The organism is Amycolatopsis sp. NPDC057786, assembly GCF_042797905.1.
In the GTDB taxonomy this organism is placed as follows: domain Bacteria; phylum Actinomycetota; class Actinomycetes; order Mycobacteriales; family Pseudonocardiaceae; genus Amycolatopsis.
On record NZ_JBHVKW010000038.1, the window covers coordinates 1 to 56379 of the forward strand.

Below are 56379 nucleotides of genomic sequence, written 5' to 3' on the forward strand. Positions count from 1 at the left end.
TCGCAACGTTGAAGGTTGCGAAAGTGGCTTTCGCAACCTCGGCTGCGGTCGGGTCCGGCACCGCCCTGGCGACCATGCCGCGAAAGCCACTTTCGAGACGTCTGATGTCCCGAAAGTGGCTTTCGCGGCACCGCCTCCAGAACCCACAGAGGTCTCGAAGCCAGCCTCAGGCCTCGAGGAGGTCCCGCAGCGCTTCGGTGAACTGGGCGGGATTCCGCTGTGGAGCCAGATGCGCGCCCGGCACCTCCGTGAACGGCAACCCCAGTTCGAGCGCGAGGATCTTCGCGGGCTGGTAGTGGTAGTGCCCCCGGCTGCCGACACCGGCGACGGGGACGATCTCGGTCCGGCTCCGCCGCAGTGCCCGCAGATCGGGGAGGTAGTCGAGGATCTCGGCCAGCTCGCGGCCGAACAGCCGTTTCCAGTCCTCTTCGTTCGGCAGGCGGATCGCGCGCAGCTCGGGCAGCGCGGCGCCGGCGATACCGTCGGTGAACCGTTTGAACGCCCCCATCAGGTCACCCGCCTGCGCGAGCCGGACCTGGGCGTTGGCCTCGTCGAGCCAGCCGAGCGCGTCGGGCAGGAGCTGGATGGCCGGCGGTTCGTGCGCGACCAGCACCGTCGCCGCGTCCGGGTACCGGGTGACGAGGTCGAGACCGATCATGGCGCCCGCGCTGGTGCCGAACACGCTCGCGGGGGCGCCCCCGACGTGCTGGAGCACCGCGTAGGCGTCGTCGGCCTGCTTCGGCACGCTCACCGGGCCGGTGCTCGTGTCCGTGCTGCGGAAGTGACCGCGCCGGTCGTAGGTGACGACGGTGTAGTCGTCCGCGAGCAGCTTCGTCATCGCCCGGAAGGTGTCCGCCGAGCCCAGCCCGCCCGCGATCAGGAGCAGAAGCGGCCCTTCGCCGGTGCTGCGGACGTACAGCTCACCGTCCTCGACCGGACAACGACTCTCCGAGATCATGGCCGAAGTCAAACACAGCGTGCCCGGCCCCTCACTCCGAGCCCAGCCGCCGCAGGATGCCGGTGGCGTCGGCGACGATCGTCTCGATCAGGTCGCCGACGGCGGGCAGGTCGTCGAGGAGGCCGACGACCTGCCCGGATGCCAGCACCCCGGCGGTCCGATCGCCCTCGACGAGCCCGGCGCGCAACAGCATCGGCGTGTTGGCGGCCATCAGGACCTGCGACCAGGTCCGGTCGCCGCCGCGTTTCATCCGCAGCCCCTCGGTGGTCAGCGAGCGCCACGACAGCCCGGTCAGCTTCCGGAACTTCGAGGCGTTGCGGGCGGCCCTGGCGAGCCCGCGCACCGGCCCGGCGGACTCGAGCGCGTCGACCAGTTCCGTCCGGAGTACGCGATGCGGCATACCGTCCACCTTCCGGGTGACGACGGTGCCGTTGAGGTCACGGGCGAGGTACGCCTGCTTGATCTCGTCCGGGACGGTGCTTTCCTTCGTCAGGAGGAACCGGGTGCCCATGGCGACCCCGGCCGCCCCGTAGGCGAGCGCGGCGGCCAGCCCCCGGCCGTCGAAGAAGCCGCCCGCGGCGACCACCGGGATGTCGACCGCGTCCAGCACCGACGGCAGCAGCAGCGTCGTCGCGACCCCGCCGGTGTGCCCGCCGCCCTCACCGCCCTGCACGATGACGGCGTCCGCACCCCAGCCCGCGACCTTCTCCGCGTGCCTGGCCGCGCCGACCGAAGGAACGACGAGGACGCCGTTGTCCTTGAGCCGCGCGATCATGTCCTTCTTCGGCGCGAGTGCGAAGGACGCGACGCGGACTTCTTCGGTGATGAGCAGTTCGACCCGGCGCGCGGCGTCTTCGGCGTCCGCGCGCAGATTGACCCCGAACGGCTGGGACGTGCGGCTCTTGACCTCCTTGACGGCCGCCGCCAGTTCGTCGTAGGTCATCGTCGCGGACGCGAGGATGCCGAGGCCGCCCGCTTCCGCCGTCGCGGACACCAGCCGCGGCCCGGCGACCCAGCCCATCCCGGTCTGCACGATCGGGTGCCGGATCCCGGCGAGTTCGGTCAGCGCGGTCTTCACGACGGGACTTCCTTGTCCCGCGAGGACTTCGGGTCGAGGCTGGTGCGGATCAACCGCAGCTCGCGCTCGGTCGGCAGCCTGGACTCGGTGACCCCGTCGGTGCTCAGCGGGAACGACGTCGCCTCGACGACCTCGTCCACGGAAACCCCCGGATGCACGGACAGCAGCCTCGGCGCGTGGTCTTCGCCGCCGAAGTCCAGGACGCCGAGATTGGTGACGACGCGGTGGACGTCGTGATGCCGCAGCCCCGCCTCACGTGCCCTGGCGTAGCCGACACCGGACACGATGTCGACCTGATCGACGAAAACCCGCTTGCCGTGCCGGGGAACCCAGTAGCTCGTGCGGTGGTTGGCGGTGTTGCCCGGCCCGCCGCGCACGCCGAGAAGTTGTTTCCTGGGGCGCGAATGGTCGCCGATCGCCGAGATGTTCTGGTTGCCTTCGCCGTCGATCTGGTTGGCCCCCATCACCACATGCCGTTTTCCGCGCGGTACCACGGTGTCGAGGACCTTGCGGAACGGTTGCCAGCCTTCGACGACGGCGTCCGGGGTCATCAGATACGCCTCGCCGTCGGACAGCAGGATGTCCGGCTCGAACGTCAGCCTGGCGAGCCTGGCGCCCAGCGACGGGATGAAACCCATGGGGCTCACCACGATCTCGCCGTCACCGCGGAACAGTTCGGCGCAGGCCACGACGGCCACTTCGGCACGGCTGATGTCACTCATGCGGACTCCCCGAATTCGGCGACGGCCTTCTGGTAGTGCGCTTCGTCCCCGGCCAGGAACCTGTCGACGAACTTCGGCCACGCGTCGAGATCCTTGGCCGCTTCGGCGTAGTAGCGCTGGAAACGTTCGTCGCGCCCGTAGTCCGGGACGGCGGTGGTGAAATGCGCGCCGTTCGGCGTCTCGGCCACCCCGGTGACGAGCATCCGGCTCAGCAGCAGGCTCTGCACGGGTCCCGCTTCGGTGAGTTCGGCCGTCTCAACGATCTTTTCCGTGGACACGTAACACTTGTCGGCGGCGAGGGCGAACAGCTCGTCGAAGTACGGATCGGGCCCGAGGTACTGCGCGTTGCCACGGGCGTCGGCGCGGTTGAGGTGGACGAACGCCGCGTCGAGCTTCAGCGCGGGCACGGCCAGCAGGTCTTCGGCGTCGTCGTACGGCGAGCGGACGGTGCGCAGCGACGGGTTCAGGTCCATCACGCCGGAGCCGAGGCCCGCGCGGGTCGGCAGGAACGGAAGCCGTTGCGCGGCAGCGGAAAGCCCGGTCCCGAACACCCCTTCGTCGTACTCCGTGACACTGATCGACCCGGCCTCCCGCACCCGGGAGAACCACGGGTCGTAGGGAATGGAGTCCAGCGTGACGAAACCGAAGACGAGATGCTTGATCTTGCCCGCCGACGCCAGCAGTCCGACGTCCGGACCGCCGTAGGAGACCACGGTGAGATCCTTGACCGGAGACCGCAGGATCGCGCGCACCAGCGCCATGGGCTTGCGCCGCGAGCCCCAGCCGCCGATCCCGATCGTCATGCCGTCCCGCAGTTCGGCGGCGATCTCGTCCGGCGTCATCCGCTTGTCGGCCATCACTTCCCCTTACCGTCCAAGAACTCCTGGCGTGCGCCGTCCGAGACGCCAGCCAGGTTGAGTTCGAAGGTGAATCCCTGCTCGAAGCGGTAGCTGCGGTGCACGGGCTGGACGTCGATGCCGTTGATGGCCTGTTTCGCGGCGCGGATCACGCGGGTGTCCTTCGCCGCGATCTGCCGCGCGAGGCCGAGCGCGGTCTCGTCGAGTTCCTCCCGCGAGACCACGGCGTAGACCGAACCGTGGTGGTGCAACTGCTCCGCGGTGATCGTCGAAGCCGTGTAGTACAAGGCGCGCATCAGATGCTGGGGGACCAGCCGCGAGAGATGGGTCGCCGCGCCGAGCGCGCCGCGATCGACCTCCGGGAGCCCGAAGGTCGCGTCCTCGCTGGCGATCACCACGTCCGCGTTGCCGACCAGGCCGACCCCGCCGCCGAGGCAGAAACCCTGCACCGCGGCGATCACCGGGACGGCGCAGTCGTACACGGCGGAGAACGCCGCCGCGCAGCCCTCGTTCGCGCCGATCAGCGCGCCGTATCCCGGATCACGCTGGATCTCCTTGATGTCGACCCCGGCGTTGAACCCGCGGCCTTCCGCGCGCAGCACCACCACGTGGGTCGCCGGATCGCGTCCGGCGTCGGTGACGGCGGACGCGAGGGCGAACCATCCCTTCACGCTCAGCGCGTTCACCGGGGGCGCGTCGACCGTGACCACGGCGATGCCGGGCTCCGGTGAGTGGGTGGAAACGGTCATCGGGCACCCTTCTCAGCTACCAAACCTAGCACTTGCTTGGTACGTTAGCAGGACGTCCGGCCCGGGTACAGCGACGTGAAGGAGGCCCGGCATGGCACTCGAACTCCGGCTCGACGGCGCCGTGGTGCTGGTGACCGGTGGGGTACGCGGCGTCGGCGCCGGTGTCACCAGGACTTTTCTGCGTGCCGGTGCCGAAGTCGTCACCTGCGCGCGCACCGAACCCGAACGGCCCGTCTGCGCCGGGGACGGCGCGTCGACCTTCATCTCCTGCGACGTCCGCGACCCGAAAGAGGTCGACGCGCTCGTCGAAGAGGTCGTCCGCCGTCACGGCAGGCTCGACGTCGTGGTCAACAACGCGGGCGGCGCGCCGTACGCCGAGGCGGCGAACGCGTCGCCGCGGTTCCACGAAAAGATCGTCGCGCTGAACCTGCTGGCGCCGTTGAACGTCGCCCGCGCGGCGAACGCGATCATGCAGCGGCAGGAAAGCGGCGGCGTCATCGTGAACATCAGCAGCGTCAGCGCGACGAGACCGTCGCCGGGCACGGCGTCCTACGGCGCCGCGAAAGCGGGACTCGACAACCTGACCGCGTCGCTCGCCGTCGAGTGGGCGCCGAAGGTGCGGGTCAACGGGCTCGACGTCGGCATGGTGCGGACGGAGCACTCGCATCTGCACTACGGCGACGAGGCGGGTATCGCGGCGGTGGGCGCGACTGTCCCGTTAGGACGGTTGGCCGACCCGGACGAGATCGGTTCCTGCGCGGTGTTCCTGGCTTCTTCGCTGGCTTCCTACGTCAGCGGCGCCTGCCTGACCGTACACGGCGGGGGAGAGGTGCCCGCCTTCCTCGCCGCTTCCAATTCCCTGGTGAAAGAACGAAAGGAGCCGGTGTGAGCGGGATCGCCGACGGTCGGATCGTGGTGGTGACCGGAGCCGGTCGGGGTATCGGGCGGGCGCACGCGCTCGCGTTCGCCGCCGAGGGCGCGCGGGTGGTGGTGAACGACCTCGGCGCCGGGATCGACGGAAGCGGCGGATCGGCCGGGCCCGCGCAGGACGTCGTCGACGAGATCGAGGCGCTCGGCGGCAAAGCGGTGGCGAACACCGACGACATCGCCTCGTGGGACGGCGCCTCGGCGCTGGTGCGGACGGCCGTCGAGACCTTCGGCGGGCTGGACGTCCTGGTCAACAACGCGGGATTCCTGCGCGACCGGATGCTGGTCAACCTCGGCGAGGACGAATGGGACGCGGTCATCCGTGTCCATCTGAAAGGGCATTTCGCGCCGACACGGCACGCCGCCGAATACTGGCGAACCGAGGCGAAGGCGGGCCGGACGCGGGCGGCGCGGGTGATCAACACCAGTTCGGGCGCGGGGCTGCTCGGCAGTGTCGGGCAGGGGAACTACGCGGCCGCGAAGTCCGGGATCCTCGGGCTCACACTGGTCGCCGCCACCGAATTCGCGCGGTACGGCGTCACCGTGAACGCGATCGCCCCGGCCGCCCGCACCCGGATGACCGAAGTGGCCTTCGCCGACGACATGGCCGCGCCGGAGGACGGTTTCGACGCCATGGCACCGGAAAACGTGTCCCCGCTGGTGGTGTGGCTCGGCAGCGAGGAATCATCCGGGGTCACCGGGCGGGTGTTCGAGGTCGACGGCGGGCGCGTCTCGATCGCGCAGGGCTGGCGGCACGGCGCGGTGCGGGACAAGGGTTCCCGGTGGTCGCCCGCCGAACTCGGGCCCGTCGTGGCGGAACTGCTGGCCGAAGCTCCGGTCCCTGAACCTGTTTATGGGGCTTAGGGTTTCGAGACCCGAGTACATGAAGGCCCCCTTCCCGTACCTAGGCGCAAGGAAGGGGGCCTTCATGTACTTCTGGGTGCGCGCCAGGGCAGGAGGGGAGGGTTGCGAAAGCCACATTCGCAACACCACCCTCGCGGCCGCTGTGACTGCAGGTACCCATGTGGCGGACGTGGCCGATCGTCGAGTCTGTGAAGGCCCCGATCACTCACGAGGCGTCCGCGCCAGGTCCCGGACCTCGGGAAGCCGCCGGAACCCACCCGATTCGTACGTCGCGACGGCGGCGACGTTGGAACTCGGCGTGTTCACGCCCGCGCTCGACGACCCCAGCTCCCGGAGCGCGGCCGCCGCGGCGAGGGTGATCGCCCTGCCATGACCGTGCCCACGATGGTCCCGGTGCACCCCCATCGGCTCGAGGATCCCGGGCTTCCCCTGGCCCGCCGACCACACGGCCACCGCCGCGACGGCGTCGCCCCGCGAGTCGTACCCGACCAGGTACCGGGAGTCGGCGTACGGCGCACCGGTCGCCATCGTGCGCCACTTCTCAGGAGTGAACGTCGAGCCGTCGAACGCTCCTCGCATCACGTCGGCCCATACGTGGCAGTTGTCCGGTCCGATCGTCTCGACCCGCAGGTCCGGTGCCTTCACCGGTTCGGCGAGATCGAGGCTCAGTGGCGTCCACGGTTCGCCGGTGCGCCAGCCGTGCCCGGGCAGCAGATCCTGGAGCAGCGCGTCCATCGGCGCTTCGACGGCCACCTCTCCTGAGGGCAGCACACCGCGTTCCGGCGCGATCACGTCTTCGGCCATCCGCCGCGCCAGTTCCTCGTCCCGGCGGACGTCGGGTGCGGTCGTCACGCGCAGGAGGTCGGCCCCGTCCAGGAGCCCGACGGCGAGAATCCGCCCGTCACGGCGCCAGATCCGGACCGCCTCGGCCGTCGCCTCCGCCCCCGAGCGCCAGAACCAGCCGAGGTCACCGGGATGTAGCTGCCAGGCCACGCCTTCGGATTGCCACTCTCGCAGCGCGTCCACGGCCTCGGGCAGTCCGTCGGGTCCCGGCTTCTCCACGGTGATCGCCATGCCGCGATCACACACCACGCCGCGATCGGCCGCATCCGGTTTTCCGCGCGGCAAGATGGAGGTGTGAAATCACTTCAGCGCCGTCTCTGGGAAGCTGTCGAGCCGCTGCACGCCGTCGTCTACTTCGCCCCGGAAACGGCGGCCGCGGCCAAGGCGGTCGGCCTGCCGAGCTGGTGGATGGGCTATTTCGCCGGCCGGGTCGCGCCGCTCGGGCCGCTGCCGGAACCACCCGCGACCGCGATGCTCTTCGGGTTCGCCCCGGGAATGGTCGCGCGATCCCTGCCCGACGCGTGGAAATACGCCGGACCCGCGGCCGTGCTCCGGAGCCGGTTGGCCGCCGTCGAGGAAGCCCTGAACCGGATCTTGCCCGCCGACGCGCCTCTCGCGGAACTCGCCGATCTTCTGGAACGGCCGTCGCCGGTGCCGACTACGCGGCCAGGCCGCTCGCCGCCGCCTGGTCCTCGGTCACCAGGCCCGCCACGCCCGCCGGCCGGGTCTGGCTCGCGGCGACGGTGTTGCGCGAGCATCGCGGGGACGGTCACGTGCTCTCCGCCGTCGCCGCCAGGCTGCGCGGGCTCGACACCACGCTGACCCATATCGGCAGTGGAGCGGTGACGCGCGAGGTCATCCAGGTCAACCGCGGCTGGTCCGACGAAGAGTGGAACGAGAGCGTCGCGCGGTTGTCCGAACGGGGCATCCTCGACGCCGATCTGACGCTCACCGGCACGGGAATCGCGCTGCGCCAACGGATCGAAGACGAGACCGACCGTCTCGCCGCCGGCCCGCTCGAGGCACTCGGCGAGGACGGGGCCGCCGAGGCCGTGCGGATCGCCGTCCCGCTGAGCCGCCGGATCTTCGACGCTGGAGCGATCCCGCTGCCGAACCCGATGGGGGCGCCGCGGCCCTGAGCGCTCGAAACTGTCGGACCCCGGTGGGACGCTGTTCCGCATGGCGACGTGGCAGCAGTTCAGTGAAGAGGCACCCGCGCTGGCGGAGAAGATCAAAGAGCGGTTCACCGCGGAGAAGTCGCATGTGCTGGCGACGGTCCGGCGGGACGGCTCGCCGAGGGTCAGTGGCAGTGAAGTCGATTTCCGTGAGCGGGACCTGCTGATCGGTTCGATGATCGGCGCGATGAAGGCGAAGGATCTGCGGCGCGACGGCAGGTTCGCGATCCACGCCGCCTCGGCGATCGACGAGGGCGGCGCGGACGCGAAGGTGTCGGGAAAGGCCGTCGAGATCACCGATCCGGCGGAGGTCGCCCGCCTGCAGGGCGACGACGGGGAGGCGCACGTCTTCCGGCTCGACCTCACCGAGGCGGTACTGACCTGGGTCGAGGGCGACACCATCTATTTCGACTTCTGGAAGGAGGGCCAGGGGAGCAAACGGCTCGCGAGGCCGGACAACGGTCCGGTGGTCGAGGTCGGCTTGGGCTAGGAGGGCAGGCAGGTGGCCAGTCGAGAGTGATCGGTCCGGTCACGAGCACTGTGTGGAAATAGAGACAGTGAACGTCCCTATTTCCACACACCTCTCACCCTGAGTGAAGTGGGCTCGGCGCCTGCGCCGCGTGACCTGCTTGCCTTACGCCGCTGCGGCCAACGCGGCCTGGCCCGTCAGAGAAAGCCCGAGTGCATCCAGCACGAGCGACTTTTCGCCGTCTTGCCAGGAACCACGTGAATCCGCCGCGGAGGCAAGGCGGCAGAGCACGCGACGCTAGATCCGTTCGATGATCGTGCCGGTGGAAAGCGCGCCGCCGGCGCACATCGTCACCAGGGCGGTGCTCGCGTCCCGGCGTTCCAGTTCGTGCAACGCCGTGGTCAGCAGGCGGGCGCCGGTGCTGCCGACGGGATGCCCGAGCGCGATCGCGCCACCGTTCACGTTGACCCTGTCCTCGCCGGGCCGGTGTACCCGCTGCCACGACAACACAACTGAAGCGAAGGCCTCGTTGACTTCGAAGAGGTCGAGGTCACCGATCGTCATCCCGGCCTTGGCCAGGACACGCTCGGTCGCCTGCACGGGGCCGTCGAGGTGGTAGTACGGCTCCGCGCCGACCAGCGCCTGCGAGACGATCCGCGCTCGCGGCTTGAGGCCCAGCGCCTTGGCCCGGTCCGAGTCCATCAGGAGGAGCGCGGCCGCGCCGTCGGAGATCTGCGACGAAGTCCCGGCCGTGTGCACGCCGCCTTCGAGGACGGGCTTGAGCCTGGCGAGGCCTTCGACGGTCGTCTCACGGAGGCCTTGGTCGCGGGTCACCAGCCGTGTCTCGCCGGTCGGCGCGCCGTCTTCGCCGAGCACCGGGGCCTTCACCGCGACGACCTCGCGGTCGAAATGCCCCGCGGCCCACGCGGCGGCGGCCTTGGCCTGGGACTCGGTGCCGAACCGGTCGACGTCCTGCCGGGTGATCCCGCGGCGTTCCGCGATCCGCTCGGCCGCGCCGTACTGGTTGGGCATGTCGATCGACCACGACTCCGGACGGGGCGTACCGATGCCTTCGCCGCGGTTCGCGCCCAGTGGGACCCGGCTCATCGCCTCGACCCCGCAGGAGACGCCGGCGTCGATCGCGCCTGCCGCGATGAGCCCGGCGATCAGGTGCGTCGCCTGCTGCGCCGAGCCGCACTGGGCGTCGATGGTGGTCGCGCCCGTGGTCTCGGGAAGCCCGGCGTGCAGCCATGCGGTGCGCGTGACGTTTCCCGCCTGCTCGCCCGCCTGGGTCACGGCGCCGCCGATCGCCTGCTCGACCAGCGTGGGATCCAGTCCCGCGCGTTCGAGCAGGGCGCGCTGTGCCGCGCCGAGGATCTCGGCGGCGTGCAATCCCGCCAGGTGACCCCCGCGCTTGCCGACAGGGGTGCGGACCGCCTCGACGATCACCGGACTACCCACGTTCGCCTCCTGGGAAACACTGTTCACTACCTCGAAAAGTAGAACACGTTCTTGATTTGAGCAAGTCGCCGCAGGGTTGGCTCGATTTTGATCACTGGTCGCCGTTCCCGCTCCACGCTGGGGTCGCATGATCGACGGCGGCCGAGTTAACGGGTTTCACTAGAAACTCTTCACTTGGTAAACGCCGTATGCTTCAATCGGGTCTAGAACGTGTTTCATTGGCGAACCGCGTAGGAGGTAGCCCGTGGCCGCTCCCCTGATCCCCGCCGGTTTCGATTTCACCGATCCGGATCTTTACGCCACCAGACTGCCTCTGGAGGAGTTCGCCGAACTCCGCCGTACGGCACCGGTCTGGTGGAACCCGCAGCCGCACAACACCGCGGGCTTCCGCGATGACGGCTACTGGGTGGTCAGCCGGCTCGAAGACGTCAAGGCGGTGTCGAGGGACAGCGAGCTGTTCTCCTCCCGGGAGAAGACCGCGATCATCCGGTTCGACGAGAACATGACCGACGACAGTCTCGAAGCCAACCGGCTGGTTCTGCTCAACATGGACGCTCCGCAGCACACGAAGCTGCGGCGGATCGTGTCGAAGGGCTTCACGCCGAGGTCGATCGCGAAGCTCGAGGACACCCTGCGCGATCGCGCGGAGCGGATCGTCAGCGAGGCCAAGAAGAAGGGCTCCGGCGATTTCGTCGTCGACGTCGCCTGCGAACTTCCCTTGCAGGCCATCGCGGAACTGATCGGCATCCCGCAGGAAGACCGGCTCAAGGTCTTCGACTGGTCCAACCAGATGGTCGCCTACGACGACCCCGAGTACGAGGTCGAACCGCTGGCCGCGTCCGCGGAGATCGTCGGCTACGCCTGGAACATGGCCGAAGAACGGCGCAAGTGCCCGATGGACGACATCGTCACGAAGCTGGTGCAGGCCGACGTCGACGGCGAGTCGCTGGCGTCGGACGAGTTCGGCTTCTTCGTCATCCTGCTCGCCGTCGCGGGCAACGAGACCACGCGCAACGCGATCACCCACGGGATGAAGGCGTTCCTCGATCACCCCGACCAATGGGAGCTGTACAAGAAGGAGCGGCCGAAGACCGCCCCGGACGAGATCGTCCGCTGGGCCACCCCGGTGGTCGCCTTCCAGCGCACCGCGACCAGGGACACCGAACTCGGCGGGCAGCACATCCGCAAGGGCGACCGGGTCGGGATGTTCTACAGCTCCGCGAACTTCGACCCGGACCATTTCGACGAGCCGGAGAAGTTCGACATCCTCCGCGAGGACAATCCGCACGTCGGCTTCGGCGGCACGGGTTCGCACTACTGCATCGGCGCCAACCTCGCGCGGCTGGAGATCGACCTGATCTTCAACGCCATCGCCGACGTCATGCCGGACATCGCGGAAGTGGCCCCGCCCGACCGGCTCCGGTCGAGCTGGCTCAACGGGATCAAGCACTACCAGGTCCGCTACGCCTGACCTGATCGGCCGGACGCGGCCCCGTGGGGCACCATGGGGCCATGGGTCCCCACGTTCAGGTCGACGTCGAAATGTCCTTCCGGGTCACGAAACCCGGCCCCGCCGCGTTCGTGATCGCGCTCGCCGGCGGGGCCGCTCAGGAGGAGTTCGCCTATCCCGCGCCGCCGCGCCAGGTGGCGTTCGAACACGGGAGCCGGGCCCAGGTCGTCGATCTGCCGTCCGGGGAACACGTCGTACGGTACCGGGCCGAACGGTCGCTCGATCCCGCCGACGCCGAGCCGGTCGCCATGGACGACGTCATCCGCTACACCAGGCCCAGCCGGTACTGCCCCTCGGACCGGATGGGCGGGCTCGCGTTGTCCCGCTTCGGCGGCTTGCCCGGCGCGCGCGCCCAGGTGGAGGCCATCGTCCGGCACGTTGGCGAGCACCTGTCCTATGTGGTCGGTTCCGGTTCGCCGACCGACGACGCCGTCGACACCTACCTCGCCGGGGAAGGGGTGTGCCGCGACTACGCGCACGTCTGCATCTCGCTGTGCCGCGTGCTCGACATCCCCGCCCGGTTCGCCGCGGTCTACGCGCCCGGACTGTCCCCAATGGACTTCCACGCGGTGTTCGAGGCCGCGATCGACGGCCGCTGGTACGTGTTCGACGCCACCGGCCTCGCGCCGAGGCAGAGCCTGTGCCGGATCGCGACCGGCCGGGACGCCGCCGACACCGCGTTCCTCTCCACCCTCGGCTGTGAGCTGGACTTTCTCGGCAACACCGTGCTGGCGACCGCGGGTCCGTCGCTGCCGGAGGACGACGGCTCGGGGCTGATCGCGCTCGCTTGATCGCGTGTTGACCACGAGCCGTGACCTCGCTGAGGTAGACATTGGCGTGTGAGGGAGAAGCAAGCACCGACGAAATGGCAGCGGCTGCGTGCCCGCTACCGCTGGCTGGACCACGTGGCGCGGGCGGTGAACCGCTACATCGAGTACGGCGGTTACCACTACGTCGCGTCGATCACCTATTTCAGCCTGTTCTCGCTGGTGCCCATTCTCATGGTCGCGGTTTCGGTGGCGGGTTTCGTGCTGGCCAGCCAGCCGCAGCTGATCGAGTCGATGCTGAACGCGATCACCGGCACGTTGCCAGGGGCGCTCGGCGACAAGGCTGGGGAGCTGCTCACCGGGTTCGTCGAGCAGCGCACGAGCGTCGGGATCATCGGTCTGATCATCGGGTTGTACTCCGGCTGGAACTGGATGAACTCGCTCCGCGACGCGCTCACCGCGCTGTGGGGCCAGAACCGGTCCGATCTCCCGCTCCTGCGCACGATCGCCGCGGACCTGCTCGCGCTGCTCGGCCTCGCGAGCGCGCTGCTGGTGTCCTTCGCCATCACCATCTCCGGGTCCGCGCTCGGCCGCTACCTGCTGGGGCTGGCCGGGGTGGACGACACCGCGTGGGGACACAACGTGCTGTCGGCGATCTCGATTCCCTTGGCGCTACTGGCCAACTGGCTCGTATTCCTCTGGGTGCTCACCCGGCTGCCGCGGAAACCGGTGGGGGTCCGCAGCGCGATGCGCGGCGCGGTCGCGCTGGCGCTGGGCTTCGAACTGCTGAAGCTGGCCGGTGGGATCTACCTGCGCTTGATCGGGAACTCGCCGACCGGGGTCGCGTTCGGCTCCATCATCGGCCTGATCTTCTTCATCTCGCTGGTGGCCAGGATGCTGGTGTTCGTGACCGCTTGGACGGCGACCGCGCGTGACGCCCCGCCGGACCCGGTCCGGCCACCGCCGCCGGTGGTGGTCCGGCCCGTGGTGGCGGCACCGGACCGGCACGGGCTCAAGCCGGTGCTGGTGGGCGCGGTGACCGGGGTGGTCGCGACGCTGGCCGCGCAACGCCTCAGGCCGCGCCGCCGCCCCTGACCCCCAGTGTCATGAACGGTCCGTTACTCGCAAAATTTGCAAGTAACGGACCGTTCATGGCACCACAGGGATATCAGGAACCGGGTTTCGCCGACCCCACCACCCACATCGAGAAGAACTGCGAACCGCCGCCGTACGCGTGCCCGAGCGCGATCCGCGCGCCGTCGACCTGGTAGTCCCCGGCCCGGCCCATCACCTGCTTGGCCGCTTCGGAGAACCGGAGCATCCCCGACGCCCCGATCGGGTTCGACGACAGCACGCCGCCCGACGGGTTGACCGGCAGGCGCCCGCCGAGCGCGGTCTCGCCGGCTTCGGTGAGCTTCCAGCCTTGCCCCTCTTCGGTGAATCCCAGGTTCTCCAGCCACATCGGCTCGAACCACGAGAAGGGCACGTAGATCTCGGCGGCGTCCACTTCGGACAGTGGGTCGGTGATCCCCGCGTCCCGCCACAACGCGGCGGCGGCGTCCCGGCCCGCCTGGGGGTTCACCTGGTCCCGTCCGGCGAACGTGGTCGGCTCGGTGCGCATCGCGGTCGCGTGGATCCACGCCGCGCCACCGGGAACGGCGTCGCCCGAGGCTTCGTCGCCGATCACCATCGCGCAGGCGCCGTCCGAAGACGGGCACGTCTCGTCGTAGCGGATCGGGTCCCACAGCATCTGCGACGCCTGCACCGACTCCACCGTGATGTCGGACTGCCGCAGGTGGGCGTACGGATTGAGGGCACCGTTGCGGCGGTCCTTGGCCGCGACGATCGCGCCGACGTGGTCGGGCGCGCCGGAGCGCCGGATGTACGAGCGCACGTGCGGCGCGAAATAGCCGCCCGCCCCGGCGCCCACCGGCATCTGGAACGGCGGCAGGATCGACAGGCCCCACATGGCGTTCGACTCGGACTGCTTCTCGAAGGCCACGGTCAGCACCCGCTTGTGCACGCCGGCCTGCACGAGCGACGCCGCGACGAGCGCGGTCGAGCCGCCGACCGAACCGGCGGTGTGCACGCGCAGCAACGGTTTCCCGGTCGCGCCGAGCGCGTCGGCGAGGAACAGTTCGGGCATCATCACGCCCTCGAACAGATCCGGCGCCTTGCCGAGGACGACCGCGTCGATGTCGTCCCAGCCGGTCCGGGCGTCGAGCATCGCCCGGTCGATGGCCTCCCGGAGCAGGCCGGGCATGGACACGTCGGTGCGTTTGGCCTTGTGGTGGGTCTGGCCGGTTCCCAGTACGGCCGCGAGGTGCTTCACGAGAGGACCTCCAAGGTCGCGACCAGGTTCTGCTGGAGGACGGGGCCGCTGGTCGCGTGGGCGAGGGTCTTGCGCGCGCTGCCGTCGAGAATGCGGTTCGCCGCCTCGCCGATCCGGGCCAGTCCCGCCGAGAACATCGGATTGCCCGTCAGGACGCCGCCGGAGGGGTTGATCCGCACCTGGTCGCCGAGGCCCAGCGCGTCGCGCAGGATCAGTTCCTGATGCGTGAACGGCGCGTGCAGTTCCGCGACCTCGACGCCGTCGAGGTCGAGTGCCCGCCCGGCGGCCGCCGTCGAGGGCGACTTGGTGAGGTCTCGGACGCCGAGCGCGGGGGAGTCGACGCGGTGCTCGATCCCGGTGATCACCGCCGGGCTGTCGACGAGGTCCGCGGCCCGCTCGGCGGACGCGAGCACGAGTACGGCGGCGCCGTCGGTGATGGGAGCGATGTCGTGGACACGCAAGGGATCCGCGAAATACGGGGCATCCAGGAGTTCGGCGATCTCGACCGTTCCGGAGAGCTGCGCGGCCGGGTTCCGGGCGGCGTCCGCGCGGCTGCGCGCGGCGACCTCGGCGAGATCTTTCTCCGACCAGAGCCCGGATTCGAGTCCCAGCCTCGCCTGGATCCCGGCGACGCTCACCGAGTCCGGCCACAGCGGCGCGACGACGTACGGGTCCATTTGCAGGGCCAGCACCCGGCGCAGCTGCCCGGCGGAAGACTTGCCGAAGCCGTAGACGAGCGCCGTGTCGACCTCGCCCATCCGGATCTTCAGCCAGGCCTCGTACAACGCCCAGGCGGCGTCCATCTCGACATGCGACTCGTGGATCGGCGGGAAGGCGCCGATGGCGTCGACGGCGGCGATGAACGAGAACGCGCGGCCGGCGAGGTAATCCGAGGAGCCCGAGCACCAGAACCCGATGTCCTCTTTGGAGAGACCGGTGCGCTCGAAGACCTCGGCGAAGATCGGCACCAGCATTTCCACGCCGTTGGTGGTGCCCGGGGTGCTGCGGACGTTGGGGGCCTGCGCGAAGCCCACGACTGCTACATCTGGCACGGTGGTCCTCACAGATGGTGGGCGAAGGATTCGTATGGTGCGTCGGGTTCGCCGGTCGGTTCGAAATGGCCGATGTTCTCCAGCGACGTCCACCATTCGTCCCGCGGTTTCCACGCGGCCCGGACCCGCATGCCCATGCGGACGTCGGCGGCGTCGCAGCCGAGGACCAGGTGCAGGAACGCGATGTCCGCGCCGTCGAGCAGGATGTACGCGGCCACGTACGGCGGTTTGATCTTCTGGCCGAGGAACGGCACGTTCACGATGCAGAACGTCGTGACGATGCCGGTGTCGGGCAGCTCGACCTCGTCGGTGGTCGGGACGCCGTCCGTCGGGCAGGCGCCGCGCGGCGGGATGTAGACCTTCTCGCAGGACGGGCAGCGCTGGCCGATCAGCTTCCCCTCGGCGAGCCCGCGCAGGTACCGGCTTTCCTCCGGTGACGCGGAATGTTCGTAGCGCAGGTGGATCGGCGTGATCACCACGCTGACGGGCGCGCCCTCTTCACGTTTCGCGATCGGGGGAGGAGCCTCGGTCGCTTCGGTGTCGGGGCCGTCGGCGGGGACGAAGTAGGCGATGTCGCGGATGTGGCCGACGGTCTCGTCGGCCCAGCGGATCCGGACTCGTTGTCCGGTGTGGACACTCGCGGGGGAGCCGGCGTCGACCGCGTGCAGGAGCGGGGTGTCGGCGCCGTCGAGCCGGATCAGCGCCCACGCGAACGGCCGCGACAACGGCTGGCCGTCGACGGGTTCGGCGATCCAGGACCACGAGACGATCACGCCCTCGGAAGCCACCGGCACGAATTCGGACAGCGCCTCGGCGGTCACGGGATCGTATTCCAGCGGTGGCACGTGGACGCGGCCGTCGCTGCCCCGGACGCCTTCGACGCGGCGCTCGCGCAGGGCGTTGACGAACCGGCCGAGCACGGGGCCGACCGAACGCGTGTAGTCGAAGCCCACGTTGAGCGGGGCCGACAGCGGGAGTTCAGGTGCGCTCACATCCTGAGTGAAACACGTTCTCGATTTTCGAGCAAGACTGCTCATCTGGGCCTTGCTGACGGTTGCTCTTGAGTGGAACGCGTTCTAGATTTGCCAGTATGTCGACTGCCACCGGGACACTTGGGGTCTGGAACATCGCCGCACAGGAGCCGGAGCGGGTCGCGCTCGTCGATCCGGACGGCCGCTCGATCGGGTACGGGGAGCTCGCCGCGAAAGCGAACGCGTACGCGCGGGGGCTGCAGGCCCTCGGGCTCGAAGCCGGGGACGTGGTCGTCGTCCTGCAGCCCAACGGCGACGAGCTCGTCGCGGCGTATTTCGCCGCCATCCAGTCCGGTCTGTACATCGTGGTGGTCAACTGGCATCTGGTCGGGCCGGAGGTCGCCTACATCCTCTCCGACAGCGGCGCCAAAGCGTTCCTCGCGCACGAACGCTTCGCCGATGTCGCGATCGCGGCCGCGGACGAGGCAGGGATCCCGGAGCGCGGGCGGTTCGCCGTCGGCGACGTCGAGGGTTTCCGCCGGATCGAAGAGCTCGGCTCCGGCGAGGGCGACGGACGTCCGGAGCGGCGCACGGCGGGCTCGCCGATGCTCTACACATCGGGCACCACGGGACGGCCCAAGGGTGTCCGGCGGCCGTTGACCGGCGCCGATCCCGACTCCGTCCCTGGCGCGTCGACGTGGTTCTTCGGCATCTTCGGGCTCGCGCCGCACGACGACCACGTGCACCTGTGCGGGTCGCCGCTCTATCACACGGCGGTGCTGAACTTCGTCGCGATTTCCCTGCAGCTGGGGCATACCGCGGTGCTGATGGACCGCTGGGACGCCGAGGACATGCTGCGGCTGATCGAGCGGCACCGTGTCACGCACAGCCATATGGTCCCGACGCAGTTCCGGCGTCTGCTCGCGCTGCCGGACGACGTCCGCGCGGCCTACGACCTGAGTTCGCTGCGCGTGATGATCCACGGCGCCGCGCCCTGTCCGCTGGAGGTCAAACGCCGGATGCTCGACTGGTGGGGGCCGGTCGTCACCGAGTACTACGCGGCCACCGAAGGCGGTGGGACGGCGATCTCCGGGGAGGAATGGCTCAAGAAGCCGGGTTCGGTCGGGCTGCCGTGGCCGGGCTCGACGATCAAGATCCTCGACGACGAGGGCACGGAACTGCCCGCCGGCGAGACCGGCACGGTGTACATGAAGATGGGCGACTCGAAGTTCGAGTACCACAAGGACCGTGCCAAGACGGACAAGGCGCGGGTCGGGGATCTGTTCACCCTCGGCGACGTCGGGCATCTCGACGAGGACGGCTATCTCTTCCTGCACGACCGCAAGGCGGATCTGATCATCTCGGGCGGGGTCAACATCTACCCGGCGGAGATCGAGGGCGAACTGGTGATGCACCCGAAGATCGCCGACGTCGCGGTGTTCGGTGTCCCGCACGAGGACTGGGGCGAGGCGATCAAGGCCGTCGTCCAGCCCGCGGACGGCGTCGAGCCCTCCGAAGAGCTGACCGCGGAGATCCTCGAGTACGCGGCGTCGCGCCTCGCGAAGTTCAAACTTCCGCGTTCCGTCGACTACCTGCCCGAACTCCCGCGCGACCCGAACGGAAAGCTCTACAAGCGCAAGCTCCGCGACCCCTACTGGGCCGGCCACCCCGTCCCCTGACGCGTTTGGTCCTCTGAATGCGGTAGTTCGCCTTCGAACCACCGCATTCAGAGGACTGAACGCGGGGTCAGCGGCCCCGGAAGACGGGCTTGCGCTTCTCGGCGAAGGCGCGGGGGCCTTCCTTCGCGTCTTCGCTCGCGAAGACCTCGATGCCGTACTGGGCGTCGAGCTTGAAGGCCTCTTCCTCGTGCATGCCCTCGGTGTCGCGCATCGTCTTGAGGATCGCGCGGACGGCGAGCGGGCCGTTCGCGGAGATGAGCCCCGCGAGTTCGAGCGCCTTGTCGAGGGCCTTCCCGTCCGGGACGACGTGGCCGATCAGGCCGATCTCCAGTGCCTCGGCCGCCTTGATATGCCGTCCGGTCAGCAGGAGGTCGGCGGCGACGGTGTACGGGATCTGGCGGGGGAGCCGCACGGCCGAACCGCCCATCGGGAACAGGCTCCACCGCGCCTCGGAAACCCCGAACTTCGCGCTCTCACCCGCGACCCTGATGTCCGTACCTTGCAGGATCTCCGTCCCGCCCGCGATCGCGGCGCCCTCCACGGCCGCGATCAACGGCTTCGTCAGCCGGCGGCCCTTGAGCAGACCCTCGATCCTGCTGGGGTCGAACGTGCCCTTCTCGAACGAGTCCGACGGCGAGTTCTTCGACATCGACTTCAGATCCGCGCCCGCGCAGAACGCGCCGCCCGCGCCGGTGAGCACGCAGCACCGGATGTCGTCGTCCTCGTCGACCCGGTTCCACGCCTCGACCATGATCCCGAGCATCTCGCCGCTGAGCGCGTTGCGGGCCTCCGGCCGGTTCATCGTGACCACGAGGGTGTGTTCGATCTTTTCCACCAGCGCGTGCGGTTCGCCCACCGGGACCTCCGTCAAAAGAGTGGCCATTGCCCAGAACGATAACATGTTCTACTTTGAGGAAGTGGCACTCAACATCGCGGATCTACTCGAGCACGCCGTCGACGCCGTGCCGGAGCGCATCGCGGTCGTCTGCGGCGATCGGCGGGTCACCTTCGCCGAACTGGAAGAGCGCGCCAACCGGCTGGCGCACCATCTCGCCGCACACGGCGTGGGACCCGGAGCCCACATCGGTGTCTATTCCCGGAACTCGATCGAGGCCCTGGAATCGATGATCGCCGCGTACAAGCTGCGCGCGATCGCGGTCAACGTCAACTACCGCTACGTCCACGGCGAACTGCGGTACCTGTTCGACAACGCCGACCTCGTGGCGCTGGTCCACGAGCGCCAGTATTCGGACAAGGTCGCCGCCGTTCTGCCGGAGACGCCGAAACTGAAACACGTTGTCGTTGTCGACGACGGAAGCGACGGCGACTACTCGTCCTACGGCGGCGTGGACTACGAAGCCGCGCTCGCCGAAGGCTCGCCCGAGCGCGACTTCGCCGAGCGCAGCGCCGACGACATCTACATCCTCTACACCGGCGGCACCACCGGGTATCCCAAGGGCGTCCTGTGGCGCCACGAGGACATCTGGCGCGCGCTCGGCGGCGGGATCAACTTCGTCACCGGCGAGTACGTCCCGGACGAATGGACGCTCGCCGAACAGGGCAAGTCGGGCAGCCTGGTCCGGCTCCCGGCCGCGCCGCTGATCCACGGCGCCGCGCAGTGGGCCGCGTTCGGCGCGCTGTTCACCGGCAGCCCGGTCGTGTTCGTCCCGCGGTTCGACGCGCACGACGTCTGGAAAGCCGTGCAGGACAACAAGGTCCAGGTGCTCACCATCGTCGGTGACGCGATGGCGCGGCCGCTGATCGACGCCTATCGTGAGGGCGACTACGACGCGTCGTCGATCGTGGCTGTGTCGAGTCACGCCGCCCTGTTCTCCCAATCGGTGAAGCAGGAATTCCTGTCGCTGCTCCCGCATGTGGTGATCACCGACGCGATCGGATCGTCCGAAAGCGGGTTCACCGGCATCGGCATGGTCAGCAAGGACAGCGACCATTCCGCCGGTCCCCGGGTCAACTTCGGCAAGGACGCGATCCTGGTGGACGACGACGGCGCGCTCGTCGAGCCGAAACCGGGCGCGATCGGCCTGATCGCCCGGCGGGGGCATGTCCCGCTCGGGTACTACAAGGATCCCGCGAAGAGCGAGAAGATCTTCGTCGAGGTCGACGGCAAGCGGTACGTCGTCCCGGGTGACTACGCGCGCTACGAGGAAGATCTCACGGTGACCCTGCTCGGCCGGGGATCGCAGTGCGTGAACACCGGCGGCGAGAAGGTGTACCCGGAGGAGGTCGAGGGCGCGCTCAAATCGCATCCGGACGTCTTCGACGCGCTCGTCATCGGCATCCCCGACGACCGGCTCGGCCAGCGGGTGGCCGCGGTGATCCAGCCGCGCTCCGGCAAGGAGATCGACGTCGCCGCGCTCGAAGCGCACGTACGGACCGAGATCGCCGGCTACAAGGTGCCGCGCAGTCTCTGGCTCGCCGAGGAGATCGGGCGGTCACCCAGCGGGAAACCGGACTATCCCTGGGCGCAGCGCTACGCCTCCGAACACGAGCCCATCACGATTCAACCGGCGTAAGGAGTTTCATGCGGACGTCTCTGTGCGACCGGCTCGGGATCGACCTGCCGATCGTCGGGTTCACCCCGTCCGAGCACGTGGCCGCGGCGATCAGCCGGGCGGGCGGTCTCGGCGTGCTGGGCTGCGTGCGGTTCAACGACGCCGCCGAGCTCGACGCCGTCCTGTCCTGGATGGACGAGAACACCGGCGGGAAGCCGTACGGCGTCGACATCGTGATGCCCGCGAAGATCCCGGCCGAAGGGACGTCGATCGATCTCGCGAAACACATCCCGCAGGGGCATCGCGACTTCGTGGAGCGGACACTGCGCGACCTCGCGGTGCCGCCGCTACCGGACGACACCGACGAACGCGCCGGAGTGCTGGGCTGGCTGCATTCGGTCGCCCGGTCCCATGTCGAGGTCGCGCTGAAACACCCCATCCGGTTGATCGCCAACGCGCTGGGGTCACCGCCGGTGGACGTCATCGAGCAGTGTCACGCGAAGGGCGTGCCGGTCGCGGCCTTGGCGGGCAAGGCGGAACACGCCGTGCGGCATGTCGACAACGGCGTCGACATCGTTGTGGCGCAAGGCTACGAGGCGGGCGGGCATACCGGCGAGATCGCGTCGATGGTCCTGCTGCCCGAGGTGGTGGACGCCGTCGGCGACCGCGTGCCGGTGCTCGCCGCCGGCGGGATCGGCTCGGGCAGGCAGGTCGCGGCGGCGCTCGCGCTGGGCGCGTCCGGGGTGTGGATGGGGTCCTTCTGGCTCGCCACCGAGGAATACCTCCAGACCATGGGTGAGTCCGAGGCGATGCAGCGCGCGCTGGTCGCGGCGGGTTCGTCCGACACCGTCCGGACGCGGATCTACACCGGCAAACCGGCGCGGCTGCTCAAGACGCGGTGGACCGAGGCGTGGGCCGCGCCCGACGCGCCCGAACCGCTGCCGATGCCGCTACAGAACCTGCTCGTCTCCCACGCGCACAACCGGATCCATCACGCGGCCGATCCGAGCGTGGTCTCGATGCCGGTGGGGCAGATCGTCGGGCGGATGGACCGCGTGCGCCCGGTCGCCGACGTGATCTCCGAGCTGGTGTCGGGGTACGAGGAGACACTGTCGCGTTTGGACAAGACCCGCTGAGGTTTTGCCGTGAAGGCCTCCTTCCCTACCTTCAGGGTAGGGAAGGAGGCCTTCGCTACGTCGGTGAGGTGAGGCTGGGCCACAGCGGCGGAGTCCGTGTCGCGAAAGCCACTTTCGGGACATCAGACGTCGCGAAAGTGGCTTTCGCGACACGGTGGCAGGGGCGGCCGGGAAACCGCCCTCGCCGCGACCCAGTAGGCCCCGTAAACGAGAAGGTCCCCTTCACCACGCCGTTGTGGTGAAGGGGACCTTCAGGGCATGCCGTGCGGTGGGGGAACTAGAGACCGGCGGCCGCGTTCTTGATCGCGGTCGCGAAGGTGCTCACTTCGGTGTAGACGCCGGGAGCGTGCGCCCGCGCGCACCCCTCGCCCCAGCTGGTGATGCCGACCTGGATCCAGGCACCGGCGCTGTCGCGACGGAACATCGGGCCGCCCGAGTCACCCTGGCAGGTGTCGACGCCGCCGGAGTTGACGTTGCCCGCGCAGATCTCGGCGCTGGCGATCAGGTCGGCGTAGCTGCCGCCCTGCGCCTTGCAGGTCGAGTCGGAGACGAACGGCACGTTGGCCTTGAGCAGGTAACGCTGCTGCGCGCCGCCCTCGGTCGCGGCACCCCAGCCGGCGACGGTGAACGTGCCGCTGTTGTAGGCGGTGGAGGTGGCGATCGGCAGCGTCGGGATCCCGCTGACCGGGCTGGCGAGCTTGATCAGGGCCCAGTCACCGCCGGTGGAGGTGGGGTAGGTCGGCGACCGGTACACGTAGGTCGACTTGACCTTCTTGGCCGCCGTGCTCTGCAGGTCCACGACGCCGAGGGTGGCGGTGATCCCCGTGTTGGCCCCGGTCCGTGACACGCAGTGCGCGGCCGTCAGCACGATCTGCGGGGTGTAGAGCGCACCACCGCAGCCCATGGAAAGCCTTACCATCCAAGGAAATTCGCCCTGAGCGGCGCGAGTGCCACCGACCACGTCGGTGGACGGCGGCTGCGCGGCCGCGGCTTGCGGAGCCGTGGCGAGACCCGCCAGGGTTCCGGCCGCCGCGACGGCGATCAGGGTCTTTTTGAGCAGGCTGAACCGACGCTTGATGTTCAAGGGTTCATTCCTTCCGGCTGTCCACAGTGGAGGCAGGGAGACTGACTGCGGCCAACTGACTACAGCAGGTGGGCATACGCCGGGACAACCAACTTTCTTCGGATCTTTCGGCCGATGGTGGTTATTAACGGACGTCCGGGCCCGGCTGCCGACGAATGGCGTAGTCCGGAGCGCCCAACGCCGCTACTCCTGGGCAGGCGAACGCCGGAACCGCCGGAAGGCTGAACGCTTCGTCACACCTGCCCGTTCCGCCGAACGAGGTGCCCGTTTCGTCCACGAGTGTGAGCGTGGCATGAACACTTCGTTCGGGTCAGTACAGGCATGGGGAAACGGGCCTAGGATCTGGATCGTGAAAGCGCGTTCGCCAAGACTTCATCCACCCGCCGACGGCCCGGTTCGGGACGGAATTCCCGAGCACGGTCGCATTCCCCGCTATTACGCGGTCAAAGTCGATCTGCTCGACGTGATCTCCGAATTGGGGCAAGGAGCGGTACTTCCCACCGAAAGAGAACTGTCCGAACGATTCGAGGTTTCCCGCGCGACGGTCCGCCAGGCCGTCGGTGAACTCGTGCTCGAAGGGCGGCTGAGCAGGCGGCAGGGCAGCGGTACGTACGTCGCGGGCCCCAAACTCGTCCAGCCGCTCGCCTTGGTGAGTTACACCGAAGGACTCAGGAGGCAGGGCATTCAACCCGGCCGGAATCTGATCTCTTTGGAACGCCGGGAAGCGGGCCCGTCCCTGGCTTCGGAACTGGAAATCGATCCCGACGACGACGTCATCCACATCGAACGGGTGCTGCTCGCCGACGACGAGCGGGTCGGGCTGGAATCGACCTATCTCACCGCCGCGCGATTCCCGACGCTCATGGATGTGTTCGATCCCACACAGTCGCTCTACGCCTGTCTGCGCGAGCGGCTCGGGGTCGTCTTCGACGGCGCCGAGGAGCGGGTCGAGACCGTGCTCGCCACGCCACGGGAGGCCCTGCTGATCGGGACGAACCCGGCCCTGCCGATGCTGCTGATGCACCGGACCTCGTGGGGACCCGACGGGATCCCGTTCGAGCGCGTCCGGTCGCTGTTCCGCGGCGACCGGCTCTCCTTCGAGACCCGACTGGGCCGCGTGGAGTAGCCGCCGGCCGCATTCGGTCCTCTGAACGCGGTATTTGCGGATTCAACGACCGCATCGAGAGGGGAAACGGAGGGGTAATGTAACGCGAAGATAACAGGTCTGGTCCACATTTCGGAGGCACTTCACCTGGAGTTAGAACCGGGGTCACGGAGCGTTGGTGCGCGCGGACGAGCGTCTGCGGTGTGCGAATCCTCATCATCGGCGGCGGAGTGCTCGGCACCCAGCACGCCTGGCAGGCCGTCGAACGCGGCCACGACGTCGTCCAGATCGAACGGGAACCCGAGGCCAGGGGCGCCTCCGTGCGCAACTTCGGCCTGGTCTGGGTCGGTGGCCGCGCCAGTGGCACCGAACTGGAGACGGCCGCGCGGGCGCGAGTGCTGTGGGAGCGCATCGGGGAACGCGTCGATGGGATCGGCTTCCGGCCGAACGGCTCACTCACCGTCGTCCGCACGGAGGCCGAACTCGCCGTCGCCGAGGCCGCGGCCGCGAGCACGGAGGACCGCGGTTTCAAGCTGCTCGACGCCGCCGAGACCAGGGAGCTGAACCCGGCCCTGCGCGGCGACTTCCTCGGCGCGCTCTGGTGTGACCGCGACGCCGCCGTCGAACCGCGCGTCGCCCAGCCCGCCCTGCGCGCCGAGCTGGCGAAATCCGGCCGCTACACCTGGGTGCCCGGCCGCGAAATCCGCGACCTGACCGATCGCGGCGTCGTCGACGACGCGGGCGAAACCCACGAAGGCGACGTCGTGGTGCTGTGCACCGGCGCCTGGACCGGCGGCCTGGTCAAGGAACTCGCCGGGCAGGCCCCGGTCCGCCGGGTGCGGTTGCAGATGGCCCAGACCGAGCCGCTCGGGGAAACCCTCACCACCACGGTCGCCGACGCGGACAGCTTCCGGTACTACCCGGCGTACCGCGGCGAGGCGCTCGACGGCCTCAACGCCGGGCAGCCGCAGGGTGAGATCGCCGCGGCCCACAAGATGCAGCTGCTCATGGTCCAGCGCCTCGACGGCTCGCTGACCATCGGCGACACGCACGAATACGACGAGCCGTTCTCGTTCGACACCACCGAAGACCCGTACGACCACCTGGCCGAGGTCGCCGGGGCGCTGCTCGGACGGCCGCTCCCGCGCATCGCCCGCCGCTGGGCCGGCGTCTACGCCCAGACCACCGACACCACCCGGATCGTGCATCGCGCCCGCGTCGCGGACAACGCGTGGCTCGTCACCGGACCGGGTGGCCGGGGGATGACCTGTTCCCCCGCCATCGCCGAAGACACCGCAGAGGAGCTGTCCTGGTGAACACCGAACTCGTCGTCCTCGACATGGCCGGGACCACCGTCGCCGACGACGGCCTGGTCATCCGCGCCTTCACCGCGGCGATCGCCGCCGCCGGAGTGTCCGAAGAGGACAGCCGCTTTCCCGGAATGCTCGACTACGTCGTCGAAACGATGGGGCAGTCCAAGATCGTCGTCTTCCGCGCCCTGCTCGACGGAGACGAGGAACGCGCCCAGCGGGCGAACACCGCCTTCCAGGACGCCTACGAGAAACTCGTCGCCGACGGCCACTGCGAGCCGATCCCCGGCGCCGAGCAGACGATCCAGGAACTACGCGCCCAAGGGGTGAAGGTCGCGCTCACCACCGGCTTCGCGCCTGCCACGCAGAACGCGATCCTGGACGCGCTGGGCTGGCACGGCCTCGCCGACGCCGTCCTGGCGCCGGGCGAGGGAGTACGCGGCCGCCCGTACCCCGACCTGGTCCTCGCCGCCGCGCTGCGGCTCGAAATCACCGACGTCCGCAGGATCGCGGTCGCCGGTGACACCGCTTCGGACGTCCAGACCGGGCTGCGGTCCGGTGCCTCGATCGTCGCCGGAGTGCTCACCGGTTCGGCGAAGAAGTCGGAGTTCGAAGCCGCCGGCGCCACCCATGTCCTCGAATCCGTCCGCGACCTCCCCGCCCTGCTGTCCTAAAAGGAGCTTTGACGACATGAAGAAATTCGCGGCCGCCGCCCTCGCCGGGCTGCTCTCCCTCACCCTGGCCGCCTGTGGCGGAACCGCAGGCGGAGCGTCCGGCGACCAGACCGTCACGCTGTACACAGTGGACGGTCTCGAAGACTGGTACGCCCAGCGCTTCGAGGAGTTCAAGGCCAAGACCGGGATCACCGTCCAGGCGGTGACCGCCGGATCGGGCGAGGTCGCCTCGCGGGTGGAGAAGGAGAAGGCCAACACCCAGGCCGACATCCTGGTCACGCTCCCGCCGTTCATCCAGCGCGCCGCGTCGCAGGGCCTGCTCGCCCCCACGGCCCCCGCCGGGACCGACCAGGTCGCCGCCGGGCAGAAGGACGGCCAGGGCCGCTACTTCGCGATCATGAACAACTACCTCAGCTTCATCCGCAACCCGCAGGTCTCGCCCAAGACCTGGGACGACCTCCTGTCCCCGTCGCTCAAGGGCAAGCTCCAGTACTCGACCCCCGGCGAGGCGGGCGACGGCACCGCGGTCCTGCTACAACTCCAGCACGTCCTCGGCGACCAGGGCGCGCTCGACTACCTCGCGAAACTCGAAGCCAACAACGTCGGCCCGTCGTCCTCCACCGGCAAGCTGCAGCCGAAGGTGGCCAAGGCCGAGATCCTGGTGGCCAACGGCGACGTCCAGATGAACCTCGCCGCGATCGAGAAGAGCGGTGGCTTCGAGGTCTTCTTCCCGGCCGACGCGCAGGGCAAGCGCTCCACCCTCGCCCTCCCGTACTACGCGGGCCTGGTGAACAACGCGCCGCACGCCGAGAACGCCAAGAAGTTCCTGGACTTCCTGCTCTCCGCCGAGGTGCAGGGCAAGGTCGTCGACGCCTTCGGCGCCCCGTCGCGGACCGACGTCACGCCGTCCGGTCCGCGCGCGGACAAGGTGAAGGCCGCCCTCGACGGCGTCGAGATCTGGCAGCCGGACTGGGACGCCGTCCTCGCGAAGCTCGACGCCGACCTCGCCGCGTACAAGAAGGCCGTGGGCCGATGACCCCGGCGGTCGAATTCCGCGGGGTCTCCGTCCGCTTCGGCCGGACGACCGCCCTCTCGCCACTGGATCTCACCGTGGCGAGAGGGGAGACGCTGGCGATGCTCGGGCCGTCCGGATCCGGCAAGTCGACGGCCTTGAAGGCGCTCGCGGGTTTCGTCGTGCCGAGTACCGGCCGGGTCCTGCTCGACGGCGAGGACGTCACCGAGCTGCCGCCGCACCGCCGCGGTCTCGGCGTCGTCGTGCAGAGCTACGCGCTGTTCCCGCACATGCGCGTCGAGGCGAACGTCGCTTTCGGCCTCAAGGCACGGAAAACGCCTCGGACCGAGACGGCGAGCCGGGTCGCCGAGGCGCTGGAGCTGGTCGGGATGGGCGAGTACGCCCGTCGCTACCCGCGTGAGCTTTCGGGCGGGCAGCAACAGCGCGTCGCCCTCGCGCGGGCGCTGGCGATCCGGCCACGGGTACTGCTGCTCGACGAACCACTGTCCGCTTTGGACGCCGCCCTGCGCGAGGACATGGTCGCCGAACTCCTGCGGCTGCGGGCCGAACTCCCTGATACCACGCTGATCTACGTCACCCACGACCAGGGTGAAGCGCTGGCGCTGGCGGACCGGATCGCCGTCATGCGCGACTCGAAGCTGGTCGAACTCGGCCCGAGCCGCGAGCTGTACCAGCGGCCCTCGACGGAGTTCACCGCGAGCTTCCTCGGCGCGTCCAACCTCATCCCGGTCGAGCTGATCCACCCCGACGGCACCAGGGTCCGGCTCGGCGACCGCGAACTGGCCGCGGATCCGGCGGGCACGATCCGGGCCGGGCAGCCGGTCGCCCTCGGCGTCCGGCCGCACCGGGTCGGGATCACCGAGGCGGACGCCCCCGGAACGCTGCCCGCGGTGCTGCGCGGTGTCCAGTGGCGCGGTACGGGCTTCCGGCTCGACCTCGAACTCGCGCACACCGGTGGCGAGGTCCGGGCCGAAGTGCCGGACATCGCGGGACTTCCGAGTGTGGGGGAGCGGGTCGGAGTGTCCATTCCGGACGGTTGCCCGCTGGTGGGTGTCGGATGACCGGCCTCGCACTGGCCGCGACGGCGGCACCGGCGCGGCGCCGGGAGAAACAGCCCGGACGTGGCTGGCTCTTGCTGCCCCCGGTGCTCGTGCTGCTCGGCTTTTTCGGCTATCCGCTCGTGCTGGTCGTTCTCCAATCACTGGAGTCGAAAACCGGCGAGGTCGGCCTTTCGGTGTGGCTGGACGTCCTTGGCTCGGCGGAATTCCGGGACACGGCCTGGAAGACCGTCGCGCTCGCGCTCGGTGCGACCGCTGGTTGTGTGGTGCTGGGGACGTTCCTCGCGCTGGTGATCGCCTTCGTACCGTTCCCCGGGGCGCGGACGCTTTCGCGGCTGGTGGACACCGTGCTCGCGTTCCCGTCGTTCCTCATCGCGCTCGCGTTCACCTTCATCTACGGCAGCGCCGGGATCCTGGGCGCGGGCGGATTCCTGTACTCGCCGTTCGGGATCCTGCTGGCGGAGATCACCTTCTACACGCCGTTCGTGATGCGGCCGGCGCTCGCCGCGTTCGGCCAGGTCTCGTCGGCGCAGATGGAGGTCGCGGCCAGCCTCGGCGCGAAACCCGGCCGCGTGCTGCGCCAGGTCATCCTGCCGGAAGCCTTGCCGTCACTGGCTTCCGGCGCCTGCCTGACCATGCTGCTGGCGATGAACGAGTTCGGCATCGTGCTGTTCCTCGGCGCGAAGGACGTCACGACGCTGCCGATGCTGGTCTACGGCAAGGGAATCGTCACCTTCGACTTCCCGCAGGCCTGTGTCATCGCGGTGGTCAACGTGGTCTTCTCCCTCGCCCTGTACGGAACCTACCGGCGACTGACGAAGGGAGGCCGTCGTGCTGCTGTGGACCAGGCGTAGCCGCGTCCTGCTGTGGGCGGTGTTCGCCGTACTGTTCACCGCGATCGTGCTGGCGCCGCTGCTGATGATCGCGCTGGCGTCGGTCGCCGGGACGTGGACCGACCTGCTGCCGGGTGCGCTCACCGGCTCGCATTTCGCGCAGGCGCTGTCCGGGGAGACTTTCGCGAGCCTTTCGGTGAGCATTCAGACCGGTGTCATCGCGTCGGCGGTCTCGGTGCTGTTGGGGACGTGGGCCGCGCTCGCCGCGCAGTCCGCGCCGTCCAAGCTGCGGAAGGCGGTCGACACCCTGTTCCACCTGCCGATCGCCGTGCCGTCGGTGGTGCTGGGGCTCGCGCTGCTGGTCGCGTTCAGCCGTCCGCCGCTCGCCTTCAACGGCACGCGCTGGATCGTGCTGCTGGGCCACGTGATGATCCTGCTGCCGTTCTCCTACAGCACGGTCTCCGCCGCGATCGCGCGGATGGACCCGCTGCTGGCGCAGGCGGCGGCGAGCCTCGGCGCTTCGCCGGTCCGGGTGCTGCTGCGGGTGCGGCTGCCGGTCCTGCTGCCGTCGATCTCGGCGTCGGCGAGTCTCGCGCTGGCGATGTCGATGGGTGAACTGGGCGCGACGATGATGCTGTACCCACCGGACTGGCGCACGCTGCCCGCGAGCATCTTCGCGCTCACGGACCGGGGACAGGTGTTCCTGGCGTCGGCGAGCACGGTGCTGCTGCTGGCCGTCACGCTCGCCGGGGTGGTGATCCTCGGGCTGGCGCGCGGCCGCGCCGCCCAGCGTTGATGCAACCGTTCGCCGCTTGGTTCCGTCCTGAAACCATGATGAACGCAGCGAAGACGCTGGGCGCGGGGCTCGTGCTCGTCGCGACGGCGGCCTGCGGCGCGGGCGGCCCCGGAGCACCGGCGAACACGAGTACCCCTCCGGTCGTCACCACCCCTTCGGATCTGCCCACCTCGCTCCCGGCGAGCCCTCCTGCCGCGAAACCGCCGATGTCACGGCCGACCGTCGGCCCGCCGCCCCCGGACAAGATGCTGCCGCCGTCCCAGGTCGACGCCAAGGTGCCAGCCCAGGTCAGCGCCGAGACCGGCGGCTTGAACGTGCACATCGAACTGAGCGGCTGCGACGAGGCGAAGGCGGATCTCGCCGAGGAGAACGCGCGGCGGGTCGTGGTCAAGGTGAAGATCGACCACGGACAGCCTGGGCAGATGTGCCCGCAGGTCATCCGCTACGCCGTCCTGCCGGTGAAACTCGCCGAGCCGCTCGGGACGCGGACCGTGGTCCTGGAAGCGGGTTGAGATCGTGTGCAACCCCACCGCGGTTTCGTTCCGTCCTAGGCACATGAGGTACTTAACGAATGTCATCGGCCTTGGCCTGATCGTCGTTGCGGTATCCGCTTGCGGGGCGCAGAACCAGGCAGCGGAACCCGCGGCCGGACCCGGGAGCGGCACCCTGAGTACCGTGCCGCCGTCCCCGACCGCACCGCCGACCATGCCGTCCTCGTCCCCGACGCCCGCGCCGGGAAGCCAGCCCGGTGTGCCGGGCGCGCCTCGGCAGGAGGTTCCGGAAGGCAGCACCAAGCTGCCGGACAAGCAGCTCGACGCGTCGGCGCTGCCCGCGGACTACCCGCGTGAGGTGTACACCAGCAACGGCGGGACGATCCTGAACATCCGCGGCCAGGAAGGCGGCTGCGGGCACGCGACGGCGGAGGCCGCGCAGCAGGACGGGACCAGGGTCACCGTCAACCTGACCGAACTGAAGGGCCAGACCGGCCAGATGTGCACGATGGACATCCGGCATCCGGTGATCTCGGTGGCGCTGGCGGCGCCGCTGGGGGAGCGGACCGTGGTCCTCAAGCAGATGCGATAACGCCTACGCGCGCCATGAAAGGTCCTTTCCTTGCGAAATTTGCAAGGAAAGGACCTTTCCTCTCACCGGAAGCTGATCTGCAGCACCGGTTCCGACGTGGCCTCGAAGAAGTCGTTGCCCTTGTCGTCGATGACGATGAATGCGGGGAAGTCCTCGACCTCGATCTTCCAGACCGCTTCCATCCCCAGCTCGGCGTACTCGAGGACGTCGACCTTCTTGATGCAATCCTGCGCGAGCCGCGCGGCCGGGCCGCCGATCGAGCCGAGGTAGAACCCGCCGTGCTCGTTGCACGCGGCGGTCACCTTCTTGGACCGGTTGCCCTTCGCCAGCATCACCAGCGAGCCGCCGGCGGCCTGGAACTGCTCGACGTAGGAGTCCATGCGGCCCGCGGTGGTCGGCCCGAACGAGCCCGAAGCGTAACCCTCGGGCGTCTTCGCCGGTCCCGCGTAGTACACGGGGTGGTCGCGAAGGTACTGAGGCATCTCTTCGCCCGCGTCGAGCCGCTCGGCGATCTTCGCGTGCGCGATGTCGCGGGCGACGACGAGCGGACCGGTCAGCGACAGGCGGGTCTTGACCGGCAGCTGCGAGAGCTGCGCGCGGATCTCGGCCATCGGCCGGTTCAGGTCGACGGTCACCACCTCGTCGGACAGGTCGTCCTCGGTGACGTCCGGCAGGAACCGCGCCGGGTCGCGTTCGAGCTGCTCCAGGAAGACGCCGTCGGCGGTGATCTTCGCCTTCGCCTGACGGTCGGCCGAGCACGAGACGGCGACACCGACCGGGCAGGAGGCGCCGTGGCGCGGCAGGCGGATCACCCGGACGTCGTGGCAGAAGTACTTTCCGCCGAACTGCGCGCCGATCCCGAACTGGCGCGTCATCTCCAGCACCTGCTGTTCGAGGTCGACGTCGCGGAAACCGTGACCCAGCTCGGAACCCTCGGTGGGCAGGTCGTCGAGATAGCGGGCGGAGGCCAGCTTCGCGACCTTCAGGTTGAACTCCGCCGACGTGCCGCCGACGACGATCGCGAGGTGGTACGGCGGGCAGGCCGCGGTGCCGAGGCTGCGCAGCTTCTCGTCGAGGAACTTCGCGAGCCGCTTCGGGTTCAGGACGGCTTTCGTCTCCTGATAGAGGAACGTCTTGTTCGCGCTGCCGCCGCCCTTGGCCATGAACAGGAATTCATAGCTCGGGTCGCCCTGTCCATCTTTGTGATAGAGCTCGATCTGAGCGGGCAAGTTGGTGCCCGTATTGCGCTCATCCCAGAAATTCACCGGCGCCATCTGCGAATAGCGCAGATTCAACTCCTGATAGGCGTCGAAAATACCGCGCGACAGCGCACGCTCGTCGTCGGCGCCGGTGAGCACGCCCTCGCCGCGTTTGCCGATCACGATCGCGGTGCCGGTGTCCTGGCACATCGGGAGGACGCCGCCGGCGGAGATCGCGGCGTTGCGCAGCAGGTCCATCGCGACGAAACGGTCGTTGCCGCTGGCCTCGGGGTCGTCGACGATCGCGCGCAGCTGCGCCAGGTGTGACGAGCGCAACAGATGCTGGATGTCGGTGATCGCGGTCTTGGCGAGTTTGGTCAGCGCCTCGGGCTCGACCTTGAGGAACTTCCGGCCCGCGGCTTCGACGACCTCGACACCTTCGGTGCCGATCAGCCGGTACTCGGTGTGGGTGTCCTTCGCGAGGGGAAGGACTTCGGTGTACTGGAACGTGGTGGGCGCCACTGCGCGGGCTCCTTTGCCGGCATCGGGAACCCGCTCACGGTACCCAAGCCCGGCCATGGCGTCCGCGAGGCCATGGCTGACGTAACCGGCGCCACTGCCGGTGGGCTCCGGTGCCGGGCCTCGTGAGTGGTAAGGACGGTTAGAACCCCATCCTTACCACTCACGAGCCACGGGACCGAGTGCAATTCCCGCGCTGCAATTTGTCGCCGCGCCGGACAAAGAGTTCGGGAGGCCGGGCCCACCCCGACGGACCCGACCTCCCGGGGAAAGCGATCCGGGCGCGAACGCCCGACCGCGAAGACTTATTGCCTGCTCGACGGTCTCGTGACCCAGGTCATAAGTCAACGCTGCCGAACGGGTGTTGCTTTTTCCGCGCCGAAAGGTGCTCTGTCTGTTGGAGAACCCGCGATCGGCGTCGGCAGGGCGCTGCCTCGTCGTCCACCTCGTGATGGGGAAGAGGGCGCCCTGCCACTTCGGCCGAGTACGTCTTCAGTTCCGCCGAACGCTCTGTGGCATCACGAAGCGTAGGCGCGCAGGCGGTCCGCCCGCTCACCCTGACGCAGCTTCGACATGACCTCTCGCTCGATCTGCCGGACGCGCTCACGGGAGAGCCCGAAGTGCTTGCCGATCTGGTCGAGCGTGCGCGGCTGGCCGTCGTCGAGGCCGTAGCGCAGGCGGATCACCTGGGATTCGCGGTCGTCCAGCGTCGCGAGCACGCGGCGCAGGTCGTCCTGGAGCAGACCGGAGATCACGGCGCTCTCGGCGTCGGTCGCCTCGGAGTCCTCGATGAAGTCACCGAGCGGGGCGTCCTCCTCGGTGCCGACCGGCATGTCCAGGCTCACCGGGTCACGCGAGTGGTCGAGCAGGTCGGAGATCTTGTGCGCCGGGATACCCGATTCGGCGGCCAGCTCCTCGTGGGTGGCGTCCCGGCCGAGCTGCTGGTGCAGGTCACGCTTGATGCGGGCCAGCTTGTTCACCTGTTCCACCAGGTGGACCGGCAGCCGGATGGTGCGTCCCTGGTCGGCCATTCCCCTGGTGATGGCCTGGCGGATCCACCAGGTGGCGTACGTCGAGAACTTGAACCCCTTGGAGTAGTCGAACTTCTCCACCGCGCGGATGAGACCCAGGTTCCCCTCCTGGATCAGGTCGAGCAGCGGCATCCCCCGGCCGGTGTACCGCTTCGCGAGCGAGACCACGAGGCGGAGGTTGGCCTCCAGCAGGTGGTTCTTCGCGACGTGGCCGTCACGCACGAGGGCGGACATCTCCGAACGCCGCTTCGGCGTGAGGCCCTCGGCGGTGTCGAGCATGTGCTGGGCGAACACGCCCGCTTCGATGCGCTTGGCCAGCTCGACCTCGTCGGCGGCGGACAGCAGCGCCGTCTTGCCGATTCCGTTGAGGTACACGCGAACGAGGTCCGCGGCCGGGCTCTGGGCGTCGAGGTCGGCGTCGGTGAGCGCCCCCGTGCTCACCGGCTCCTGGGTGGATTGCGCCGGGATACGGCGCTCGCGAATCCCGCGCGCTTCGCGTTCGAGAGTCTGGACTGACATTCTGCCTCCCCGGTCACGGGCTGAACGTGCTGCGGTTGTCCGCCGGGTCCGTCTCGGCGTAGCAGGCCCTGTGGAAAACCGGCTACTCCTCCTCGGCCCAGCTTGGCTGGACACTTGGCTCAACGCCGGGAGGTCCGAAAACGTTCCCGGCCGCTACAGAGGAGACGGGCGGCTGACCTGGGGCGTTGCTCCACCAACCCTGAGCTTTTCCTGAGAATGCCCGTGCCGGGGAGAAGGAAACGTGGTCTAGACCTCTAGGAGGAGGGTGAACGGACCGTCGTTCACGCTCCGGACCGCCATCATGGCCCCGAAGCGGCCGGTTTCGACCCGTGCGCCGCGTTCGCGCAGCGCGTCGACGACGGCCGTCACGAGGGGTTCGGCGACCTCGGGCCGGGCGGCCGCCGTCCAGGACGGACGGCGGCCTTTGCGGGTGTCGCCGTAAAGAGTGAACTGGCTTACGACGAGCAGGGGAGCGCCGGTGGTGGCGCAGGACTCCTCGTCGCGAAGTATGCGAGCTTCGTGCAGTTTGCGGGCCATCGTCGCCACCTTCGACTGATGGTCGTCGACGTGGATTCCCAGCAGCACCAGCAAACCCGGCTCGTCGATGGCGCCGGTCACCTCGTCTCCGACGGTCACGCTCGCTTCCGTGACCCTCGCCACCACCGCCCGCATCAGACGGCGGGGAGGAGCATGCCGTGCCGGACCAGTTCCCGGACGACGGGCAGCGCGGCTTCGGCCAGCTCCTCCGGTTCGAGCCCCTGAGCGGCCGCCAGGAGCACGATGAGGTCCTCCAGGGGAAGCGCGCCCTGACAGCCCGCGAGCAGCCGTGTCGCGAGTTCGTCCACTTCGTGCGACCACCCGGGGCCGTCGGTGCGGTGCAGCCGCTGGACGGTGGTGGCCCAGCCCTCCTCGCCCGGCTCGGCGACGCTCTCCAGAAGCACGGTTTCCGGCACGCGGAAACGGATATCGAGGAGCGAATCACCGTTGGCGCGAAGCCATTCCACCCGGTCCAGCCAGTTCGCGGCCTCGGCGCCCAGCGGATCGTCGTACGCCTGGCGAAGGTCTTCGCACACGATCGTCGGAGTCGCGCCGTCCGCCCGCCGAAGGGTGACGAAACCGAACCCGATCCCCTGGACGTCGTTTTCGTCGAACCAGTCGAGCCACGCCCCGGATTTCGCGCGGCCTTCGGGGGAACGAGGGTCGATACCCGCGTCCCGCAGCCACGTGCCGACGTACAGGCCCGGGTCCGCGATGTCCCGCTGGACGAACCACGCGTCGGTCTCGGCGGGCAGCCAGCGGGTCACCCGATCGCCCCAGTCCTCGCCCTTCACGTGCAGCCAGGACGCGAGGAGCTGACCGGTGCCGCCGTCGTTGAGGAACCCTGGCAGCTGCCGCACCACGAGCGCGCTGGCGTCGTCACCCGCGAGACCGGAGTCGCGGTAGGTGTAGTCGACCCGCGGCGGGCCGACCACGAACGGCGGATTGCACACGATCTGGTCGAACCGGCGCCGCGCGACCGGCGCGAACCATTCGCCCCGGACGAGTTCGACGTCCAGTTCGTTGAGCCGGAACGTCGCCGCGGCCAGCGCCAGCGCGCGGGCCGAGACGTCGGTCGCGGTGACCTTCTTCGCGTGCCGTGTGGCGTGCAGCGCCTGGACACCGTTTCCGGTGCCGACGTCGAGCAGGCTGCCGACCTCGCGGCGGCTGGTGGCCCGGATCAGGCTGAGCGAGGCGTGCCCGACACCGAGCACGTGATCCTCGGGCACGGTCTGGCCGAGGACGTCGGCGTCGAGATCCGAAACGACCCACCACGAACCCTCGTCGTCGCCGTGCGGGCGGACGTCGAGACCGGCCCGGTAGCCGTCGGCGGCGGGCACGAGCAGCGTGGCGGCGACCGCGTCATCGACCGAGAGTGGCGCGAAAGCCGCCTCGACGTCCTTCTCCGGTTCGGTCGATCCCAGCAGGAACAGCCGGATCAGCGTGCCGAGCTCGCCCGCGTCGCGGGTCGCGCGGTAGGCGAGTTCCGGTTCGCCGCGGCCGAGGGCGGCGTGCGCGGAGCCGAGGGCGCCGACCACGCCGTCGGTGTCGTACCCCGTCCGGCGGAAGGCGTCCCGCAGCCTCGCGCAGACGTCGTCGGACAGGTCGGGGAGGGCCGCTCGTGTGCTCACGGTGGGTAATACTGCCAGGATTGCGTCGTGAGCCTTGAGAGTGTCCTGGCACCGCTGCAGGCGGCGCTGCCCGGATTGGAAGACCTGTACACCGACCTCCACCGGCATCCGGAGCTGTCGTTCGCCGAAACCCGTACCGCCGCCGAGCTGGCGAAACGTCTGGAGGCCGACGGTTACGAGGTGCACACCGGCATCGGGCGCACCGGCGTGCTGGGCGTGCTGCGCAACGGGCCGGGCCCGAAGGTGATGCTGCGCGCCGACATCGACGCGCTACCGGTCGAGGAGAAGACCGGCCTGCCATACGCGAGCACGGCGCGCGGTGTCGACGCCGAGGGCCGCGATGTCCCGGTGATGCACGCCTGCGGCCACGACATGCACGCCACCTGGCTCTCCGGCGCGGCCTCGCTGCTCGCGGCCGGACGCGAGCACTGGTCCGGCACGCTGATGGTCGTGTTCCAGCCGGGGGAGGAGGCGGGTGACGGCGCCGTCGGCATGGTCCGCGACGGGGTCTTCGGGCCCGCCGGCAAACCCGACGTCGTGCTCGGCCAGCACGTCGTGCCCGGTCCGGCGGGCTGGGTGCTGACCAGGCCGGGCGTGATCATGGCGGCCACCGACGCGCTCCGCATCACCCTGCACGGCCGCGGCGGGCACGGCTCGCGCCCCGAGACGACGGTGGATCCCGCGGTGCTCGCCGCGTCCGTGGTGCTCAAGCTCCAGACCATCGTGTCGCGGGAGATCTCGGCGACCGAGTCGGCCGTGGTGACCGTCGGGTCGATGCACGTCGGCACGGCGCACAACATCATCGCCGACCACGCCGTCCTCGAGGTCAACATCCGGTCGTTCGACCAGGCAGTGCGGGAGAAGGTCGTCGCGGCGGTCGAGCGGATCGTCCAGGGCGAGGCGGCCACCGCGGGCGCGCCGAAACCGCCGGAGATCGAGCGGATCGGCGCGTTCCCGGTCACCGAGAACGACGACGCGGCCACCGAGGGGCTCACCGCCGCCTTCCGCGACCACTTCGGCGAGAGCCGGGTGATGCCCGCGCCGCTGGTCACCGGCAGTGAGGACTTCAGCGAGTTCGGCCGCGCGGCAGGCGTTCCCTCGGTGTTCTGGCTGGTCGGCGGCCTGGACGAGGGCAAGGTGATCGCCGCGATGACCGCCGGGCGCTTCGAACAGGACATCCCGTCGAACCATTCGCCGCTCTTCGCGCCCGTCCCGCATCCGACGCTTTCGGCGGGCGTCGAGACGCTCGTGGTCGCGGCTCTGCACCGGCTCACCCACCCGGGTGTCGGATGAGCCGGGCGAGTGGGAGCATGGAAGCCGGAGGTGGTGCTGTGAACGCGCCCGCCCAAGGTCCCGAACCGAGGGAACCCGCTCCGGTGCTGATCACCGAAGCCGCCCCGTCCTACGAAGACCAGCTGGCCAAGCGGAAGCGGAAGTACATCATCATGATGTCGTTCCGCATCCCGTGTCTCATCCTCGCCGGGATCTTCTACCAGACGTGGTGGCTGGCGCTGGCACTGATCGCGATCTCGATCCCGCTGCCCTGGGTCGCCGTCCTGATCGCCAACGACCGGCCACCGCGCAAGAGCGAGAAGGTCAACCGCTACCAGGCCGAACCGACCCGCATCGAAAGCGGGGGTCATCAGGTCATCGACGGCGGCTGACGCGTTTCGCGCGTGCTATGAAAGGTCCTTTCCTTGCAAAATTTGCAAGGAAAGGACCTTTCATAGCGTTTGAGGGGCGGCTACGGCTACGGCTGCGGCCCGACCTTCGACACGGCGCGGGCACCCAGCCGCGTCCCGGCCCGGAGCACCTCCACGGTGGACTCGCCGCGCAGCCACGCCGCGAGCACACCGGCGTCGAACGCGTCGCCGGCACCGGTGGAGTCGACGCACTCCGCGGGCTGCGATGGCACCGAGGTGATGGTGCCGCTCGCGTCCACCCAGCTGGCGCCGTCGAGACCGGCGGTGACCACGACCTCGCCGACGTAGTCCAGCAGCTCCTTCGCCGCCTCGGGATCGCTCGACCCGGTCAGCGCGACCAGTTCGCTGGTGTTCGGCATCAGCAGGTCGACGCCGCGCACGTCGTCGAGGAAGGCCGCGGGATCGGTGATCAGCGTCGCCGCCTGCGGGTCCACCGACGTCGTCAGCCCGGCCTTCTTCGCCGCCGCCAGCGACGCGAGCGCGGCTGGCCGTGACGACGGGTACAGCAGGACGTAACCCGAGAGGTGCAGGTGGCTCGCCCCGCTCAGCGCCGCCTCGGTGACGTCCTCGGGGCTGAACTTCGCGTTCGCGGCGCGGTCGGCGAGCATGCTCCGCTCGCCGGCGCCGTCGACGAGCACCACGACGCAGAACGTCGGTTCCTCGGGGTCCACCGCGAACTCGCAGCGGACGCCCGCCGCCTCCAGTTCGCTCTGCACCATGCGGCCGCCGGAATCGTCCCCGATCCGCGCGACGAGCGTGGTCTCCGCGCCCTCGTCCCGCAGCCACAGCGCGGTGTTCGCGCCCGCGCCGCCGCTGGTGAAGTGGACCTTCGCGCGGATGTCGCCGCCGTGCGGGATGGGTCCTTCGTGCCGCGCGACCACGTCGAGGCCGACATCGCCGACGACGACGATGCCGCTCACGCCGCGTTCCCGGCGAGCGCGACGGCCACTTCGGTGGCCAGTTCCGCGTTGGACAGCACCAGCGCCTCGTTCGCGTCCAGGCTCACGCCTCCGCTGGCGGTGTGGAAGTGCTCCAGCAGCACGGGGGTGACGTCCTTGCCATGCACCCCTCGCGACTTGAGGAGTTCCAGCCCTTCGGCGAGCAGCCAGTCGTGCAGCTCCTTGTCCATTTCGGACGCTTCGGGAATCGGATTCGCCAGCAGGACACCGGAATTCGCGTGTGCCCGGTGGGCGGCGATGACCGAGGCGGCCTGCGCTGCGTCGTCGACCCGCCACGGCACCTCGAAACCGGACGAGCGGAGGTAGAACGCGGGGAACTCGCCGGTGCGGTAACCCAGCACCGGTACGGAGTTGGTCTCCAGCACTTCGAGGGTCGCGGCGATGTCGAGCACCGACTTCACCCCGGAGCAGACGACCGTGGTCGGCACCTTCGCGAGCACGCCGAGATCCGCCGAGACGTCCCAGCTCTGCGCCGCGCCCTTGTGCACGCCGCCCAGCCCGCCGGTGGCGAACATGCCGATCCCGGCGGCGGCGGCCAGCGCCGCGGTGCTGGCGACCGTCGTCGCCCCGGAGCGGCCGAGGCCGATGGCCGGGCCGATGTCGCGCAGGGAGAGCTTGTCCAGGTCGGCGCCGGGCGCGCAGACGCGTTCCAGCTGCTCGGCGGTGAGGCCGATCAAGGGGACGCCGTCGAGGACGGCGATGGTCGCGGGGACGGCACCGCCGTCGCGCACGACCTTCTCCAGCCGCCGGGCGACGTCGAGGTTGCGGCCGGGCGGGAGACCATGGGAGAGGATGGTGCTCTCCAGCGCGACGACGGGGTCACCGCCGGCGAGGGCGGAGGCGACCTCTTCGTGAAGGGACAGTTGCGGAGTCACGAACGAACATCATCGGTGATGTGGGTCCGCGTCACGCCATCGGGTCAGTTCGTTCGCGAGGTTCCCGCGTGCCTTGGCCTCCCAGCGTGCCCGCGCGATGTCGCTGCGATACAGCCGCGGCCTGGCCAGCAGGTTCTCCAGCACGGCCGCGCGTCCCGCCCGCCAGTCCTCGTCGGAGTAGACCGAGTACTCCGCCCGGACACCGTTCGCGTACTCCTCGTAACGCTCCGGTGTGGCGCCGAGGATCGCGAGGTCGGCGTCGAGCAGCGCCGTGGCGAGGAGGTCGTTGTCCGGGGCGGCGTGATGGATCGTGCTCAGTACCAGCTCTCCGGCGCGCTCGACATCCGCCACGGGGACGCCGGCGTTGGTGAGTTCGTCCCGTGTCCAGGCCGCGCTCGCCCGTTCGTCCTCGCCGGGACGGGCGTCGTACACGACGTCGTGCGTCCAGGCGGCGACGGCGACGAGCGCTCGCTCGCGGGAGCTCAAGCCGAAGGCGACCGCCAGGTCGCCGCTGTCGTGGGCGACGGCCGTGGCGTGCCGGAGATCGTGGTAGCGGCGATGCGGTTCGGCGTAGCGGGTCTGGAGGTCGTCCCACGCGACGGCGGCGATCCGGTGATCGCCGCCGAGCCGGGTGATCGCGGTGGGCCACTCCATCAGTCGAAGATCCCGCGCGCCTTGGCCACCTCGTGCAGCCACCCTTCGAGCTGCGGCTCCCACTTGACCCGCTCCAGCGCGGCGTGGTCGACCTTGAACAGGCCGAGGAACTCCTGGCCGCGTCCGCCGAACCCGCCGCTCTTGGACACCCGGACCCGTTTGGTCACCTCCAGCACGACTTGTGTCTCCGACGGCGAGGACAGGAACGTCACCGCCACGGAGGTGAAGACGGGCGCGAACCGCGGCGATGGGGTGAAGCGGATCTCCTGGAAGAACGGGAGCTGCTGGACGGCGCCGTTGATCCGGCCGCGTTCCAGCACGGCCTCGCGGAAGACGAAGCCGATCCGGCTGAAGGCGTCCAAGATCCGTTTCTGCGCGGGCAGCGGCTCGATCGCGGCGCCGTCGACGTCGACCGGGTCGGTCACGGAGTTGGCGATGTCGAGGCAGGTCTGGAGGCCGACGGCCATCCCGTTCAGTGGCTTGCCGAAGACGCTGGAGATCGGCGTCTCCCAGGGCAGGGCCACCTCGAACGGGATGCGGACCTGCTGTCCCGGCCCGATCCGCTCGTTGCCCGCCAGCTGCTGGGTGCCGAATTCGAGGTCCTCGACGCCGGGGCGGCGTTCGTCCGGGAGGGTGACCCTGGCGAGCAGTTTCACCGAGAGGCCGTTGATCTCTTGATCGACTTCGCCGCCGAGCAGCAGGACCTCGCCGCGCAACGGGCGGCCGGGGGAGACAGTGCGGTCGAGCAGCCGGGCGTCGATCTTCGCCCCGCCCGAGCCGAATGTCGCGAGCACCTTCTGGAACATGGGCGAGATCCTGCCAGGTCGTCGGTGTGCGCAGGAGGATTTGGGGCACAATGGAGGGGTGAGTACACAGACCCTTCCGAAGCCGGATACCCGTCCCGAGGGCACCGACGGCACCGACGACGATTCGCCGAAGATGTTCCACTACGTGCGCAAGAACAAGATCGCCGAAAGCGCGGTCATGGGCACGCACGTGGTGGCGCTGTGCGGTGAGGTCTTCCCGGTGACGAAGTCGGCGAAGCCCGGTTCGCCGGTCTGCCCGGACTGCAAGAAGATCTACGACGGCCTCAAGCCGGGCGACTGACACCTGGCCGTCCGGTGTCCGAAACCGGACAAAATCTGAAAATCCTTCACATGGCGGCTGCCCGTCCCGGTCTTCGCTGGTAATCAGTACGCGCCAGCGAAAACCCGCCGGGACGGAGCCTTCATGCGTAGAACCGGGATCGTGCTCGCCATCGCCGCGTTGGTCGCGGTGTTCTCACCCGCCGCCGCCCAAGCCGTCACCGGCTGGACAACGGTCGGCTCGGACAACGCCCGCCCGCTCGACGAGGGCCAGGGACTGGCCACCATCGAACGGCCGTCCGGGACGATCTACCGCTACACCGGGATCGCGACCGTTCCCGTGAACCTGTCGTCTCAGGGCTGGAACCACGTCGGCGACCCTGGCTCCGCGCAGGGCTGGTACGTCGAGCCGTATCAGCGCGACGACAGGGGAGCGAAGCTCTTCCGCGTCGAGTCGCCCAACGGGACGTGGGCGAACTACACGCACGCGCTGGAGTCGTGGGAGGCGAACAACAACTCGTTCGCCGCCGTGACCCCCGACGCGCGCTGGATGGTGGCGGGCGAGTGGGGCACGATGGACCGGCTTCTCGTGCACCCGATGCCCGGCGTCGCGCACACGAACCCGTCGGCGAACCTGCCGTACGCCTCCGCGATCCGGCTCGACAAGCCGGTGCGCGACATCCAGGGCTGCGACTTCGTCACCGCGACCCGGCTGCTGTGCGCGTCCGACGACCCCGAGGGCTCCCTGTTCGGGACCACCAAGCCGCTGCTCCAGGTCGACCTTTCCGGCGCGCTGTCCGGTTCGGACGTGACCGGGCGGGTCACGTCGCTGGGGCAGCTGCCGCTGAAGAGCATGTGCGGCGGGAACTTCGAGACCGAGGGCATCGACGTCGCCGCCGACGGGACCCTGCGGGTCGTCATGCTGTCGCCTTCGTGGTGCGTGGCGTTCGACAGTAAGACCTGGCGGTTCCGGAAGGCGTGACCGGACGCGTAACTCGTGTGATCAGACGCGTAACTCGCGTGATCGAAGGCGTACCTGGTCTGATCACGCGAGTTACGGCTTCGATCACGCGAGTTACGGGTTACGGGGCTCGGCGAGGAGGTGCCTCCACTGTGGACGGTTACTGATGTTGCTCGGGTGACCGATGTGACTGGAGAGGCGCCGATTTCGCACCCACAAGTACGTGAAGGCCCCCTTCACTGCGCTAGACGCAGCGAAGGGGGCCTTCACGTACTTGGTCCTGACGGCGCACCTACGCAGTTGGTCGACTGAATGTGGAAGGCGCGCCGGGCGCCCACCCGGCCCCGGCGCACCTTCCGTCCCCCGCCCCCAGGTCTACGCGGCCGGCTCCGGGGTCAGCGTCTCGGTGGCCGGGGCCGAAGATCGCCGGGCGTCCTTCTTCACGCGGCGCTTCTCTTTCCGCGTCTCGACCATCGTGTACAGCGTCGGCACCAGGATCAGCGTCAGCAGGGTCGAGCTGACCAGCCCGCCGATCACCACGATCGCCAGCGGCTGCCCGATGAACCCGCCCTGCCCGGTCAGCCCGAGCGCCATCGGGACCAGCGCGAAGATGGTCGCCGCCGCGGTCATCAGGATCGGCCGCAACCGTCGCCTGCCGCCCTCGACGACGGCGTCGGCGACGCTCATCCCCGAAGCCCGGTACTGGTTGATCAGGTCGATCAGCACGATCGCGTTCGTCACCACGATGCCGACGAGCATCAGCATCCCGATCAGCGCGGGCAGGCCCAGCGCGGTCCCGGTGGCCAGCAGCAGCCCGATCGCGCCGGTCGCCGCGAACGGGATCGACACCAGCAGGATCAGCGGCTGGATCAGGCTGCGGAACGTCGCCACCATGATCAGGTACACGATCGCGACCGCCGCCAGCAGCGCGAGGAACAGGTTCCCGAAAGCCTCCTGCTGGTCTTCGCTGACGCCGCCGAGTTTGTACGCCGCGCCGCCGGTGAAGGTCATTCCGTCCAATTTGGACTGGATGGCCCGGGTGGTGGCGGCCAGGTCCGCGCCGGTGTTCTTGGCGGTGACCGTGGTGCTCAGCTCGCCGGAGGTGCGGTGCACCGCGGCCGGGCCGTCCACTGTGGACACGTTCGCGACCGAGTCGAGCCGCACCACGCCGGTCGCGCTCGGGATCGGCAGGGCCTTGACCGCGTCGACCGACACGGGGGCCGTGCCCGCCCGCAGCACGATGTCCGTGCGCTGACCGTCGACCGGCAGCTGGGTCACCGTGCGGCCGGCGATGGCCTGGTTCGCGATCTGCCCGATCGTGGTCGCCGAAAGCCCGCTCGCCGCGGCCTTGGCGGCGTCGACCTCGACCTGCACGCGCGGCGAACCCTGCGCGAGGTCACTGGTCACCTCGGTCAGGTCCGGAACGCCGGACAGCGCCTGGCGGACCTGCTCGGCGGCCGGCTTCAAGGCGGCCTCGTCGGGGGCGGTGACGGTGATCGAGACCTGGTCCGTGTTGAACCCGCTCGCCTCCGCGCCGATCTTGATCTCACCGAGTTCCGGCTTGTCGAGCTTGCCCCGCAGCCGCTCGGAGAGCGCGTCGAGGTCGGTGTCCTTGGCGACGGTGACCTGGATGTTGGTCGCCATCCCGCCGCCACCGAAGAAGCCGCCCCCGCCGATGCTCACCTGGTAGGTCTCGACGGCGGGTTCGGCGGCGAGCGCCTGCTCCACCGCGCCGGCGGCCTTCTCCTTGGCCTCGGAACTGGTGCCGGGCGGCAGCTTCTGCGAAAGGCTCAGCGTCGTCGAGCCGGACTGGTCGAGGAAGTTCGTGTTCAGCTGCGAGGCCAGCCCGACCGTGCCGCCGAAGATGATCAGCGCCAGCAGTACCACGGTGACGCGACGCCGCGTGGCGAACCGGATCACCGGGACGTACCCGCGCTGCAGCAGCCCGCGGCGTTCCTTGTCTTCGGCGGCCTGGCGCGTGAGCTCGGCCTCGCGTTCGTTCGCCGGGGCTTTGGGCGGCTTGAGGAACCAGTACGCGAGCACCGGCACGATCGTCAGCGAAACCAGGAGCGACGCCAGCAGCGCCACGGTGACCGTGATCGCGAACGGCGAGAACAGCTCGCCGACGAACCCGCCCACGAAGGCGATCGGCAGGAACACCGCCACCGTGGTGAGGGTCGACGACGTCACGGCGCCCGCGACCTCGCGCACGCCGTCGAGGACCGCGCGCTGCTTTTCCTCGCCGTACGCCAGATGTCGTTTGATGTTCTCCAGCACCACGATCGAGTCGTCGACCACCCGCCCGATGGCGATGGTGAGCGCGCCGAGGGTGAGCAGGTTCAGCGACAGATCGCCGGTCCACAACGCCAGCAGCGCCACGACCACCGAAAGCGGGATCGACACCGCCGTCACCAGGGTGGAGCGCACCGACATCAGGAACAGCAGGATCACCACGACCGCGAACGCGAGCCCGAGCAGCCCTTCGGTGGTCAGGCCACTGATCGCGTCCTTGACCGGGGTGCCCTGATCGAACACGACGCTCATCTCGGCGCCGATCTTCTTCGACAGCTCGGGCAGCTTGTCCCGCACCGATTCCGAGATCGCGACCGCGTTCCCGTTCTCCACCATGGTGATCGAGAGCCCGAGGCTCGGTTTGCCGTTGGTGCGCGTGATCGACGTCGGCGGCGCGAACCCGGCCTGGACCTCCGCGACGTCACCGAGCTTCACCGGCTTGCCCGTCGGCGCCCCGGGACGGGAAGCCGGTGTCAGGTAGAGGTTCTTGATCGTGTCCACTGTGGTCGGTCCGCCACCGACCTGGACGGTGAGCGTCTTGTCGCCTTCGGTCAGCGTCCCGGCCGGGACGGCGGCACCGGCGGTCTGCAGGGTGGTGGCGATCGACGACGGGTCGACCCCCGCGGCGGCCAGCTTCGCGTAGTCCAGCGCGATGGTCACCCGCGGCTGCCGCGCGCCGGTCACCTCGACCTCGCGGACACCGTCGATCTTCCGCAGTTCCGGCGCGACCTCCCCGGTCAGCGCCGGCGCGAGCGCCTGCGGGTCACCGGTGGTCCCGGCGGCGAGCAGCACGACCGGGAGATCGTCGGTGGAACCCGCCGAAACCGACGGCTCGCTGTTCTGCGGCAGCCGTGCCTTCAGCCCGTCGACGACGCGCTGGATCTGCCCGACCGCCGCGTCGATGTCCGTGCCGAACTCGAACTGCGCGGTGATCCGCGACAGCCCCTCCGACGACGTCGAGCTCAGCTCTTCGAGGCCCTTCAACCCCTGCAGCCCGCCTTCGAGCGGCTCGGTGACCTGCCGGTCGACCGCGTCCGGCGACGCGCCCGCGTACGGCGTGATGATCTGCGCCTGCGGGAACTGCAGTGACGGGAACAGCTGCTGCTTCAGCTGTGGCAGGGCGAAGGCGCCGAAGCCGATCACCACCAGGGCGAGCAGCCCGATGAGACTTCGGTTGCGCAGGCTCAGTCTGGCCAGCGTGGACATGGCGGTATCCCCCAGGAAATAGCTCGGACGGGCGGGTTGCCGCGAGCTTTTCACGGGAGGGGGTGGGGTGGATTCACACCACGGGTGGAATCCGAGTACGACTTCGGGATGAGGGCCCGCTCAACTTCGCCGGTCTGTCACCGAATCGGCTTCGCTCTGCGGTTCTTCGTTCACCGATTGTTCCGACACGTGTTCGGGGTCACCATCGGGGGAATCGCCGTTCTGACGGGGACGGCGGAGCGGGACCGTCGTCCGTTCCCACAGTTTGCGACCCTCTTCGGCGCGGATCCGTTCGTTCGCGCGCTCCATTTCCAGCCGCCGCCATTTCCGGCGCTGCCGTTTCGTCGCCTTGGCGGGCCACAGTTCCTGGATCGCGCTGTTGAAGTACGCGCCGCCGACCACCGCGAGCCCGATGAAGAACATCAGCAACAGGAACGCGATCGGCGCGGCGAGCGCGCCGTAGGTGTAGCCGGTCTTGGTGATCCAGTTCAGGTAGATCCGCAGCCCGATACTGGACAGCAGGAACACGACCATGGCGAGCACCGCGCCCGGCAGTCCCCGGTGCCAGGGCAGCCTGCGCGGCAGGGCGAGCTTGTACAGCGTCGTCAGCGCGAGCACGATCATCACGGCCAGCACCGGGTAGTACAGCGTGCCGACCCAGTACGACACCGTGCCGCGCCAGTCGGTGGGGAAGAACTGGGGGAGCAGGTCCGGCCCGATCGCCAGCAGCGGCAGCCCGACCACCAGGATGACCAGCCCGGCCAGATACAGCAGCAGCGCGAAGATCCGCTGCCACACGTCGTTGCGGACGCCGTACTGGTCGTGTGCGACGGTGATCGCGTCGACGAACGACGACATCGCCGACGAACCCGCCCACAGGGAGATCAGGAAGCCGACGGAGACGATCTCGCCCTTGCCGACGAACAGGATGCTGTTGACCGTCGGCTCGATGATGTCGTGGACGGCGTTGTCGCTGAAGATCGTCTTGCTGAAGGTGATGATCCGGTCGTGGACCGCGGTCACGACCTCCTGGCCGAACCAGTCGCCGACGAAGCCGAGGCAACCGAGGAGCCCCAGCAGCAGTGGCGGCAGGGAGAGTGTCTGCCAGAAGGCGGCTTCGGCGGCCTCGGAGAAGATGTTGCCGTCCCACGCCTTGCTGAGCGTGCGGCTGAGCAGGCGCAACGGCCCCCTGCGGCCCTTCGCGACCTCGGCGGCCGTGTCCGGACGGCCGTTCTCCTCGCTCATGCAGCTCCTCCGACGGCGCCGGGCGCCCTTGACGGTGTCCAGCATGGTCCATGCCGCGCGATTCGGCTCGCCGCCCCTGGGTTTTCGGGTGAGTAACCCGACAACGGGGGTGGCGCTTCAGGCGTTCCACGGGCCCGCGAGGTAGGCTCCTCGGAGTGCCCTCACCTCAGGCGCCGGCGTCGCGGCCGGATACCCAAGTGGGGGTTTTCGCTTGTGACAAGGCGGATGACCAGGTGTTTTCGGATGTGGGAGGAGGGGACCGGCATGGCGGAAACGGTTGAACGCGATCGGGGCGAGCTGGGCGCGCCTCCCGCGGCGAAGGACAGCACCGCGCGCCCGCTGCGTGCCTGGCAGCGACGAGCGCTGACGAAGTACCTCACGAAGAAACCGCAGGACTTCCTGGCCGTCGCGACGCCGGGCGCGGGCAAGACGGTGTTCGGTCTCCGGATCGCCGCCGAGCTGCTGAGCGACCGGACCGTCGAGCGGATCACCATCGTCGCGCCGACGGAACACCTGAAGCACCAGTGGGCGGCCTCGGCCGCGGCCGCGGGTATCGCGATCGACTCGAACTTCCGCAACGGCACCGGGGTCACCTCGCGTGACTACCAAGGTGTCGCGCTGACCTACGCGCAGGTCGCCGCGCATCCGACGCTGCACCGGGTGCGCACCGAGAACCGCAAGACCCTGGTCATCCTGGACGAGATCCACCACGGCGGTGACGCGAAGTCCTGGGGTGACGCGATCCGTGAGGCGTTCACGCCCGCCGTCCGCCGTCTCGCGCTGACCGGGACCCCGTTCCGCAGCGACGACTCGCCGATCCCGTTCGTCACCTACGAGGCCGACGGCTCGGGTTTCCAGCGCAGCAAGGCCGACCATGCCTACGGCTACGCCGACGCGCTCGCCGACGGTGTGGTCCGGCCGGTCGTCTTCCTCGCCTACTCCGGCGAGGCCTCCTGGCGCACGAGCGCGGGGGAGGAGTTCACCGCGCGGCTGGGCGAGCCGCTGACCGCGGAACAGAACGCGCGTGCCTGGCGCACGGCGCTCGATCCGGCAGGCGAGTGGATCCCGTCGGTGCTGCAGGCCGCGGACACGCGTCTCGCACAGCTTCGCGCCAACGGCATCCCGGACGCGGGCGGCCTGGTGATCGCCACCGACCAGGATTCGGCGCGTGCCTACGCCAAGATCCTGGAGCGCATCTCCGGCCAGACCCCGACGGTCGTCCTCTCCGACGATCCCAAGGCGTCCGGGCGGATCAAGGAGTTCTCCGATTCGACCGACCGGTGGCTGGTCGCGGTCCGCATGGTGTCCGAAGGCGTCGACGTGCCCCGGCTGGCCGTCGGCGTCTACGCCACGAGCGCGTCGACCCCGCTGTTCTTCGCGCAGGCCATCGGCCGGTACGTGCGTTCGCGCAAACCCGGCGAGACCGCTTCGGTCTTCCTGCCGAGCGTGCCGGTGCTGCTGGAACTGGCCAGTGAGCTGGAGGCGCAGCGCGACCACGTCCTCGGCAAGCCGCACCGCGAGAAGGAGGGCTGGGACGACGAGCTCTTGGCCCAGGCCAACCGCACCGAGGACGAGCCGGGCGAGGAGGAGAAGGCGTTCACCTCGCTGGGTGCCTCCGCCGAGCTCGACCAGGTCATCTACGACGGCAACTCCTTCGGCACCGCGGTGTTCTCCGGTTCCGACGAGGAGCAGGAGTACCTCGGCCTGCCCGGGCTGCTGGAGCCGGACCAGGTCCGTGCCCTGCTGCGGAAGCGGCAGGAGGAGCAGCTCTCCGACGAGAAGCGGCGCAAGCCCAAGGCCGAGGAGGCCGCCCCGGTCGCGCGGCCGCAGTCGGTCAGCGAGCGGCTCGGCAGCCTGCGCAAGGAGCTGAACGCGCTGGTGGGCGTGCACCACCACCGGACGAAGAAGCCGCACGGCGCGATCCACAACGAACTGCGCCGGGTCTGCGGCGGCCCGCCGACCGCGATGGCCTCGGTGGAGCAACTCGAAGAGCGGATCGTCACCCTGCGTTCTTGGTAGCACCTTCGTACCAAGCGCTATGAACGGTCCTTTCCTTGCAAATTTCGCAAGGAAAGGACCGTTCATTGCATCCGGGCCTGGGGGTGATCAACAGCGCCGACCACGCTGAGTGAGTGGTGGCGGTCACACTGTCAGCGCACCTAGACTCCATACGTCTTGCTACGGCCACGTTGCCAAACCGTGTCCATTTGATGAGGCTTAATCGATTCAGCCGTCTTCCGCGAAACCCGTTCGGCGGCATATGTTGTCGCCCACAACATATGCGCGATGGTGCGACCGGTCCTCCAGGATCGCCGCCCGCGAGCAAGATCCGGAAGGAACGAGGATGCGCAGCAGAACCCTTACCCTCCTCGCCGCGACGGTGGGCGCCGGCCTGGTGCTCTCCGCCTGTGGCGCCAACACCGCCGACTCGGGCAGCGGCAACTCCTCGCAGTCCGCCCCCGCCCCGGGCGGTGCCGCCGCCGGTGGCAAAGTCGGCGTCATCCTGCCGGAGACCGCCACCTCGGCGCGCTGGGAGTCCTTCGACAAGCCGTTCCTGACCAAGGCGCTCAAGGACGCGGGCTTCGACGCCGACGTCCAGAACGCGCAGGGCGACGTCCAGAAGTTCACCACCCTGGCCGACGGCATGATCGCGCAGAACGTCAAGGTCCTGATCATCGCCGCCATCAACGGCGAGGTCGGCGCGGCGGTCGCCCGCAAGGCGCAGGCCGCGGGCATCCCGACGATCGACTACGACCGCCTCAACCTCGGTGGCAGCTCCGACTACTACGTCTCGTTCGACAACGAGAAGGTCGGCCAGCTGCAGGGCCAGGGTCTCGCCGACGCGCTGAAGGACAAGAAGGGCGCCGAGGTCGTCATGATCGAGGGCGCCCCGACCGACAACAACGCGACGCTGTTCGCCAACGGCCAGAAGTCCGTGCTGCAGCCGAAGTTCGCCAGCGGTGACCTGAAGCTCGTGCGCGAGCAGGCCATCGACAACTGGGACAACCAGAAGGGCGGCCAGACCTTCGAGCAGATCCTGACCGACAACAAGGGCAAGGTCGACGGCGTCGTCGCCGCGAACGACGGTCTCGCCGGCGCGGTCATCACCGTGCTGAAGAAGAACGGCCTCAACGGCAAGGTCCCGGTCACCGGCCAGGACGCCACCGCGGACGGCCTCATGGCGATCCTGCGCGGCGACCAGTACATGACCGTCTTCAAGCCGATCAAGGAAGAGGCCGAAGCCGCGGCGAAGCTCGCCGTGCTGCTGGCCAAGGGCGACAAGGCGGGCGCCGACGCGCTGGCCACCGGCAAGGCGAAGGACCCGAAGGGCAACCGCGAGGTCAAGTCCGTGCTCCTCGAGCCGAAGCTGACCACCAAGGACGGTGTCAAGGAGGTCGTGACGCAGGGCTACGTCAAGGCCGCCGAGATCTGCGGCGGCGACCTGGCCGCGGCGTGCACGCAGCTCGGTATCTCCTGACCCGTTAATCCAGACGACCGGGCCGGTGCGTTCCCCCGACGGAGCGCGCCGGCCCGGTACCCAGCCGGGAGTACCCCATGAGTGAACCCATCCTCGAACTGAAGCAGCTCAACAAGAGCTTCGGGCCGGTCCACGTCCTCCACGACGTGGACTTCAACGTGCGCGCCGGCGAGGTCACCGCGCTGGTCGGTGACAACGGTGCCGGTAAGTCCACTTTGGTCAAATCGATCGCCGGGATCCACGGCTACGACTCGGGAACGGTGACGTTCCAGGGCAAGCAGGTGAACATCCACGGCCCGCGCGACGCCGCGGATCTGGGGATCGAGGTCGTCTATCAGGATCTCGCGCTGGCCGAGAACCTCGACATCGTGCAGAACATGTTCCTCGGCCGGGAACGCGGCAGCAAATGGCTGCTCGACGAGGCCAGCATGGAGAAGGCCGCCCGCGAGACGCTCGCGTCGCTGTCGGTCCGCACCGTGAAATCGGTCCGTACGCCCGTTTCGGCCCTCTCGGGCGGGCAGCGGCAAACCGTCGCGATCGCCAAATCCGTGCTGTGGGACTCGAAGGTCGTCCTCCTCGACGAGCCGACCGCCGCGCTCGGTGTCGCGCAGACCCGTCAGGTGCTCGACCTCGTCCGCCGCCTCGCCGAACAGGGCCTCGGCGTGGTGCTGATCAGCCACAACATGGCCGACGTCTTCGAGGTCGCCGACCGTATCGCGGTGCTCTACCTCGGCCGTCTCGTCGCCGAGGTGCACACCAAGGACGTCACCCACGGCCAGGTCGTGGAACTGATCACCGCCGGTCGCTCCGGCGACCTCGGCCTTGCCCGCCCCGAAGCCGCCGTCCTCTGACCCGAGGCGAGAAAGAACCGGAAATGACTGAGACACCTGCAAAGCCCGCCTCGCCGGAGGGGGGCAAGTCGGCGGCCGCCGCGCTCAACCCGTCGGCGGCCATCACGGACTTCGGCATCGACACGACATCGATGTCGACCCGCGAGGCCGTCGGCGACTACTTCTCCCGGCTCAAGGCGGGACAGCTGGGTTCGCTCCCGGCGCTGCTCGGCCTGCTCGTGCTGGTGATCGTGTTCGCCTCGCTGTCGGACACCTTCCTGACGATGAACAACATCGCGAACCTGATGGCACAGGGCGCCGGCAAGGCGATCATCGCGATGGGCATCGTGTTCGTGCTGCTGCTCGGCGAGATCGACCTGTCCGCGGGTACCGCGTCCGGTGTCACCGCCGCGGTGCTGGCGATGCACTACGTGCGCAACGGGAACCTGTTGGGCGGCATGGGGAACGGCGTGTTCATCGCGTTCCTGGTGGTGCTCGCGATCGCCGCGCTGCTCGGCGTGGTCCTGCGGATCTGGGCGGGCGTCGGGTTCGCCGTGCTCGCCATCGCACTCGTGCTCTCGGGAACCGCGGCCAACCCGTGGATCGAGATGCTGCTCGCGATCAGCGTCGGTGGCGCGATCGGTGTCCTGACCGGCTTCCTCGTCTCCAAGATCGGGATGCCCTCGTTCGTGGTGACGCTGGCGCTCTTCCTGGCCTGGCAAGGGGTCATCCTCCAGTTCATCGGTGAGGGCGGCACGCTCGGCATCAGCACCTCGGACGTCCTGTTCAAGGTCGCCAACGGCAATCTGTCCACTGTGGGCAGCTGGATCCTCTTCCTGGTCGCCGCCGGTGGATTCGCGGCGGTGACACTGGGGCAGCACTTCTCGCGGCTCAAACGAGGCCTGGTCACCCAGCCGACCCCGATGGTGCTGTTCAAGGTCGGCGCGATCGCCGTGGTCGCCGCGATCGCGACCTATCTGCTGACGCTGAACCGCGCGCCGAACCCGAACATCGTCATTTCGGGTGTCCCGTACGTCGTGCCGATCGTGCTCGGCCTGCTGGTGCTCGGCACCTACGTGCTCAACCGCACCCAGTACGGCCGCCACATCTACGCCGTCGGCGGCAACCGCGAGGCGGCCCGGCGTGCCGGGATCAACGTCGAGAAGATCCGCGCTTCGGTGTTCGTCATCTGCTCGGCGGTGGCGGCGGTCGGCGCGATCGTCTACTCGTCGAAGGTCGGTTCGGTCGACCCGCAGGCCGGTGGTCTCAACACGCTGCTGTTCGCGGTCGGCGCCGCCGTCATCGGTGGTACCTCGTTGTTCGGCGGCAAGGGCCGGGTCGTCGACGCGGTGATCGGTGGCCTCGTGCTGGCGGTCGTGGAGAACGCGCTCGGCCTGCTGAAGCAGTCGGCGGCGGTGGTCAACATCGTCACCGGTCTGGTGCTGCTTCTCGCCGCGACGGTGGACGCGCTGTCCCGTCGCCGCGCGGCTGCGTCGCCGCGCTGAGTCCGCATGGAATGATGAAGTCCGTGACCAGCACACCCGTTGCACGACCAGACGAGGTGCGCAGGCACAACCGCACGACCTTGCTCCGGTTGCTGCACGTCAGCGGCCCGAGCACCAGGGCGACCCTCGCCACCGAGCTGGGGCTCAACCGCAGCACCATCAAGACCCTCGTCGACGGCCTCGCGGAAGCGGGTGTCGTCGAGGAGCGGGTCCCGAGGCCGGGACGAGGGGCGGGCCGCCCCTCGCTCCTGGTCCTGCCGCAGCCGCACGCGGCGGTGGTGCTCGCGGTCGACCTCCAGGTCGAACACGTGGCGATCGCGCTGGTCGGGTTCGGCGGCCAGATCCTCGGGCGCAACAGCTGGAACCTCCACGGCCGGATGCGGGAGGCCGACGAGGTGATCACGCACGTGATCGAGTCGACCACCGTGCTGGCGGGCGACCTCGGTGTGCAGCCGATCGCCGCGGGGGTGTCCGTACCCGGCGTCGTCCGCCGGGCCGACGGGCACGTTCATGAGGCGCCCAACCTGCGCTGGACGGATGTCGCGCTGGGGGAACGGCTCGGCGGTGTGCTGCGCATCCCCGTCCTGGTCGGCAATGACGCCGAACTCGGCGCCATCGCCGAACACCTGCGCGGCGCCGCGCGGGGCTCTTCCGACGCCGTGTACGTCTCCGCCGACGTCGGTGTCGGGGGAGGGATCATCGCGGACGGTTCGTCGCTGCGCGGCGGCGCGGGCTACGTCGGCGAGATCGGGCATATGGCGATCCGGCCGGGCGGGCGTCCTTGTTATTGCGGGTCCAGCGGCTGCTGGGAGACCGAGGTCGGCGAGGCGGCGCTGTGCCGCGCGCTCGACCTGCCCGAGGACACCCCGCGCGGGGCGATCCTGTTCGAACTGCGCGAACTGGGCCGGGATCCGCGCGCGGCCGAGGAGCGGCTTTCGGAGTTCGCGGAATGGCTGACGCTGGGCCTGGTGAACGTGGTCAACCTGCTCGGCCCGCAGCTGGTCGTCCTGGGCGACCTGCTCACCGTGCTGCCCGACTCGGTCGTGAAGTCGGTGGCGGCCGAGGTGCGGCGGCGGAGCCTGGTCAGCCGGGCCGTGGGCGGGACGCAGATCGTGAGTTCGGCGCTCGGGGCGGACGTGAAGCTGCTGGGTGCCGCGGAGGCGGCCTTCGAGATGATCCTGGACACCGTTTAGCGCGCATTTAGTCCTCTGGATGCGGTCCTTGCACACGCGACGACCGCGTTCAGAGGACTAAATGCGGTCTTTCACGAGGCCGGACAGCAGGGCCACCAGTGCGGCGAGGGACTTCTCCTTGGCGGCGGTGCGGTCTTCGGCGTGCGCGATCATCAGCGCCGCCTCCGCGCAGGCGCTCAGCGCCAGTTGCGCCAGTTCCGGGATCGGCGCGTCGATCAGCAGCCCGTCCGCCGCCGCGGACTCCAGGATCTCCGTGATCAGGCCCAGCCCGTACCGGGCCTCCAGCTCACGCCATTCCTGCCAGCCGAGGACGGCGACGGCGTCCGTGAGCGCGATCCGCACCACCTCGGGCCGCAGGCACAGGTCCAGGAACCGGCTCAGCACGCCGAGCGCCCCGGCCCACGGGTCGTCCGTGGCGCGCAGGACGGTCTTCAGCTCCTCGGTGATCTCGGTTTCGATCTGCTCGATCACGGCCCGGAACAAGCCCTGTTTGTCCCCGAAGTGGTGATACAGCGCGCCGCGGGTGACGCCCGCCGCCCGGACGATCTCGTCGGCGGGTACGGCGGCGTAACCCTGTTCGGCGAACAACGTCCGCGCCGCCGCGATCAACGCGGCCTGCGTCGAGTGCGATCGTTCGGTCTGGCTACGTCGTGGCGTGGGCACGCAGGAATTCCACCATCATGCCGCTCAGCCGCTCCGGCTGGTCCTCCGGCACGAAGGCGTAGGAGTCCTCGATCGTCTTCAGTTCGGCGTTCGGCAGGACCCCGGCGAGCTTGCGGCCCAGCCACAGCGGGAAGTGCCGGTCTTCGGGCGCCCAGGCCAGCAGCACGGGCTTGGTGAACGCGGGCAGCCGCTCGGCGGCGGTCAGTGTGTACCGCTTGTCGACACTCGCCGTGAACCGGCGCAGATCGTCGCGGATCTTCGCGCTCCGCCTGCTGGGCAGCAGATACGCGTCGAGGATGTGGTCCGGCACCGGGTGTTTGGCCAGCCAGAGGAAGTCCGTCGTCTTCAGCAGCCACCGCCAGCGCAGCGCCTGGACCATCGGCCCGACGCCGCCGGGGATCCGCGCCAGCGTGCTCAGCCCCGCGAACAGCGGCGGCAGGAAGCGTTCGAAGGAGTCCGACGGGGTCAGCACGACCCGGCCCACCCGTTCCGGGTTCGTGGTCATGAGCAGTTGCGTGAGCGCGCCGCCGGTGTCGTTCGCGACCACGGTGACGTCGGTCAGGTCGAGCACTTCGAGGAACCGCGCGATGAGCGCGGCGACCCCTGGCGGGCTCAGATCGGCGTTCGGGACCGGGATCTCGTGCGACCCCAGCGGCCAGTCCGGGGTGAGGCAGCGGAAGCCGGCGCCGGCGACCGCGGGCGCCACCTTGCGCCAGAGCAGGCCGTTGGTCAGCAGCCCGTGCACGAAGACCACGGGAGGGCCTTCGCCGCGGTCGCGGTAGCGGATGCGGGCGCTGCCGAGGTCCGCCACGTGTACCTCGCCGAGAAGGTTGCTGGTCGTCATACGGGTAACATACATTCTGTCTGTATGTTTTTGGAAGACGTATGTCCCGAAGGGGCCCTTTGAGACGTTGAAGGCCCTCAAGGGCACCTTCGGGACATGGGGCGCGAGGCACCAGGGCAAAAACAGGGCGGCCGGCGCGCTCCCCTGCGAGGAGCGGCCGGCCGCCGGGTGGTCGTGGACTGGTGGGCTACCGCTGAATGTCCGCGGACATTTCCTTGAGCTTCGTCTCGTGTGCGCGGGCGTGGTGACCACAGAAGAGCAACTCGCCACCGGTGCTGAGAATGGCTCGAACCTGGGCTGCAGCTCCACACCGGTCGCATCGGTCGGCAGCGGTCAGTTCGGGGCGGGTGAGCGTCGGTGAAGTCATTGGAGTCTCCCTCCGTCCCGGCACCGGTGGCCCGGTGCCATCGA

Annotated in this window: 52 protein-coding genes and 1 pseudogene; 28 read left to right on the plus strand and 25 right to left on the minus strand. The window is 69.2% G+C overall.

All coding sequences use genetic code 11. The annotated features are described in order from the left end of the window. Positions 1-166 precede the first annotated feature (166 nt). From ACFVM3_RS20520 to ACFVM3_RS20540, 5 genes are read right to left on the minus strand one after another with little or no spacing between them, the layout of a single operon-like run. The gene (locus tag ACFVM3_RS20520; protein WP_378440759.1) at positions 167-958 is read right to left on the minus strand and encodes an alpha/beta fold hydrolase; all 792 of its coding nucleotides are present in this window, start codon (positions 956-958) and stop codon (positions 167-169) included. Between the two features lie 31 nt (positions 959-989). Further along, positions 990-2036 (minus strand): NAD(P)H-dependent flavin oxidoreductase, encoded by a 1047-nt coding sequence (locus ACFVM3_RS20525; RefSeq protein ID WP_378440761.1) that lies wholly within the window; start codon positions 2034-2036, stop codon positions 990-992. Further along, on the minus strand, positions 2033-2758 hold the full coding sequence (locus ACFVM3_RS20530) for a CoA-transferase subunit beta (RefSeq protein WP_378440763.1): 726 nt from the start codon (positions 2756-2758) through the stop codon (positions 2033-2035). The genes ACFVM3_RS20525 and ACFVM3_RS20530 overlap by 4 nt, the downstream gene beginning before the upstream one ends. Beyond that, a complete protein-coding gene (locus tag ACFVM3_RS20535; RefSeq protein ID WP_378440765.1) occupies positions 2755-3615 on the minus strand; it encodes a CoA transferase subunit A in 861 nt (286 codons plus the stop codon). Before ACFVM3_RS20535 ends, ACFVM3_RS20530 begins: the two co-directional genes overlap by 4 nt. Then, the gene (locus tag ACFVM3_RS20540; protein ID WP_378440767.1) at positions 3615-4364 is read right to left on the minus strand and encodes an enoyl-CoA hydratase family protein; all 750 of its coding nucleotides are present in this window, start codon (positions 4362-4364) and stop codon (positions 3615-3617) included. The genes ACFVM3_RS20535 and ACFVM3_RS20540 overlap by 1 nt, the downstream gene beginning before the upstream one ends. Before the next feature lie 91 nt (positions 4365-4455). Between ACFVM3_RS20540 and ACFVM3_RS20545 the strand changes: the two genes are divergently transcribed. Continuing rightward, a complete protein-coding gene (locus ACFVM3_RS20545; RefSeq protein WP_378440769.1) occupies positions 4456-5253 on the plus strand; it encodes an SDR family oxidoreductase in 798 nt (265 codons plus the stop codon). Further along, complete coding sequence (locus ACFVM3_RS20550; protein WP_378440771.1) at positions 5250-6155, plus strand: SDR family oxidoreductase; 906 nt, start codon at positions 5250-5252, stop codon at positions 6153-6155. Before ACFVM3_RS20545 ends, ACFVM3_RS20550 begins: the two co-directional genes overlap by 4 nt. Before the next feature lie 201 nt (positions 6156-6356). On the opposite strand, the gene ACFVM3_RS20555 is transcribed toward ACFVM3_RS20550, so the two are convergent. After that, complete coding sequence (locus ACFVM3_RS20555; RefSeq protein ID WP_378440773.1) at positions 6357-7229, minus strand: GNAT family N-acetyltransferase; 873 nt, start codon at positions 7227-7229, stop codon at positions 6357-6359. A 63-nt stretch (positions 7230-7292) separates the two neighbouring features. Here ACFVM3_RS20555 and ACFVM3_RS20560 point away from each other — a divergent pair. Next, positions 7293-8137 (plus strand): annotated as a pseudogene (locus ACFVM3_RS20560) (hypothetical protein). A gap of 40 nt (positions 8138-8177) precedes the next feature. Next, positions 8178-8663, plus strand: a complete 486-nt coding sequence (locus tag ACFVM3_RS20565; protein ID WP_378440775.1) for a pyridoxamine 5'-phosphate oxidase family protein — start codon at positions 8178-8180, stop codon at positions 8661-8663. Positions 8664-8939: 276 nt separating this feature from the next. Here ACFVM3_RS20565 and ACFVM3_RS20570 read toward each other — a convergent pair whose 3' ends face one another. Continuing rightward, positions 8940-10103 carry a steroid 3-ketoacyl-CoA thiolase gene (locus ACFVM3_RS20570; protein ID WP_378440777.1) on the minus strand — a complete coding sequence of 388 codons (1164 nt, stop codon included), beginning with the start codon at positions 10101-10103 and terminating at the stop codon, positions 8940-8942. Positions 10104-10347: 244 nt separating this feature from the next. On the opposite strand from ACFVM3_RS20570, the gene ACFVM3_RS20575 reads away from it, so the two are divergent. From ACFVM3_RS20575 to ACFVM3_RS20585, 3 genes are read left to right on the plus strand one after another with little or no spacing between them, the layout of a single operon-like run. Next, complete coding sequence (locus tag ACFVM3_RS20575) at positions 10348-11574, plus strand: cytochrome P450 (protein WP_219153239.1); 1227 nt, start codon at positions 10348-10350, stop codon at positions 11572-11574. A 41-nt stretch (positions 11575-11615) separates the two neighbouring features. Next, positions 11616-12404: a transglutaminase family protein gene (locus ACFVM3_RS20580; protein ID WP_378440779.1), complete on the plus strand. Its 789-nt coding sequence runs from the start codon at positions 11616-11618 to the stop codon at positions 12402-12404. A gap of 48 nt (positions 12405-12452) precedes the next feature. Then, positions 12453-13475 (plus strand): YhjD/YihY/BrkB family envelope integrity protein, encoded by a 1023-nt coding sequence (locus ACFVM3_RS20585; protein WP_378440781.1) that lies wholly within the window; start codon positions 12453-12455, stop codon positions 13473-13475. A gap of 73 nt (positions 13476-13548) precedes the next feature. On the opposite strand, the gene ACFVM3_RS20590 is transcribed toward ACFVM3_RS20585, so the two are convergent. Genes ACFVM3_RS20590 through ACFVM3_RS20600 form a run of 3 tightly spaced genes read right to left on the minus strand, consistent with a single transcriptional unit; the run spans position 13549 to position 16801 of the window. Beyond that, positions 13549-14712 (minus strand): thiolase domain-containing protein, encoded by a 1164-nt coding sequence (locus ACFVM3_RS20590; protein WP_378440783.1) that lies wholly within the window; start codon positions 14710-14712, stop codon positions 13549-13551. Then, positions 14709-15764 carry a thiolase domain-containing protein gene (locus tag ACFVM3_RS20595; protein ID WP_378440784.1) on the minus strand — a complete coding sequence of 352 codons (1056 nt, stop codon included), beginning with the start codon at positions 15762-15764 and terminating at the stop codon, positions 14709-14711. Before ACFVM3_RS20595 ends, ACFVM3_RS20590 begins: the two co-directional genes overlap by 4 nt. A gap of 8 nt (positions 15765-15772) precedes the next feature. Continuing rightward, a complete protein-coding gene (locus ACFVM3_RS20600) occupies positions 15773-16801 on the minus strand; it encodes a Zn-ribbon domain-containing OB-fold protein (RefSeq protein ID WP_378440786.1) in 1029 nt (342 codons plus the stop codon). A gap of 53 nt (positions 16802-16854) precedes the next feature. Between ACFVM3_RS20600 and ACFVM3_RS20605 the strand changes: the two genes are divergently transcribed. After that, positions 16855-18414 (plus strand): acyl-CoA synthetase, encoded by a 1560-nt coding sequence (locus tag ACFVM3_RS20605; RefSeq protein ID WP_378440788.1) that lies wholly within the window; start codon positions 16855-16857, stop codon positions 18412-18414. 67 nt (positions 18415-18481) lie between these two features. Here ACFVM3_RS20605 and ACFVM3_RS20610 read toward each other — a convergent pair whose 3' ends face one another. Continuing rightward, positions 18482-19270: a crotonase/enoyl-CoA hydratase family protein gene (locus tag ACFVM3_RS20610; RefSeq protein ID WP_192745424.1), complete on the minus strand. Its 789-nt coding sequence runs from the start codon at positions 19268-19270 to the stop codon at positions 18482-18484. Between the two features lie 61 nt (positions 19271-19331). Here ACFVM3_RS20610 and ACFVM3_RS20615 point away from each other — a divergent pair, with 61 nt between their 5' ends. Continuing rightward, on the plus strand, positions 19332-20948 hold the full coding sequence (locus tag ACFVM3_RS20615; RefSeq protein WP_378440790.1) for an acyl-CoA synthetase: 1617 nt from the start codon (positions 19332-19334) through the stop codon (positions 20946-20948). An 8-nt stretch (positions 20949-20956) separates the two neighbouring features. Continuing rightward, a complete protein-coding gene (locus ACFVM3_RS20620) occupies positions 20957-22063 on the plus strand; it encodes an NAD(P)H-dependent flavin oxidoreductase (RefSeq protein ID WP_378440792.1) in 1107 nt (368 codons plus the stop codon). 277 nt (positions 22064-22340) lie between these two features. Here the strand turns inward: ACFVM3_RS20620 and ACFVM3_RS20625 are convergent, their stop codons facing one another. After that, complete coding sequence (locus ACFVM3_RS20625; protein ID WP_378440794.1) at positions 22341-23147, minus strand: S1 family peptidase; 807 nt, start codon at positions 23145-23147, stop codon at positions 22341-22343. Positions 23148-23496: 349 nt separating this feature from the next. Between ACFVM3_RS20625 and ACFVM3_RS20630 the strand changes: the two genes are divergently transcribed. The 9 genes from ACFVM3_RS20630 (at position 23497) to ACFVM3_RS20670 (ending at position 31039) form a co-directional block, all read left to right on the plus strand. Next, the gene (locus ACFVM3_RS20630) at positions 23497-24273 is read left to right on the plus strand and encodes a GntR family transcriptional regulator (RefSeq protein WP_378440796.1); all 777 of its coding nucleotides are present in this window, start codon (positions 23497-23499) and stop codon (positions 24271-24273) included. 182 nt (positions 24274-24455) lie between these two features. Beyond that, on the plus strand, positions 24456-25568 hold the full coding sequence (locus ACFVM3_RS20635) for a TIGR03364 family FAD-dependent oxidoreductase (RefSeq protein WP_378440798.1): 1113 nt from the start codon (positions 24456-24458) through the stop codon (positions 25566-25568). Then, a complete protein-coding gene (locus tag ACFVM3_RS20640) occupies positions 25562-26236 on the plus strand; it encodes a phosphonatase-like hydrolase (protein ID WP_378440852.1) in 675 nt (224 codons plus the stop codon). The genes ACFVM3_RS20635 and ACFVM3_RS20640 overlap by 7 nt, the downstream gene beginning before the upstream one ends. A 16-nt stretch (positions 26237-26252) precedes the next feature. Continuing rightward, positions 26253-27272: a 2-aminoethylphosphonate ABC transporter substrate-binding protein gene (locus tag ACFVM3_RS20645; RefSeq protein ID WP_378440800.1), complete on the plus strand. Its 1020-nt coding sequence runs from the start codon at positions 26253-26255 to the stop codon at positions 27270-27272. Next, positions 27269-28330, plus strand: coding sequence for an ABC transporter ATP-binding protein (locus ACFVM3_RS20650; RefSeq protein ID WP_378440802.1), 1062 nt, complete (start codon positions 27269-27271; stop codon positions 28328-28330). The genes ACFVM3_RS20645 and ACFVM3_RS20650 overlap by 4 nt, the downstream gene beginning before the upstream one ends. Continuing rightward, complete coding sequence (locus tag ACFVM3_RS20655; RefSeq protein WP_378440804.1) at positions 28327-29181, plus strand: 2-aminoethylphosphonate ABC transporter permease subunit; 855 nt, start codon at positions 28327-28329, stop codon at positions 29179-29181. Before ACFVM3_RS20650 ends, ACFVM3_RS20655 begins: the two co-directional genes overlap by 4 nt. Then, on the plus strand, positions 29159-29956 hold the full coding sequence (locus tag ACFVM3_RS20660; protein ID WP_378440806.1) for an ABC transporter permease: 798 nt from the start codon (positions 29159-29161) through the stop codon (positions 29954-29956). Before ACFVM3_RS20655 ends, ACFVM3_RS20660 begins: the two co-directional genes overlap by 23 nt. Positions 29957-29991: 35 nt before the next feature. Continuing rightward, positions 29992-30468: a hypothetical protein gene (locus ACFVM3_RS20665; protein ID WP_378440807.1), complete on the plus strand. Its 477-nt coding sequence runs from the start codon at positions 29992-29994 to the stop codon at positions 30466-30468. A 163-nt stretch (positions 30469-30631) separates the two neighbouring features. Next, entirely contained in the window at positions 30632-31039 is a 408-nt protein-coding gene (locus ACFVM3_RS20670) for a hypothetical protein (RefSeq protein WP_378440809.1), read from the plus strand. Positions 31040-31101: 62 nt separating this feature from the next. On the opposite strand, the gene ACFVM3_RS20675 is transcribed toward ACFVM3_RS20670, so the two are convergent. From ACFVM3_RS20675 to ACFVM3_RS20690, 4 genes are all read right to left on the minus strand, one after another. Continuing rightward, the gene (locus ACFVM3_RS20675; protein WP_378440811.1) at positions 31102-32760 is read right to left on the minus strand and encodes a fumarate hydratase; all 1659 of its coding nucleotides are present in this window, start codon (positions 32758-32760) and stop codon (positions 31102-31104) included. A 515-nt stretch (positions 32761-33275) separates the two neighbouring features. Next, a complete protein-coding gene (locus ACFVM3_RS20680) occupies positions 33276-34307 on the minus strand; it encodes a sigma-70 family RNA polymerase sigma factor (RefSeq protein WP_255632714.1) in 1032 nt (343 codons plus the stop codon). Between the two features lie 246 nt (positions 34308-34553). Then, on the minus strand, positions 34554-34979 hold the full coding sequence (gene dtd / locus ACFVM3_RS20685) for a D-aminoacyl-tRNA deacylase (RefSeq protein ID WP_378440812.1): 426 nt from the start codon (positions 34977-34979) through the stop codon (positions 34554-34556). After that, the gene (locus tag ACFVM3_RS20690; RefSeq protein WP_378440814.1) at positions 34979-36475 is read right to left on the minus strand and encodes a methyltransferase; all 1497 of its coding nucleotides are present in this window, start codon (positions 36473-36475) and stop codon (positions 34979-34981) included. The genes dtd and ACFVM3_RS20690 overlap by 1 nt, the downstream gene beginning before the upstream one ends. A gap of 27 nt (positions 36476-36502) precedes the next feature. Between ACFVM3_RS20690 and ACFVM3_RS20695 the strand changes: the two genes are divergently transcribed. Then, positions 36503-37768 carry an amidohydrolase gene (locus tag ACFVM3_RS20695; protein ID WP_378440816.1) on the plus strand — a complete coding sequence of 422 codons (1266 nt, stop codon included), beginning with the start codon at positions 36503-36505 and terminating at the stop codon, positions 37766-37768. Positions 37769-37785: 17 nt separating this feature from the next. Next, positions 37786-38139 (plus strand): DUF3099 domain-containing protein, encoded by a 354-nt coding sequence (locus ACFVM3_RS20700; RefSeq protein WP_378440854.1) that lies wholly within the window; start codon positions 37786-37788, stop codon positions 38137-38139. 86 nt (positions 38140-38225) lie between these two features. On the opposite strand, the gene ACFVM3_RS20705 is transcribed toward ACFVM3_RS20700, so the two are convergent. Genes ACFVM3_RS20705 through ACFVM3_RS20720 form a run of 4 tightly spaced genes read right to left on the minus strand, consistent with a single transcriptional unit; the run spans position 38226 to position 41472 of the window. Next, a complete protein-coding gene (locus tag ACFVM3_RS20705; RefSeq protein ID WP_378440818.1) occupies positions 38226-39098 on the minus strand; it encodes a carbohydrate kinase family protein in 873 nt (290 codons plus the stop codon). Continuing rightward, complete coding sequence (locus tag ACFVM3_RS20710; protein WP_378440820.1) at positions 39095-40012, minus strand: pseudouridine-5'-phosphate glycosidase; 918 nt, start codon at positions 40010-40012, stop codon at positions 39095-39097. The genes ACFVM3_RS20705 and ACFVM3_RS20710 overlap by 4 nt, the downstream gene beginning before the upstream one ends. Positions 40013-40021: 9 nt before the next feature. After that, complete coding sequence (locus ACFVM3_RS20715) at positions 40022-40666, minus strand: hypothetical protein (RefSeq protein ID WP_378440822.1); 645 nt, start codon at positions 40664-40666, stop codon at positions 40022-40024. Further along, positions 40666-41472, minus strand: a complete 807-nt coding sequence (locus tag ACFVM3_RS20720) for a sporulation protein (protein ID WP_378440824.1) — start codon at positions 41470-41472, stop codon at positions 40666-40668. Before ACFVM3_RS20720 ends, ACFVM3_RS20715 begins: the two co-directional genes overlap by 1 nt. Before the next feature lie 58 nt (positions 41473-41530). On the opposite strand from ACFVM3_RS20720, the gene ACFVM3_RS20725 reads away from it, so the two are divergent. Both ACFVM3_RS20725 and ACFVM3_RS20730 read left to right on the plus strand, forming a co-directional pair. Further along, positions 41531-41773, plus strand: coding sequence for a DUF3039 domain-containing protein (locus ACFVM3_RS20725; protein ID WP_007033595.1), 243 nt, complete (start codon positions 41531-41533; stop codon positions 41771-41773). Positions 41774-41896: 123 nt separating this feature from the next. Next, positions 41897-42733, plus strand: coding sequence for a hypothetical protein (locus ACFVM3_RS20730; protein WP_378440826.1), 837 nt, complete (start codon positions 41897-41899; stop codon positions 42731-42733). Positions 42734-43087: 354 nt separating this feature from the next. Here ACFVM3_RS20730 and ACFVM3_RS20735 read toward each other — a convergent pair whose 3' ends face one another. Next, complete coding sequence (locus ACFVM3_RS20735; RefSeq protein WP_378440828.1) at positions 43088-46210, minus strand: efflux RND transporter permease subunit; 3123 nt, start codon at positions 46208-46210, stop codon at positions 43088-43090. A gap of 120 nt (positions 46211-46330) precedes the next feature. Continuing rightward, on the minus strand, positions 46331-47455 hold the full coding sequence (locus ACFVM3_RS20740; protein WP_378440830.1) for a YihY/virulence factor BrkB family protein: 1125 nt from the start codon (positions 47453-47455) through the stop codon (positions 46331-46333). 264 nt (positions 47456-47719) lie between these two features. Between ACFVM3_RS20740 and ACFVM3_RS20745 the strand changes: the two genes are divergently transcribed. The 5 genes from ACFVM3_RS20745 to ACFVM3_RS20765 all read left to right on the plus strand — a co-directional run bounded on the left by ACFVM3_RS20745 (position 47720) and on the right by ACFVM3_RS20765 (position 54461). Further along, a complete protein-coding gene (locus ACFVM3_RS20745) occupies positions 47720-49474 on the plus strand; it encodes a DEAD/DEAH box helicase (RefSeq protein ID WP_378440832.1) in 1755 nt (584 codons plus the stop codon). 325 nt (positions 49475-49799) lie between these two features. After that, positions 49800-50933 (plus strand): sugar ABC transporter substrate-binding protein, encoded by a 1134-nt coding sequence (locus ACFVM3_RS20750; RefSeq protein WP_063274526.1) that lies wholly within the window; start codon positions 49800-49802, stop codon positions 50931-50933. Positions 50934-51010: 77 nt separating this feature from the next. Beyond that, positions 51011-51784, plus strand: a complete 774-nt coding sequence (locus ACFVM3_RS20755; RefSeq protein ID WP_005164482.1) for an ATP-binding cassette domain-containing protein — start codon at positions 51011-51013, stop codon at positions 51782-51784. A 23-nt stretch (positions 51785-51807) separates the two neighbouring features. Next, a complete protein-coding gene (locus ACFVM3_RS20760) occupies positions 51808-53268 on the plus strand; it encodes a sugar ABC transporter permease (protein ID WP_378440833.1) in 1461 nt (486 codons plus the stop codon). Positions 53269-53279: 11 nt separating this feature from the next. Then, on the plus strand, positions 53280-54461 hold the full coding sequence (locus tag ACFVM3_RS20765; protein WP_378440834.1) for an ROK family protein: 1182 nt from the start codon (positions 53280-53282) through the stop codon (positions 54459-54461). Between the two features lie 57 nt (positions 54462-54518). Here the strand turns inward: ACFVM3_RS20765 and ACFVM3_RS20770 are convergent, their stop codons facing one another. The 3 genes from ACFVM3_RS20770 to ACFVM3_RS20780 all read right to left on the minus strand — a co-directional run bounded on the left by ACFVM3_RS20770 (position 54519) and on the right by ACFVM3_RS20780 (position 56335). Continuing rightward, entirely contained in the window at positions 54519-55124 is a 606-nt protein-coding gene (locus ACFVM3_RS20770; protein ID WP_378440836.1) for a TetR/AcrR family transcriptional regulator, read from the minus strand. Further along, positions 55105-55968, minus strand: coding sequence for an alpha/beta fold hydrolase (locus ACFVM3_RS20775; protein WP_378440838.1), 864 nt, complete (start codon positions 55966-55968; stop codon positions 55105-55107). Before ACFVM3_RS20775 ends, ACFVM3_RS20770 begins: the two co-directional genes overlap by 20 nt. Before the next feature lie 187 nt (positions 55969-56155). Further along, positions 56156-56335 carry a hypothetical protein gene (locus ACFVM3_RS20780; protein ID WP_016332937.1) on the minus strand — a complete coding sequence of 60 codons (180 nt, stop codon included), beginning with the start codon at positions 56333-56335 and terminating at the stop codon, positions 56156-56158. Positions 56336-56379 lie beyond the last annotated feature (44 nt).

What these genes read in the sequence shown, in the direction of transcription:
- ACFVM3_RS20520 (WP_378440759.1), bottom strand. Translation starts at nt 958, where the DNA reads ATGATCTCGGAGAGTCGTTGTCCGGTCGAGGACGGTGAGCTGTACGTC.
- ACFVM3_RS20530 (WP_378440763.1), bottom strand. Translation starts at nt 2,758, where the DNA reads ATGAGTGACATCAGCCGTGCCGAAGTGGCCGTCGTGGCCTGCGCCGAA.
- ACFVM3_RS20535 (WP_378440765.1), bottom strand. Translation starts at nt 3,615, where the DNA reads ATGGCCGACAAGCGGATGACGCCGGACGAGATCGCCGCCGAACTGCGG.
- ACFVM3_RS20540 (WP_378440767.1), bottom strand. Translation starts at nt 4,364, where the DNA reads ATGACCGTTTCCACCCACTCACCGGAGCCCGGCATCGCCGTGGTCACG.
- ACFVM3_RS20545 (WP_378440769.1), top strand. Translation starts at nt 4,456, where the DNA reads ATGGCACTCGAACTCCGGCTCGACGGCGCCGTGGTGCTGGTGACCGGT.
- ACFVM3_RS20555 (WP_378440773.1), bottom strand. Translation starts at nt 7,229, where the DNA reads ATGGCGATCACCGTGGAGAAGCCGGGACCCGACGGACTGCCCGAGGCC.
- ACFVM3_RS20565 (WP_378440775.1), top strand. Translation starts at nt 8,178, where the DNA reads ATGGCGACGTGGCAGCAGTTCAGTGAAGAGGCACCCGCGCTGGCGGAG.
- ACFVM3_RS20580 (WP_378440779.1), top strand. Translation starts at nt 11,616, where the DNA reads ATGGGTCCCCACGTTCAGGTCGACGTCGAAATGTCCTTCCGGGTCACG.
- ACFVM3_RS20600 (WP_378440786.1), bottom strand. Translation starts at nt 16,801, where the DNA reads ATGAGCAGTCTTGCTCGAAAATCGAGAACGTGTTTCACTCAGGATGTG.
- ACFVM3_RS20605 (WP_378440788.1), top strand. Translation starts at nt 16,855, where the DNA reads ATGTCGACTGCCACCGGGACACTTGGGGTCTGGAACATCGCCGCACAG.
- ACFVM3_RS20620 (WP_378440792.1), top strand. Translation starts at nt 20,957, where the DNA reads ATGCGGACGTCTCTGTGCGACCGGCTCGGGATCGACCTGCCGATCGTC.
- ACFVM3_RS20645 (WP_378440800.1), top strand. Translation starts at nt 26,253, where the DNA reads ATGAAGAAATTCGCGGCCGCCGCCCTCGCCGGGCTGCTCTCCCTCACC.
- ACFVM3_RS20650 (WP_378440802.1), top strand. Translation starts at nt 27,269, where the DNA reads ATGACCCCGGCGGTCGAATTCCGCGGGGTCTCCGTCCGCTTCGGCCGG.
- ACFVM3_RS20655 (WP_378440804.1), top strand. Translation starts at nt 28,327, where the DNA reads ATGACCGGCCTCGCACTGGCCGCGACGGCGGCACCGGCGCGGCGCCGG.
- ACFVM3_RS20665 (WP_378440807.1), top strand. Translation starts at nt 29,992, where the DNA reads ATGATGAACGCAGCGAAGACGCTGGGCGCGGGGCTCGTGCTCGTCGCG.
- ACFVM3_RS20680 (WP_255632714.1), bottom strand. Translation starts at nt 34,307, where the DNA reads ATGTCAGTCCAGACTCTCGAACGCGAAGCGCGCGGGATTCGCGAGCGC.
- dtd (WP_378440812.1), bottom strand. Translation starts at nt 34,979, where the DNA reads ATGCGGGCGGTGGTGGCGAGGGTCACGGAAGCGAGCGTGACCGTCGGA.
- ACFVM3_RS20700 (WP_378440854.1), top strand. Translation starts at nt 37,786, where the DNA reads ATGGAAGCCGGAGGTGGTGCTGTGAACGCGCCCGCCCAAGGTCCCGAA.
- ACFVM3_RS20715 (WP_378440822.1), bottom strand. Translation starts at nt 40,666, where the DNA reads ATGGAGTGGCCCACCGCGATCACCCGGCTCGGCGGCGATCACCGGATC.
- ACFVM3_RS20720 (WP_378440824.1), bottom strand. Translation starts at nt 41,472, where the DNA reads ATGTTCCAGAAGGTGCTCGCGACATTCGGCTCGGGCGGGGCGAAGATC.
- ACFVM3_RS20730 (WP_378440826.1), top strand. Translation starts at nt 41,897, where the DNA reads ATGCGTAGAACCGGGATCGTGCTCGCCATCGCCGCGTTGGTCGCGGTG.
- ACFVM3_RS20735 (WP_378440828.1), bottom strand. Translation starts at nt 46,210, where the DNA reads ATGTCCACGCTGGCCAGACTGAGCCTGCGCAACCGAAGTCTCATCGGG.
- ACFVM3_RS20740 (WP_378440830.1), bottom strand. Translation starts at nt 47,455, where the DNA reads ATGAGCGAGGAGAACGGCCGTCCGGACACGGCCGCCGAGGTCGCGAAG.
- ACFVM3_RS20745 (WP_378440832.1), top strand. Translation starts at nt 47,720, where the DNA reads ATGGCGGAAACGGTTGAACGCGATCGGGGCGAGCTGGGCGCGCCTCCC.
- ACFVM3_RS20750 (WP_063274526.1), top strand. Translation starts at nt 49,800, where the DNA reads ATGCGCAGCAGAACCCTTACCCTCCTCGCCGCGACGGTGGGCGCCGGC.
- ACFVM3_RS20755 (WP_005164482.1), top strand. Translation starts at nt 51,011, where the DNA reads ATGAGTGAACCCATCCTCGAACTGAAGCAGCTCAACAAGAGCTTCGGG.
- ACFVM3_RS20760 (WP_378440833.1), top strand. Translation starts at nt 51,808, where the DNA reads ATGACTGAGACACCTGCAAAGCCCGCCTCGCCGGAGGGGGGCAAGTCG.
- ACFVM3_RS20765 (WP_378440834.1), top strand. Translation starts at nt 53,280, where the DNA reads ATGATGAAGTCCGTGACCAGCACACCCGTTGCACGACCAGACGAGGTG.
- ACFVM3_RS20775 (WP_378440838.1), bottom strand. Translation starts at nt 55,968, where the DNA reads ATGACGACCAGCAACCTTCTCGGCGAGGTACACGTGGCGGACCTCGGC.
- ACFVM3_RS20780 (WP_016332937.1), bottom strand. Translation starts at nt 56,335, where the DNA reads ATGACTTCACCGACGCTCACCCGCCCCGAACTGACCGCTGCCGACCGA.